Source organism: Rubrivivax sp. A210, from assembly GCF_904426505.1.
Taxonomy (GTDB): Bacteria; Pseudomonadota; Gammaproteobacteria; order Burkholderiales; family Burkholderiaceae_C; genus Rubrivivax.
On record NZ_CAJGBN010000012.1, the window covers coordinates 331,444 to 386,617 of the forward strand.

52 protein-coding genes and 3 tRNA genes (2 of these 55 running past the window's edge) are annotated in these 55,174 nt (G+C 70.0%); 15 read left to right on the forward strand and 40 right to left on the reverse strand.

Features of this window, described 5'->3' with window-relative positions; translation table 11 throughout:
- On the reverse strand, positions 1-592 hold the 5' portion of the coding sequence (gene hemC / locus JMV16_RS10305) for a hydroxymethylbilane synthase (protein ID WP_201494152.1). The gene continues 335 nt to the left of window position 1, outside the view; 592 of the gene's 927 nt are visible here — the first part of the coding sequence; the start codon lies at positions 590-592; its stop codon lies beyond the left edge, outside the window.
- On the opposite strand from hemC, the gene ppc reads away from it, so the two are divergent.
- Positions 573-3,533, forward strand: coding sequence for a phosphoenolpyruvate carboxylase (gene ppc, locus JMV16_RS10310; RefSeq protein WP_411565023.1), 2,961 nt, complete (start codon positions 573-575; stop codon positions 3,531-3,533). The two genes, hemC and ppc, sit on opposite strands and share 20 nt — an antisense overlap.
- Before the next feature lie 4 nt (positions 3,534-3,537).
- Here ppc and JMV16_RS10315 read toward each other — a convergent pair whose 3' ends face one another.
- A complete protein-coding gene (locus JMV16_RS10315) occupies positions 3,538-4,302 on the reverse strand; it encodes a LytR/AlgR family response regulator transcription factor (RefSeq protein WP_201494154.1) in 765 nt (254 codons plus the stop codon).
- On the reverse strand, positions 4,302-5,408 hold the full coding sequence (locus JMV16_RS10320) for a sensor histidine kinase (RefSeq protein WP_236580448.1): 1,107 nt from the start codon (positions 5,406-5,408) through the stop codon (positions 4,302-4,304). Before JMV16_RS10320 ends, JMV16_RS10315 begins: the two co-directional genes overlap by 1 nt.
- A 71-nt stretch (positions 5,409-5,479) precedes the next feature.
- Between JMV16_RS10320 and argH the strand changes: the two genes are divergently transcribed.
- Positions 5,480-6,895, forward strand: coding sequence for an argininosuccinate lyase (gene argH, locus JMV16_RS10325; RefSeq protein ID WP_201494155.1), 1,416 nt, complete (start codon positions 5,480-5,482; stop codon positions 6,893-6,895).
- Positions 6,896-6,917: 22 nt separating this feature from the next.
- Here the strand turns inward: argH and JMV16_RS10330 are convergent, their stop codons facing one another.
- The 3 genes from JMV16_RS10330 to JMV16_RS24205 form a co-directional block, all read right to left on the reverse strand.
- Positions 6,918-8,153 (reverse strand): DUF5666 domain-containing protein, encoded by a 1,236-nt coding sequence (locus JMV16_RS10330; protein ID WP_201494156.1) that lies wholly within the window; start codon positions 8,151-8,153, stop codon positions 6,918-6,920.
- 1 nt (position 8,154) lies between these two features.
- A complete protein-coding gene (locus JMV16_RS10335) occupies positions 8,155-9,045 on the reverse strand; it encodes a DUF6502 family protein (RefSeq protein WP_201494157.1) in 891 nt (296 codons plus the stop codon).
- A 62-nt stretch (positions 9,046-9,107) separates the two neighbouring features.
- Positions 9,108-10,355: a DUF5666 domain-containing protein gene (locus tag JMV16_RS24205; protein ID WP_236580449.1), complete on the reverse strand. Its 1,248-nt coding sequence runs from the start codon at positions 10,353-10,355 to the stop codon at positions 9,108-9,110.
- A 216-nt stretch (positions 10,356-10,571) separates the two neighbouring features.
- On the opposite strand from JMV16_RS24205, the gene JMV16_RS24210 reads away from it, so the two are divergent.
- Positions 10,572-11,672, forward strand: coding sequence for a Y-family DNA polymerase (locus JMV16_RS24210; RefSeq protein WP_411565029.1), 1,101 nt, complete (start codon positions 10,572-10,574; stop codon positions 11,670-11,672).
- Positions 11,673-11,681: 9 nt separating this feature from the next.
- Here JMV16_RS24210 and JMV16_RS10350 read toward each other — a convergent pair whose 3' ends face one another.
- Positions 11,682-12,611: a carbohydrate kinase family protein gene (locus JMV16_RS10350; protein WP_201494160.1), complete on the reverse strand. Its 930-nt coding sequence runs from the start codon at positions 12,609-12,611 to the stop codon at positions 11,682-11,684.
- A 175-nt stretch (positions 12,612-12,786) separates the two neighbouring features.
- Here JMV16_RS10350 and JMV16_RS10355 point away from each other — a divergent pair, with 175 nt between their 5' ends.
- From JMV16_RS10355 to JMV16_RS10395, 9 genes are all read left to right on the forward strand, one after another.
- A complete protein-coding gene (locus JMV16_RS10355) occupies positions 12,787-13,797 on the forward strand; it encodes a sugar ABC transporter substrate-binding protein (RefSeq protein WP_201494161.1) in 1,011 nt (336 codons plus the stop codon).
- Between the two features lie 182 nt (positions 13,798-13,979).
- Positions 13,980-15,242 (forward strand): ABC transporter substrate-binding protein, encoded by a 1,263-nt coding sequence (locus JMV16_RS10360; protein ID WP_201494162.1) that lies wholly within the window; start codon positions 13,980-13,982, stop codon positions 15,240-15,242.
- 33 nt (positions 15,243-15,275) lie between these two features.
- The gene (locus tag JMV16_RS10365; protein WP_201494163.1) at positions 15,276-16,154 is read left to right on the forward strand and encodes a carbohydrate ABC transporter permease; all 879 of its coding nucleotides are present in this window, start codon (positions 15,276-15,278) and stop codon (positions 16,152-16,154) included.
- Entirely contained in the window at positions 16,151-17,005 is an 855-nt protein-coding gene (locus tag JMV16_RS10370; RefSeq protein WP_201494164.1) for a carbohydrate ABC transporter permease, read from the forward strand. Before JMV16_RS10365 ends, JMV16_RS10370 begins: the two co-directional genes overlap by 4 nt.
- Before the next feature lie 8 nt (positions 17,006-17,013).
- On the forward strand, positions 17,014-18,078 hold the full coding sequence (locus tag JMV16_RS10375; protein ID WP_201494165.1) for an ABC transporter ATP-binding protein: 1,065 nt from the start codon (positions 17,014-17,016) through the stop codon (positions 18,076-18,078).
- A gap of 33 nt (positions 18,079-18,111) precedes the next feature.
- Positions 18,112-19,071: an ABC transporter permease gene (locus JMV16_RS10380; protein WP_201494166.1), complete on the forward strand. Its 960-nt coding sequence runs from the start codon at positions 18,112-18,114 to the stop codon at positions 19,069-19,071.
- 1 nt (position 19,072) lies between these two features.
- A complete protein-coding gene (locus JMV16_RS10385) occupies positions 19,073-19,864 on the forward strand; it encodes an ATP-binding cassette domain-containing protein (RefSeq protein WP_201494167.1) in 792 nt (263 codons plus the stop codon).
- A 10-nt stretch (positions 19,865-19,874) separates the two neighbouring features.
- The gene (locus JMV16_RS10390) at positions 19,875-20,330 is read left to right on the forward strand and encodes an RbsD/FucU family protein (protein ID WP_201494168.1); all 456 of its coding nucleotides are present in this window, start codon (positions 19,875-19,877) and stop codon (positions 20,328-20,330) included.
- A 22-nt stretch (positions 20,331-20,352) separates the two neighbouring features.
- Positions 20,353-21,594 carry an ROK family protein gene (locus JMV16_RS10395; protein ID WP_236580451.1) on the forward strand — a complete coding sequence of 414 codons (1,242 nt, stop codon included), beginning with the start codon at positions 20,353-20,355 and terminating at the stop codon, positions 21,592-21,594.
- Here JMV16_RS10395 and JMV16_RS10400 read toward each other — a convergent pair whose 3' ends face one another.
- Genes JMV16_RS10400 through JMV16_RS10420 form a run of 5 tightly spaced genes read right to left on the reverse strand, consistent with a single transcriptional unit; the run spans position 21,595 to position 26,226 of the window.
- Positions 21,595-22,518, reverse strand: a complete 924-nt coding sequence (locus JMV16_RS10400) for a sigma-70 family RNA polymerase sigma factor (RefSeq protein WP_201494169.1) — start codon at positions 22,516-22,518, stop codon at positions 21,595-21,597.
- Complete coding sequence (locus tag JMV16_RS10405) at positions 22,515-24,362, reverse strand: ATP-binding protein (RefSeq protein ID WP_201494170.1); 1,848 nt, start codon at positions 24,360-24,362, stop codon at positions 22,515-22,517. The genes JMV16_RS10400 and JMV16_RS10405 overlap by 4 nt, the downstream gene beginning before the upstream one ends.
- Positions 24,362-25,105: a response regulator gene (locus JMV16_RS10410; protein WP_201494171.1), complete on the reverse strand. Its 744-nt coding sequence runs from the start codon at positions 25,103-25,105 to the stop codon at positions 24,362-24,364. The genes JMV16_RS10405 and JMV16_RS10410 overlap by 1 nt, the downstream gene beginning before the upstream one ends.
- A 45-nt stretch (positions 25,106-25,150) precedes the next feature.
- Entirely contained in the window at positions 25,151-25,603 is a 453-nt protein-coding gene (locus tag JMV16_RS10415; protein ID WP_201494172.1) for a MaoC family dehydratase, read from the reverse strand.
- Positions 25,600-26,226, reverse strand: a complete 627-nt coding sequence (locus tag JMV16_RS10420; RefSeq protein ID WP_201494173.1) for a ParA family protein — start codon at positions 26,224-26,226, stop codon at positions 25,600-25,602. Before JMV16_RS10420 ends, JMV16_RS10415 begins: the two co-directional genes overlap by 4 nt.
- 56 nt (positions 26,227-26,282) lie before the next feature.
- Here JMV16_RS10420 and JMV16_RS10425 point away from each other — a divergent pair, with 56 nt between their 5' ends.
- Entirely contained in the window at positions 26,283-26,900 is a 618-nt protein-coding gene (locus tag JMV16_RS10425; protein WP_201494174.1) for an NAD(P)H-dependent oxidoreductase, read from the forward strand.
- Position 26,901: 1 nt separating this feature from the next.
- On the forward strand, positions 26,902-28,803 hold the full coding sequence (kefC, locus tag JMV16_RS10430; protein WP_201494175.1) for a glutathione-regulated potassium-efflux system protein KefC: 1,902 nt from the start codon (positions 26,902-26,904) through the stop codon (positions 28,801-28,803).
- Positions 28,804-28,806: 3 nt separating this feature from the next.
- Here the strand turns inward: kefC and JMV16_RS10435 are convergent, their stop codons facing one another.
- Both JMV16_RS10435 and JMV16_RS10440 read right to left on the reverse strand, forming a co-directional pair.
- Positions 28,807-29,568, reverse strand: coding sequence for a sulfite exporter TauE/SafE family protein (locus JMV16_RS10435; RefSeq protein WP_236580452.1), 762 nt, complete (start codon positions 29,566-29,568; stop codon positions 28,807-28,809).
- Positions 29,561-30,136: a malonic semialdehyde reductase gene (locus JMV16_RS10440; RefSeq protein ID WP_201494177.1), complete on the reverse strand. Its 576-nt coding sequence runs from the start codon at positions 30,134-30,136 to the stop codon at positions 29,561-29,563. Before JMV16_RS10440 ends, JMV16_RS10435 begins: the two co-directional genes overlap by 8 nt.
- Positions 30,137-30,170: 34 nt before the next feature.
- Here JMV16_RS10440 and JMV16_RS10445 point away from each other — a divergent pair, with 34 nt between their 5' ends.
- On the forward strand, positions 30,171-30,602 hold the full coding sequence (locus tag JMV16_RS10445; RefSeq protein ID WP_201494178.1) for a DUF1841 family protein: 432 nt from the start codon (positions 30,171-30,173) through the stop codon (positions 30,600-30,602).
- A 13-nt stretch (positions 30,603-30,615) separates the two neighbouring features.
- On the opposite strand, the gene JMV16_RS10450 is transcribed toward JMV16_RS10445, so the two are convergent.
- The 26 genes from JMV16_RS10450 to accC form a co-directional block, all read right to left on the reverse strand.
- Complete coding sequence (locus JMV16_RS10450; RefSeq protein ID WP_201494179.1) at positions 30,616-31,566, reverse strand: tripartite tricarboxylate transporter substrate binding protein; 951 nt, start codon at positions 31,564-31,566, stop codon at positions 30,616-30,618.
- A 90-nt stretch (positions 31,567-31,656) separates the two neighbouring features.
- Positions 31,657-32,958: an HD-GYP domain-containing protein gene (locus JMV16_RS10455; RefSeq protein ID WP_201494180.1), complete on the reverse strand. Its 1,302-nt coding sequence runs from the start codon at positions 32,956-32,958 to the stop codon at positions 31,657-31,659.
- Positions 32,959-33,158: 200 nt separating this feature from the next.
- Positions 33,159-33,235 (reverse strand) — tRNA-Asp (locus JMV16_RS10460).
- A gap of 14 nt (positions 33,236-33,249) precedes the next feature.
- Positions 33,250-33,325: transfer RNA gene (locus JMV16_RS10465), tRNA-Glu, on the reverse strand.
- A gap of 42 nt (positions 33,326-33,367) precedes the next feature.
- A tRNA-Ala gene (locus tag JMV16_RS10470) sits at positions 33,368-33,443 on the reverse strand.
- 59 nt (positions 33,444-33,502) lie between these two features.
- Positions 33,503-34,897, reverse strand: a complete 1,395-nt coding sequence (gene gltX, locus JMV16_RS10475; protein WP_201494181.1) for a glutamate--tRNA ligase — start codon at positions 34,895-34,897, stop codon at positions 33,503-33,505.
- Positions 34,894-36,093 (reverse strand): O-succinylhomoserine sulfhydrylase, encoded by a 1,200-nt coding sequence (locus JMV16_RS10480; RefSeq protein ID WP_201494182.1) that lies wholly within the window; start codon positions 36,091-36,093, stop codon positions 34,894-34,896. Before JMV16_RS10480 ends, gltX begins: the two co-directional genes overlap by 4 nt.
- Positions 36,090-37,634 carry an amidophosphoribosyltransferase gene (gene purF / locus JMV16_RS10485; protein WP_201494183.1) on the reverse strand — a complete coding sequence of 515 codons (1,545 nt, stop codon included), beginning with the start codon at positions 37,632-37,634 and terminating at the stop codon, positions 36,090-36,092. Before purF ends, JMV16_RS10480 begins: the two co-directional genes overlap by 4 nt.
- A gap of 28 nt (positions 37,635-37,662) precedes the next feature.
- A complete protein-coding gene (locus JMV16_RS10490) occupies positions 37,663-38,172 on the reverse strand; it encodes a CvpA family protein (RefSeq protein ID WP_236580453.1) in 510 nt (169 codons plus the stop codon).
- A complete protein-coding gene (locus JMV16_RS10495) occupies positions 38,172-38,888 on the reverse strand; it encodes an SPOR domain-containing protein (RefSeq protein ID WP_201494184.1) in 717 nt (238 codons plus the stop codon). Before JMV16_RS10495 ends, JMV16_RS10490 begins: the two co-directional genes overlap by 1 nt.
- Before the next feature lie 63 nt (positions 38,889-38,951).
- The gene (folC, locus tag JMV16_RS10500) at positions 38,952-40,256 is read right to left on the reverse strand and encodes a bifunctional tetrahydrofolate synthase/dihydrofolate synthase (RefSeq protein ID WP_201494185.1); all 1,305 of its coding nucleotides are present in this window, start codon (positions 40,254-40,256) and stop codon (positions 38,952-38,954) included.
- 53 nt (positions 40,257-40,309) lie between these two features.
- Positions 40,310-41,182 carry an acetyl-CoA carboxylase, carboxyltransferase subunit beta gene (gene accD, locus JMV16_RS10505; RefSeq protein WP_201494186.1) on the reverse strand — a complete coding sequence of 291 codons (873 nt, stop codon included), beginning with the start codon at positions 41,180-41,182 and terminating at the stop codon, positions 40,310-40,312.
- Between the two features lie 27 nt (positions 41,183-41,209).
- Positions 41,210-42,019 (reverse strand): tryptophan synthase subunit alpha, encoded by an 810-nt coding sequence (gene trpA / locus JMV16_RS10510; RefSeq protein WP_201494187.1) that lies wholly within the window; start codon positions 42,017-42,019, stop codon positions 41,210-41,212.
- Positions 42,016-43,254, reverse strand: a complete 1,239-nt coding sequence (gene trpB / locus JMV16_RS10515) for a tryptophan synthase subunit beta (protein WP_201494188.1) — start codon at positions 43,252-43,254, stop codon at positions 42,016-42,018. Before trpB ends, trpA begins: the two co-directional genes overlap by 4 nt.
- Positions 43,255-43,267: 13 nt before the next feature.
- The gene (locus JMV16_RS10520) at positions 43,268-43,906 is read right to left on the reverse strand and encodes a phosphoribosylanthranilate isomerase (protein WP_201494189.1); all 639 of its coding nucleotides are present in this window, start codon (positions 43,904-43,906) and stop codon (positions 43,268-43,270) included.
- A 12-nt stretch (positions 43,907-43,918) separates the two neighbouring features.
- The gene (gene truA, locus JMV16_RS10525; protein WP_236580454.1) at positions 43,919-44,725 is read right to left on the reverse strand and encodes a tRNA pseudouridine(38-40) synthase TruA; all 807 of its coding nucleotides are present in this window, start codon (positions 44,723-44,725) and stop codon (positions 43,919-43,921) included.
- The gene (locus JMV16_RS10530; RefSeq protein WP_236580455.1) at positions 44,718-47,264 is read right to left on the reverse strand and encodes a FimV/HubP family polar landmark protein; all 2,547 of its coding nucleotides are present in this window, start codon (positions 47,262-47,264) and stop codon (positions 44,718-44,720) included. Before JMV16_RS10530 ends, truA begins: the two co-directional genes overlap by 8 nt.
- Positions 47,265-47,591: 327 nt before the next feature.
- Positions 47,592-48,719, reverse strand: a complete 1,128-nt coding sequence (asd, locus tag JMV16_RS10535) for an aspartate-semialdehyde dehydrogenase (RefSeq protein WP_201494190.1) — start codon at positions 48,717-48,719, stop codon at positions 47,592-47,594.
- A gap of 92 nt (positions 48,720-48,811) precedes the next feature.
- Positions 48,812-49,909 (reverse strand): 3-isopropylmalate dehydrogenase, encoded by a 1,098-nt coding sequence (gene leuB / locus JMV16_RS10540; protein ID WP_201494191.1) that lies wholly within the window; start codon positions 49,907-49,909, stop codon positions 48,812-48,814.
- A gap of 8 nt (positions 49,910-49,917) precedes the next feature.
- Positions 49,918-50,565 carry a 3-isopropylmalate dehydratase small subunit gene (leuD, locus tag JMV16_RS10545; protein ID WP_201494192.1) on the reverse strand — a complete coding sequence of 216 codons (648 nt, stop codon included), beginning with the start codon at positions 50,563-50,565 and terminating at the stop codon, positions 49,918-49,920.
- A gap of 11 nt (positions 50,566-50,576) precedes the next feature.
- A complete protein-coding gene (gene leuC, locus JMV16_RS10550; RefSeq protein WP_201494193.1) occupies positions 50,577-52,001 on the reverse strand; it encodes a 3-isopropylmalate dehydratase large subunit in 1,425 nt (474 codons plus the stop codon).
- 41 nt (positions 52,002-52,042) lie between these two features.
- Positions 52,043-52,681 carry a tellurite resistance TerB family protein gene (locus tag JMV16_RS10555; protein ID WP_201494194.1) on the reverse strand — a complete coding sequence of 213 codons (639 nt, stop codon included), beginning with the start codon at positions 52,679-52,681 and terminating at the stop codon, positions 52,043-52,045.
- 77 nt (positions 52,682-52,758) lie between these two features.
- On the reverse strand, positions 52,759-53,565 hold the full coding sequence (locus tag JMV16_RS10560; RefSeq protein WP_201494195.1) for a PEP-CTERM sorting domain-containing protein: 807 nt from the start codon (positions 53,563-53,565) through the stop codon (positions 52,759-52,761).
- Positions 53,566-53,659: 94 nt separating this feature from the next.
- Positions 53,660-54,508, reverse strand: a complete 849-nt coding sequence (gene panC / locus JMV16_RS10565) for a pantoate--beta-alanine ligase (RefSeq protein WP_201494196.1) — start codon at positions 54,506-54,508, stop codon at positions 53,660-53,662.
- Positions 54,509-54,587: 79 nt separating this feature from the next.
- The gene (locus tag JMV16_RS10570) at positions 54,588-55,058 is read right to left on the reverse strand and encodes a VOC family protein (protein WP_201494197.1); all 471 of its coding nucleotides are present in this window, start codon (positions 55,056-55,058) and stop codon (positions 54,588-54,590) included.
- Positions 55,059-55,060: 2 nt separating this feature from the next.
- A protein-coding gene (gene accC, locus JMV16_RS10575) for an acetyl-CoA carboxylase biotin carboxylase subunit (RefSeq protein ID WP_201494198.1) crosses the window boundary here: on the reverse strand, positions 55,061-55,174 show its final stretch. The gene runs 1,914 nt beyond the window's last position; 114 of the gene's 2,028 nt are visible here — the last part of the coding sequence; its start codon lies off the right edge, out of view — the gene reads right to left on this strand; the stop codon is at positions 55,061-55,063.

The following is a 55,174-nucleotide window of genomic DNA, read 5'->3' on the forward strand; positions in this document are numbered from 1 at the left end:
CGCCCTGGCCGGCGGCCGGGATCATGCTGTCGATCTCGAAGCAGCCGCGCACGCGCGAGGCCAGGCCCAGCCGCTTGAGGCCGGCGGCCGCCAGCACGATGGCGTCGTAGCCGCCTTCGTCGAGCTTGCGCAGCCGGGTGTCGAGGTTGCCGCGCAGCGGCTCGATGCGCAGGTCGGGCCGCTGCGCCAGCAGCTGGGCCACGCGGCGCAGGCTGGAGGTGCCGACCACGGCGCCCTGCGGCAGCTCGGCCAGGCTGGCATAGCGGTTGGAGACGAAGGCGTCGCGCGGGTCCTCGCGCTCCCACACCGCGGCGAGCACGAAGCCCTCAGGCAGGTCCATGGGCACGTCCTTGAGCGAATGCACCGCCAGGTGGGCACGGCCCTCTTCGAGCGCGGTCTCCAGTTCCTTGACGAAGAGGCCCTTGCCACCCACCTTGGACAGGCTGCGGTCGAGGATCTGGTCGCCGCGGGTGGTCATGCCCAGCAGTTCCACGCGCAGGCCGAAGCGCGCCGTGAGCGCGTCGCGCACATGTTCGGCCTGCCACAGGGCAAGGCGGCTTTCGCGCGTGGCGATGATGGTGTCGGCGTTCATGCCCGCGATGATAGCCAGCCACCGGCCGGCCCTCCGGCCCTGGTCAGGCGCGCGTCTTGCAGGCAGAATTGGTAACCTGGTTACATCGTCGCGAGCCCCCATGCCACGCACCAACAGCAAGCGAGAAGCCGCGCAGCCGCGCACGAAATCGAGCAGCCGCGCCCCTGAAGGCGACGCAGCGGCGAAGAACAAGCCGCTGGTCGAGGATATCCGGTTACTAGGGCGCATCCTCGGCGATGTGATCCGCGAGCAGGAAGGCGCGGCCGCCTTCGAGCTGATCGAGCGCGTGCGCCAGCTCTCGGTGGCCTACCGCCTGAAGGCCGACGCCAGCGCCGGGCGCGTGCTCGACCGCCTGCTCAAGAACCTCACCACCGACCAGACGGTGACGGTGATCCGCGCCTTCAGCTATTTCAGCCACCTGGCCAACATCGCCGAAGACCGCCACCATGTGCGCCGCCGCGCCGTACACGAGCAGGCCGGCGACCTTCAGGAAGGCTCGCTGGCCCTGGCCTTCGAGCGCCTGCACCGCGCCGACCACCGCAGCGCCGACATCGCCGCTGCGCTGCGCCACGCCTATATCTCGCCGGTGCTCACCGCCCACCCCACCGAGGTGCAGCGCAAGAGCATCCTCGACGCAGAGCGGGCCATCGCCGCCCTGGTGGGCGAACGCGACGAGATCGCCAGCGCCGAGCGCCGCGCCGACAACGAGGCCCTGATCCGCGCCCGCGTCACCCAGCTCTGGCAGACGCGCATGCTGCGCACCGCCAAGCTGACGGTGGCCGACGAGATCGAGAACGCGCTCTCTTACTACCCGGCCACCTTCCTGCGCGAAATCCCCAAGCTCTACCGCGACCTCGAACGCGCCCTGCCCGGCCATCCGGTGGCGAGCTTTCTGCGCATGGGCCACTGGATTGGCGGCGACCGTGACGGCAACCCCAACGTCAGCGCCGCCACGCTGCGCCACGCGCTCGCGCGCCAGTCCGAGGTGGCGCTGCGCTTCTACCTCACCGAAGTACACGCGCTGGGCGCCGAGCTGTCGATGTCGGGCACGCTGGCGCCGGTGACGCCCGAGATGCAGACGCTGGCCGAGCGCTCGCCCGACCAGAACGAACACCGCCGCGACGAGCCCTACCGGCGCGCGCTGATCGGCCTCTACGCGCGCCTGGCGGCGACGCTGCAGCGCCTGACCGGCACCGAGGCCCTGCGCCACGCGGTGGCGCCGCAAGACCCCTATGCCGGCGCCGACGAATTCCTGGCCGACCTGCAGGTGGTAGAGCGCTCGCTCGCCGCCCAGCACGCCCAGGCCCTGGTGGGCCCGCGCCTGGCGCCGCTGATGCGCGCGGTGCAGGTCTTCGGCTTCCACCTCGCCACGCTGGACCTGCGCCAGAGCTCCGACCACCACGAGGCCGTGGTGGCCGAACTGCTGCGGGTGGCGCGCATCGTGCCCGACTACAGCGCGCTCGACGAGACGGCACGCCGCCAGTGCCTGCTGGCGCTGCTCAACGACGCGCGCCCCCTGCGCGTACACGGCGCCACCTATTCAGCGCTGGCCGCGGGCGAACTGGCCATCTTCGAGGCGGCGCGCGAGGCGCTGGCCGCCTATGGCCGCGAGGCCATCCGCCACTACATCATCAGCCACACCGAGGAGGTGAGCGACCTGCTCGAGGTGCTGCTGCTGCAGAAGGAGACCGGCCTCGTCACCGGCACGCTGGACGGCGCGGGCGATGACGCCGCGCTGGCGGCCCTGATCACCGTGCCGCTGTTCGAGACCATCGGCGACCTGCGCCGCAGCGAACCCATCATGCGCGAGTTCTACGCCCTGCCCGGCGTGCGCGAACTGGTGCTGAAGAGCGGCGGCGAGCAGGACGTGATGCTGGGCTACAGCGACAGCAACAAGGACGGCGGCTTCTTCACCAGCAACTGGGAGCTGTACCGCGCCGAGACCGCGCTGGTCGAACTCTTCGCCGGCCTGCAGCAGGACGGCCAGCCGCTGACGCTGCGCCTCTTCCACGGCCGCGGCGGCACGGTGGGCCGCGGCGGCGGCCCCAGCTACCAGGCCATCCTGGCCCAGCCGCCGGGCACGGTGAACGGGCAGATCCGCCTCACCGAGCAGGGCGAGGTCATCGCCAGCAAGTACGCCCATCCCGAGATCGGCCGCCGCAACCTCGAAACCCTGGTGGCGGCCACGCTGGAGGCGACGCTGCTGCACCCCACCAAGAGCGCGCCCAAGGCCTTTCTGGAGGCCGCCGCCGCCATCAGCCAGGCCAGCTATGACGCCTACCGCAAGCTGGTCTATGGCACGCCAGGCTTCACCGACTACTTCTTCGCCGCCACGCCGATACGCGAGATCGCCGAGCTGAACATCGGCAGCCGCCCGGCCAGCCGCAAGGCCACGCGCGCCATCGAGGATTTGCGCGCCATCCCCTGGGGCTTCAGCTGGGGCCAGTGCCGCATGGCGCTGCCGGGCTGGTGCGGCTTCGGCAGCGCCATCGAGGCCTTCTTGTCAGAAGGCGAACGCGAGGCCCGCATCGAGTTGCTGCAGCGCATGCACCGCCAGTGGCCCTTCTTCCGCACCCTGCTGTCCAACCTGGACATGGTGCTGGCCAAGAGCGACCTGCGCATCGCCACCCGCTATGTCGAACTGGTCGAGGACAAGGCCGTGGCCCGCCGCATCTTCGGCGCGCTCAAGGCCGAGTGGCAACGCGCCCACGATGCGCTTTCGCTGATCACCGGCGAAGCCGAGCGGCTGCAGAGCAATGCGGCGCTGGCGCGCTCCATCGCCCACCGCTTTCCTTATCTGGACCCGCTCAACCACCTGCAGGTGGAACTGCTGCGCCGCTACCGCAATCGACGCGACGGGCAAGAGGGCGTGGAGCGGCTTCAGCGCGGCATCCACCTCTCGATCAACGGCATTGCGGCGGGTCTGCGCAACACAGGCTGACCGATCACGGTGGCGGCGCGGCGGCGGCTTCGAGCGCGGCACGCACCGCGGCCACCTGACGGCGCGATACCGGCAGCCACTCGTCAACGCCGGCCAGGCGCACGGCCCAGCCGTCGCCGCTGCCGTCGTCCTCGCCGCCGCTGCGCAGTTCCAGCGCGCGCACCGCATGGCGCGCCACCAGGGTGCTGCGGTGGATGCGGATCACGGCATCGCCCAGGCGCTGCTCCAGATCGGCCAGCGAGTCGTCGAGCAGATGGCTTTGCGTGGCGGTGCGCAACGTCACGTATTTCTGCTCGGCGCGCAGCAGCAGCAGCTCTGACAGCGGCAGGCGCAGCACGCGGCCACGGTCGCTGACCACCAGCACCGGGGCCTCGACCACAGGCACCGCCGCTGATGCGGCAGCGGCAATTGGCCGCGGCACGCGCTGCAGCGCGGCCAGCAGGCGCTCACGCCGCACCGGCTTGGTCAGGTAGTCCAGCGCCGCCAGCTCGAAGGCCTGCAGCGCGTGCTCGGCGTGCGCGGTGACGAAGATGACGGCCGGCCGCTGCGGCAGCGCGCGCAACTCGGCCGCCAGGCGCAGGCCGTCGCGGCCGGGCATGTGGATGTCGAGCAGCACCACGTCCACCGCCTCGGCGCGCAGCAGGGCCAGGGCCTGGTCGGCGTCGGCGGCCTCGCCCACCACGCGGGCATTCAGTTCGGGCAGGCCGGCAACGAGCGTGCGCAGGCGCAGCCGGGCCAGTTCTTCGTCGTCGACGATCAGGATGTTCATCAGGGCGCCGGCAGCATGATGCGGGCGTGGAACTGGCCCTCCTCGCGCCAGACATCGCACTGCGCCGCCACGTCGTGCAGCAGGCGCAGGCGTTCGCGGATGTTGTGCAGCGCCATGCCGTGGCCGGGGCTGCCGGGCGCGTCGCCCAGGGTGTTGCTGACCAGCACCACGACCTGGCCGCGCTGCAGGCTGGCGCTCACGCTGACGCGGCCGCCGCGCGAGGCCGGCTCGATGCCGTGGCGCACCGCGTTCTCCACCAGCGGCTGCAGCACCAGCGGCGGCACGCGGGCGGCGTGTACCGCGGGGTCGATCTGCCACTGCACCTGCAACCGCGCGCCGAAGCGCACCTGCTCGATGGCCAGGTAGCGGCGCGCGAGGTCGATCTCCTCGGCCAGCGAGACCGAGGCGCCGACCTCGGCCAGCGCGGTGCGGAAGATCTGGGCCAGGTCCTCGAGCACGGCCTCGGCGCGCTCGGGGTCGACCTGCACCAGGGCCAGCGCGGTGTTGAGCGCGTTGAAGAGAAAGTGCGGGCGTATGCGCGATTGCAGCTCGGCCAGGCGGGCGCTGGCATCGGCCGGCTGGCGGATGCGCGCACGCAGGTCCAGCCAGGCCCAGAGCAGGGCCGCGAAGCCGGCGCCGGCCAGCAGCACGCCGGCGCCGCGCAGCGTGCCGCCCTGCACCAGGCCGGCCCAGGCCAGCGGCAGCCACACGGCAACGGCCGATGCCGCGCCCAGGCCCAGCACGACGGCAGAACGACCCATGGGGCCCAGCCGACCCAGCGGCCGCCGCGCCGCGCACACAGCCACCAGCCAGAGCAGGCTGCCGCCGGCACCGCCAAAGGCGAGTGACGCCTGGCGCGCGCCCCAATCGGCGGCCGTGGCCGCGCCGCCCAGCGCCACCACGGCCAGCACGGCCTGCACCAGCAGCACGGCGCGCAAGGCCAGCGCCGGGTGGCAGACATCGAAGGCCGCCGCGGCCCGCGCCAGGTCGCGGGCGCGCGCCTCGGCCTCGGGGTCAAAGCGGGCCAACACCGGCGGCAGCCCAGGGGCGGGCAGCCGAGCCTCGGTGGCCTGGAAGTCGGTATCTGCCGCCGGTGGCGGGCTCAAGACGCTTGCCCCATGCTGCGCCGGATAATAAGCACCCCCTTATCCGAGGCCCGCTTTGCGGTCCGGCGCGCATGTCCAACGACCTCTCCCAAGACCCCCTGGCCAACAAGCAACAGGCCTGGTCGGCCCTGTTCAGCGAGCCCATGAGCGAACTGGTCAAGCGCTACACCGCCAGCGTGGGCTTCGACCAGCGCCTGTGGCGGGCCGACATCGAGGGCAGCCTGGCCCATGCTGCCATGCTGGCCGCCCAGGGCGTGATCGCCGCGCAAGACCTGGCCGACATCCGCCGCGGCATGGCGCAGATCGTCGAAGAAATCGAAGCCGGCCGCTTCGAGTGGAAGCTGGAACTGGAAGACGTTCACCTCAACATCGAGGCGCGGCTGACGGCCCTGGTGGGCGACGCCGGCAAGCGCCTGCACACCGGCCGCAGTCGCAACGACCAGGTCGCCACCGACGTGCGCCTGTGGCTGCGCGGCGAGATCGACAAGATCGCCAGCCTGCTGGCCGGCATGCAAGGCGCCCTGGTGAGCCTGGCTGCGGCGCACACCGAGACCGTGATGCCCGGCTTCACCCACATGCAGGTGGCGCAGCCGGTGAGCTTTGCCCACCACCTGCTGGCCTATGTCGAGATGTTCGCGCGTGACGGCGAACGCCTGGCCGACCTGCGCCGGCGCACCAACCGCCTGCCGCTGGGCGCCGCCGCGCTGGCCGGCACCAGCTACCCGATTGACCGCGAGGCGGTGGCGCGAGCGCTGGGCTTCGACGGCGTCTGCGGCAACAGCCTGGACGCGGTGAGCGACCGCGACTTCGCGCTCGAGTTCACCTCGTTCGCAGCCATCTGCATGGTGCATGTCTCGCGCCTGGCCGAGGAACTGGTGCTGTGGATGAGCCAGAACTTCGGCTTCATCGACCTTGCCGACCGCTACTGCACCGGCTCTTCCATCATGCCGCAGAAGCGCAACCCCGATGTCGCCGAACTGGCGCGCGGCAAGAGCGGGCGCGTCGTCGGCCACCTGATGGGCCTGATCACGCTGATGAAGGGCCAGCCCCTGGCCTACAACAAGGACAACCAGGAGGACAAGGAGCCGCTGTTCGACACCGTCGACACCCTGGCCGACACGCTGCGCATCATGGCCGAGATGGTGGGCGGCATCCGCGTCAAGCCCGAGGCGATGGAGCGTGCCGCGCTGCGCGGCTACGCCACCGCCACCGACCTGGCCGACTACCTGGTGCAGAAGGGCCTGCCCTTCCGCGACGCCCACGAGACCGTGGCCCATGCAGTGAAGGTGGCCATCCAGCAGGGCCTGGACCTGGCCGAGCTGCCGCTGGCCACGCTGCAGGGCTTCAACGCCGCCATCGCCGAGGACGTGTACGCGGTGCTGACGCTGCGCGGCTCGCTGGCTTCAAGGCAAAGCCTGGGCGGCACGGCGCCGGCCCAGGTGCAGGCGCAGATCGAACGGCATCGGGCGCGGCTGGCGGCCGGCTGAGCGCCGCGCCGCCAAGTCGGCGCTATTCGAAGCGGATGTCGGTGGCCTCCAGCCTGCGTCCATCGGCCGATGGGAGGCCTTTGATCTCGACCCTGGCACCGCGCTGCAGATCGGCGGCCGAGCGGTTGTTGTCGCGGTAGCGCACCGGCCCACCAAAGCCGACGATGTGCAGGCGGTCGTCGGTGTCGCGCAAAACCAGGCTGGACGTGTCGCGATTGACCGAGTCGATGCTGCCGTGTAGTTCGAGCCCGGCTTGATGCTCCTCGTCTTCGGTAACCACGCTGACCTCGGTCGCACGCAGCGTGCCGCCGCGCACCTGGCCCTTGATCTGGACGCGAGCACCCAGCACCAGACCCGCCCCACCAGCCGGCACCAGCGTGGCGCCGCGGGCATCGACCGGGCGGCCGTTGACGGAAAAGCTGCTCAGCGAGTCAAGAGCGCTCACCAGTCCCTTGAACTTCAGGTCGTCGGCATCGGCCAGCACCCGCAGCGCGACGCCGAAGCCGGTGACCGCGTAAGTTCCGGCAGGCAGGCCAGAGCCACTGAGCGTCAGGCGCACGAACTGGCCCACGGCCAGGTTGGCCGGCGCGGCAACGCCGGCATAGCTGTAGCTGACGGCGCCGATGCGCACCGACTGCGCATCCACGGCTGCCAGCGGCCCGCGCAGATGCCAGGCGCGCGTGTCCGCGACCGGCTCGATGCGCGAGGCGCGGTAAGCGGATTGCGCCGGGTCAAAGACCGCGAACACCTGCACCTTGCTGTCGACGAGCAAGCCGTCCAAGCGGCCTGCCGGCAGCCGGTCGTCGAAGTCGGTCGTCACATCGACCAGCACGCGTTGGCCCAGCACCGTGAGGCTGCTGGCTGCGCGGTCGACGGCGTTGACCGGCCCGACCAGTTCACTGTCGACGCGAATACGGGTGGCGGTAGCGATGGCGCCGGTGGCTGTGGTGGTGACGGGGCCACTGTCGACGTCCACCGTCATGCCCAAGCGAAGGTCACGGCGACCGCCACTGAGGCCCTCGCCTTCCACCACGGCCTGGCTGTCGTCGTAGCGCACGCCGTTGACGGTCACCGAACCCAGGCCGGTGATGCTGCCCGATGAATACGAAGTCGAGAACGAGCCCGTGCCCCCGGTGCCGACGCCGCCGCCGCAGCCCAGCACGGCGGCGCTGGTCGCGACAGCCAGCAACAGCAGGCGCCAGCCCCGGGACAAGCCCTGCAGCGGCGACAACAAGATGCCAGATTTCGATGAATTCATTTCAGGCTTTCCTCGGCTCGAGGGCCGTTGGGGACGGTGACGGCGAGGCCGCGGGCGCGGCCTCTTCCTGATAGGTGTAGAGGCCCACGCGCAGGCGGCGCTGCTGCGCGGGCGGGATTTCGACATCGGCCGCGATGCGCGCTTCCAGCGTCGGCACCAGGGCGGCCAGGACAGTCTGCCATTGCTCGCGCACCAGCGGCCGTATCGATTCCACGCTTTCCAGCGACAGGCCATCGGCGAACAGTGCCTGTTCGAAGTGGGTGCGGTCGTCGGCCAGCACGTTGTCGACCGCGGCGCGCAGGTGGTCGCCCACGTTGTCGCCCAGCAGGCCCAGCAGGCGCACGCGGTCGCCATGGGGCACGAAGGCGTCGCGCGCCAGTGCCACCGTGTCGGCGGCCTCGTCCCAGGCCGCCAGGCCCAGGCGGCAGAGTTCGTCGAGCAGGCTTCGGGGGTGGACGTCGCGCGTGACCTCATGGGCCAGGGTCTCGAAGCTGGGCGCCGGGCCCTGGCGCGGCAGTTCGCGCGGCTGACCCTCCGCATCGCGGTAGGGGATATGAGTGCGCCAGTGGGCGAAGACCTCGCTCACCAGCGAGCGGGCGCGCGGCGCCGTGCGCGCCTCCTGCAGTCCGACCAGGCGGGTGACCTCGCGGCGGTTGATGCCGGTGGTGGTGCTGATGCGGCTGACCTTGCGGTGCTCGGGCAGGCCCGGATGGGCGCGCGCTGCGGCCTGCACGAAGGCGATGCGCAGCATTTCCTCGACCGCCGCGTAGGGCAGGCCGCGCGCCACCGACAGGCGCGCCACCGACGACATCATGCCGGCCAGGGCCTGCTGCAGCGCCTGCTGCTCGGGGCTGGCGTCGGGCATCGGTGACGAGGACAAGGGGTTGTTCATGTGAGAGTGGGCCGGCAGCCCGAATGTAGCTGCCGGCCCACGGGTCGCTCAGGTACTGAGGATCAGTTCTCGAAGCTGATACGGATGGCGTCGATGCCGGTGCCCGTGGCATTCAGCGTGCCCTTGACCTCGACGCGCGGGGCCGGGATCTTGGCCAGGTCGGCGGCGACGCCGCCGCGGAAGGTGGCGTTGGCATACGAGACGGTCACTCCGCGAACCACAAAGGTCTTGGCCACAGGGTCGAGCGTGCCAACCAGGCCATGGAATTCCCTCTCAACACGGCCGCTCCTATGTTCGTCCTCGACCTTCACCTTGGTGGCGATCAGCTTGCTGTCGACGATGCTGCCCTCGACCTCGACCCGTGCGCCAAGGACGATCCCGCTCTTGTCGGCCGGGAAGAACACGGTGGCGGCACCGCTGGCGACGACCTCAAGGCCGTTGATCTCGAAGCTGGTGGGCGAGGTGAAGGCGGTGATCGTGCCTTCGACTTCGGCCTCACGCCGGCCTTCGGCGGCACGCACGCCGCTGCGCAGCTTGGTGGCCACCCAAGCGCCGTTGGTGGCGTCCTTGGCGAGTGCAAGCTGGGTGCGCACGACCACGCCGTCCTTGAGGTTCGACGGCAAGTCGGCCGCGGCGAGGGTGGCGTAGGAAATCAGCTCGCTGCCGATCTTGAAGGTCTTGTCAGGCTTCAAATCGCTGACCACGCCGCGCAGGCGGTAGGACGTGGCATTGGGCTTGGCCTCGATACGGGTGGCGGTGATCTGCAGCGTGGTCTGGTTCAGGATGCCATGCACCTCGATGGCCGAGCCGGCGGGCAACGCCGCCAGGGCCGTCAGGCCGCCGCTCAGGCTGCTGTCATCGAACCAAGTGCTTTCATTGATGAGCACCGTCTGGCCGAGCACGACCACCGTCTTGGCGGCGACGTCGACGATGCCGATGGGCCCGACGATCTCGTTGCCGAAGCGCACGCGGCGGGCCACGGCCGTCCCGGGGGTGGTGGTGGTGCCCGGGGTGACTGCGCCAGCGTCAACCTGGACCATCATGCCCATCTTGAGCTGTCGCGGGTCGTCGAGGCGGTTGCCGTCTTCGTCCTCGACCGTGGCGCCGCTGTCGTCGAAGCGCACGCCGTTGACGATGATGGAGCCGAGGCCGGCAATGGCGCCCTGGGCATAGGTCACATCCGTGGCCGTGCCCAGGGGGCTGGTGCCGGCATCTCCGCCACCGCCGCCACAGGCAGCCAGCAGCGCCGCGGCGCCGAAAGTCGTGACGGCCAGGGCGGCGCGCCAGTTGGGAAAGCGAAGCTTCATCATGTCTATCTCCAGTTCAGGACGCGCCAGCCGCCTTGGCCACCGCATGGCGCTAGTATAAATGTGCAATTCGCACATTTGCATTTCAAAGTGTGTCGGTCGCCACAAAAAGTCGTCCGGGAACAACGTCGGCCTGCGGCGCCGCGGCGCGCTACGCTATTGGTCGCCCCACGCACCCTGCCCTCCTTGAGCCCCCGCCGCTGGATCGCCCACCTCGACATGGACGCCTTCTATGCGTCGGTGGAGTTGCTGCGCTACCCCGATCTGTTCGGCCAGGCGGTGGTCATCGGCGGCGGGCGGCGCCACCAGCCCCAGCTGCAGCCCGACGGCACGCGCCGCTATGCCACGCTGGCCGGCTATGCCGGGCGCGGCGTCATCACCACCGCCACCTATGCGGCGCGCGACCACGGCGTGCATTCCGGCATGGGGCTGATGAAGGCAGCGGCGCTGGCGCCGCAGGCGGTGCTGCTGCCGGTGGACTTCGAGCGCTACCGCGACTACTCACGCCGGTTCAAGGCCGCGGTGGCCGAGGTGGCGCCGCTGATCGAGGACCGCGGCATCGACGAGATCTATATTGACCTGAGCGACGTACACGGCGCGCAGGACGCCGTCGGCCACGACGCCACCGGCGGCGTGCGCGCGGTGGCGCAGGAGATCCGCAACACGGTGAAGCGCGCCACCGGCCTGACCTGCTCGGTGGGCGTGACGCCGAACAAGCTGCTGTCCAAGATCGCCAGCGAGTTGGACAAGCCCGACGGCCTGACGGTGCTGACCGCGGCCGACGTGGCGACGCGCATCTGGCCGCTGCCGGTGCGGCGCATCAACGGCATCGGCCCCAAGGCCGGCGCCCGGTTGCAGGCGCTGGGCCTGCGACTGATCGGCGAGCTGGCAGCCTGTCCGCGCGAGCGCCTGGTGGCGCACTTCGGCCGCAGCTACGGCCGCTGGCTGCACGAGGCGGCCAACGGCATCGACGAGCGCCCGCTCAGCCTGCACAGCGAGCCGGTGAGCATGAGCCGCGAGACCACCTTCGACCGCGACCTGCACGCGGTGCGCGACCGCGAGGAACTGGGCCGCGTCTTCACCCAGCTGGCCGAGCAGGTGGCCATCGACCTGCAGCGCAAGGGCTATGCCGGCCGCACCATCGGCATCAAGCTGCGCTTCGAGGATTTCAAGACCGTGACGCGCGATCTCACACTGCCCGAGCCGGTGGCCGACGCCGCCGCCATCCGCCATGCCGCAGGCCTGTGCCTCAAGCGCGTCGACCTCAGCCGCCGCCTGCGCCTGCTGGGCGTGCGCGCGGCGGCGCTGGTGCGGCTGTAGCGGCGTGCCTCAGGCGGGTAGCTCGCGGCGCCTGGGCAGGTCGGCGCCGCGCCGCGAGCAGGTGATGGCGGCCGCATGGGCGGCGAAGCCCAGGATGTCGCTCAGCGCCTGGGCGCCGAGGCCGGCCATGCCGGCGCGAGACAGCAGGGCGCGCTCGGCCAGCGCGGTCAGCAGCGCGGCCTGGAAGGTGTCGCCGGCGCCCACGGTGTCCACCAGCTTCAGCGGGCGTGACGGCACGGCCACATGCTGCTGCGCCGTCCAGGCCCAGGCGCCCTTGGCGCCGCGCGTCACCACCACCAGGGCCACGCCGGCGGCCAACCACTGCCGCGCCAGCGCCGCGGGGTCGGCACCCGGGTGCAGCAAGCCCAGATCTTCATCGCTGATCTTCAACAGCGTGGTGCGCGGCAGCATCCACTGCACGGTGTCGCGCCAGCGCTGGATGTCGGGCTCGACGTTGAGGCGGATATTGGGGTCGTAGGCAACGACGCTGCGCGCGTGCTCGCGCTCGACCAGGGCGCGCTGGGTGGCGGCCACCGGCTCCACCACCATCGCATAGCTGCCGAATTGGTAGGCCTCGGCGCCGGCCGGCACCTGGGCCAGCGCCGACAGTGGCAGCAGGCGGTCGGCCGCGCCCTCGCCATAGAAAGCGTAGTCGGGCACGCCGCGCGCATCCAGGCCGACCAGGCTGAGCGTGGTGGGCGCAGCCAGGCGCACGCTGCACGCCAGGCCCACGCCCTCGTCCGCCAGGGCCTGCGCCAGCCGGTCGCCCAGCGGGCCCTGCGAGAGCGCGCCGAAAAACGCCACCTGCCGCCCCAGGCGCGCCAGGCCTATCGCCACATTGAGCGGACTGCCACCGATGCGTGCATCCATCGTCATGCCGGTGGCCGTGCTGGCGGAGGGAAAGACGTCCATCAAGGCTTCGCCCGCGACGACAAACATGGTCTTTCTCCTCGGTTGGACCGATCAACGAATGGCGCGCATCATGCCGGCGCCGCGAGAGGGAGACCATCGGGTTTTCCATTAATCAATCACCTTGATTTATTTATTCGCGGCTATCAAAATTCATGGCACCGGCACTGCACCGGCTGCCCACCCCCCTGAGGAGACTCCACCCATGAACACCCAAGCCACCTTTGCCCGCACCACCCTGGCGGCGCTGCTCCTGGCCTCCACCGGCCTGGCCGGCGCCGCTGGCGAGCCCGTCATCGGCCTCATCACCAAGACCGAGACCAACCCCTTTTTCGTGAAGATGAAGGAAGGCGCGGCCGCCGAGGCCAAGGCCAAGGGCGCCAAGCTGCTGTCGGGTGCCGGCAAGGCCGACGGCGACAACGCCGGCCAGGTGACGGCGATGGAAAACATGATCGCCGGCGGCGCCAAGACCATCCTGATCACGCCCAGCGACTCCAAGGCCATCGTGCCGGCGATCAAGAAGGCCCAGGCCAAGGGCGTGATGGTGATCGCGCTCGACAGCCCCACCGACCCCGCGGACGCCACCGATGCCCTCTTCGCCACCGACAACTACAAGGCCGGCGTGCTGATCGGCCAGTACGCCAAGGCGGCGCTGGGCGGCAAGCCGGCCAAGATCGCCACGCTCGACCTCTTCCCCGGCCACCCGGTGGGCGCGCAGCGCCACAACGGCTTCCTCAAGGGTTTCGGCCTCGCCGCGCCCGACGCCAAGAGCAATGACCTGGGCACGGCCGCCGAGGTGGTGTGCATGGCCGACAGCTTCGGCGACCGCGCCAAGGGCCAGACGGCGATGGAGAACTGCCTCCAGAAGAACCCCGACATCAACCTGGTCTACACCATCAACGAGCCGGCCGCGGCCGGCGCCTTCAAGGCGCTGAAGACGGCGGGCAAGGACAAGGGCGTGGTCATCGTCTCGGTCGACGGCGGCTGCGATGGCGTCAAGGACGTGGCCGCGGGCGTCATCGCCGCCACCTCGCAGCAGTACCCGCTGAAGATGGCCTCGATGGGGGTGGCCGCCGGCGTCGAGTACGCCAAGTCCGGCAAGAAGGTGGCCGGCTACACCGACACCGGCGTGACCCTGATCGCCGGCAAGCCGCTGGCCGGCATCGAGAGCAAGGACACCAAGGTCGGCACCGAGCTTTGCTGGGGCAAAAAGTAAGCCCCAGGGCCCGGGCGGCGCGATCCGCCCGGATGGCGAGCGCGGCGCCAGCCGCTTAAGCCCCACTGGCCCACGGGGAGCATTCGCTGTACAAGACCGGCGGCAATCCAGCCGCCGTCCGCGGCGCGCAACTGCGCGGCCTCGGCACATCCCCCAATGTCAAAAATCAACGGAGACCGTTCATGAAGATCGCACGTCAAGCCGGCGCCCTGCGCCTCGTTGCCCTGGTCAGCGCCCTGGTTGTCGCCGCCGGCGCCCAGGCCGGTGAAGTCGAGGTGCTGCACTGGTGGACCAGCGGCGGCGAGGCCAAGGCCGCGTCGGCGCTGAAGGCCACGATGCAGGGCAAGGGCCACGGCTGGAAGGACTTCGCCGTGGCCGGCGGCGGCGGCGACGCCGCAATGACGGTACTCAAGAGCCGCGTCGTCTCGGGCAATGCGCCGGCCGCGGCCCAGATCAAGGGCCCCTCGCTGCAGGAATGGGCCGCCGAGGGCGTGCTGGCCAACATGGATGCCGTGGCCAAGGCCGAGAAGTGGGACGAGGTGCTGCCCAAGGCGGTGTCCGACGTCATGAAGTACAAGGGCAACTACATCGCTGTGCCGGTGAACGTACACCGCGTCAACTGGCTGTGGGCGAACCCGGCCGCCTTCCAGAAGGCCGGCGCCAAGATGCCGACGACCTGGGACGAGTTCTTCACCGCCGCCGAGGCGCTGAAGAAGGCCGGCATCATCCCCGTGGCCCACGGCGGCCAGAACTGGCAGGACTTCACCACCTTCGAATCGGTGGCTCTGGGCGTGGGCGGTGTCGACTTCTACAAGAAGGCCTTGGTGCAGCTCGACCCGGCCACGCTGTCGGGCGCGACGATGGAGAAGGTGCTCGCCACCTTCAAGCGCGTCAAGAGCTACACCGACAAGAACGCGCCCGGCCGCGACTGGAACCTGGCCACCGCCATGGTCATCAAGGGCGAGGCCGGCATGCAGTTGATGGGCGACTGGGCCAAGGGCGAGTTCATCGCCGCCGGCAAGGCACCGGGCAAGGACTTCGTCTGCGTCGCCGCCCCCGGCACGGCCGCCGCCTTCACCTTCAACATCGATTCGTTCGCGCTCTTCAAGATCAAGAACGCCGACAACCAGAAGGCTCAGAGCGACCTCGCTGCGGCCATCATGGCGCCGGCCTTCCAGGAGGTGTTCAACCTCAACAAGGGCTCGATCCCGGTGCGCCTGGGCGTTGACCTGGCCAAGTTCGACGACTGCGCCAAGCTCTCGTCCAAGGACTTCGTCGCCGACGCCAAGAGCGGCTCGCTCGTGCCCTCCATCGCCCACGGCATGGCCGTGCCCTCGGCCACCGAAGGCGCGATCAAGGACGTGGTGAGCCAGTTCTGGAACGCCGACAAGATGACGGCCAAGGAAGCGCAGACCCGCCTCGTGGCCGCGGCCAAGACGCGCTGACGCCCCGCAGCCCCGACACCGAGCGCGACGGCCATGTCCGCCCCCGCCTCCCTGCGCACGCCCTGGCTGCCGCGGCTGGTGGTGGCGCCCAGCTTCCTGCTGGGCCTCACCTTCATCTACGGCCTCATGGCCTGGAACGGCTACCTGTCGCTCTCGGCCTCGCGGCTGCTGCCCAACTACGACTTCGTCGGCTTCCAGCAGTACGCCGTGCTGTGGGAAAGCGAGCGCTTCCACGTCGCGCTGCGCAACATGGCCATCTTCGGCGGCCTCTTCATCGGCGGCGCCATGGCCCTGGGCCTGCTGCTGGCGGTGCTGCTGGACCAGAAGATCCGCGCCGAAGGCCTGCTGCGCACGGTCTACCTCTACCCGATGGCGATCAGCTTCATCGTCACCGGCACGGCCTGGAAGTGGCTGCTCAACCCCGGCCTGGGCGTCGAGCATGTGGTGCGCGGCTGGGGCTTCGAGGGCTTCGTCTTCGACTGGCTGATCAACCCCGACCGCGCCATCTACTGCGTCGCCATCGCCGGCGTGTGGCAGAGCGCAGGTTTCGTGATGGCCCTCTTCCTGGCCGCGCTGCGCGGCGTGGATGAAGCCATCATCAAGGCCGCCCAGGTCGACGGCGCCAGCCTGCCACGCATCTACCTGCGCATCGTGCTGCCCAGCCTGCGGCCGGTGTTCTTCAGCACGCTGATGGTGGTGAGCCACCTGGCCATCAAGAGCTTCGACCTCGTGATGGCGCTCACCGCCGGCGGCCCCGGCTACGCCACCGACCTGCCCGCCACCTTCATGTACGCGATGGCCTTCTCGCGCGGCCAGATCGGCCTCGGCGCGGCCAGCGCGATGGTGATGCTGGCCACCGTGGCGGCCATCGTCGTGCCCTATCTCTATTCCGAACTGAGGGTGCGCCGATGAACAAGTTCACCTGGCACCGCCTGCTGCTGTGGGCCGTGCTGCTGCTGTTCGCGGCCTGGTTCCTGACGCCGCTGTACGTGATGGTCGTGACCTCGCTCAAGGACATGAACCAGGTGCGCGAGACCGGCCTGCTGGCCCTGCCCACGGCGCCCACGGTCGACTCCTGGGTGCGCGCCTGGTCGTCGGCCTGCACAGGCACCGACTGCGGCGGCCTGCGCCCCTATTTCATCAACTCGCTGATGGTGGCCATTCCGGCCGTGCTGGTGTCCACCGCCATCGGCGCCGTCAACGGCTATGTGCTCACCAAGTGGCGCTTTCCGGGCAGCGAGACGCTGTTCGCGCTGCTGCTCTTCGGCGTCTTCATGCCGATGCAGGTGGTGCTGCTGCCGATGAGCCAGATCCTCGGCTGGCTGGGCATTGCCAGCTCGCTCTACGGGCTGATCCTGGTGCATGTGCTGGCCGGCATCCCGAGCACGACGCTGTTCTTCCGCAACTACTGCGTCGGCCTGCCCGACGAGCTGATCAAGGCCGCCATGCTCGACGGCGCCGGCTTCTGGCAGATCTTCTGGCGCATCGTGCTGCCGCTGTGTACGCCCATCATCGTCGTCACGCTGATCTGGCAGTTCACCAACATCTGGAACGACTTCCTCTACGGCGTCGTCTTCTCGGGCGCCGACAGCAAGCCGGTGACGGTGGGCCTGAACAACCTGACCAACACCACCAGCTCGGTCAAGGAATACAACGTCGACATGGCCGCGGCGCTGATCGCCGCGCTGCCGACGCTCTTCGTCTACGCCGTCGCCGGCAAGTACTTCGTGCGCGGCCTCACGGCCGGTGCCGTGAAAGGCTGAACAAGAACATGGGCGCACTCACCATCAGCGGCATCCGCAAGACCTTCGGCAAGCTGGAGATCCTGCGCGGCATCGACATCGAGATCGAGGCCGGCGAATTCCTCATCCTCGTCGGCCCCTCGGGCTGCGGCAAGAGCACCTTGCTCGGCATGATCGCCGGGCTCGACCACCCCACCAGCGGCAGCATCCACATCGGCGACCGCGACGTCACCTACCTGCCGGCCAAGGACCGCGACATCGCCATGGTGTTCCAGAGCTATGCGCTCTACCCCAACATGACGGTGGCCGAGAACATCGCCTTCGCGCTGGAAATGCGCAAGGTGCCCAAGGCCGAACGCGACGTCACCGTGCAGCGCGTGGCCGAGATGCTGCAGATCAGCCACCTGCTCGAGCGCAAGCCCGGCGCGCTTTCGGGCGGCCAGCGCCAGCGCGTGGCGATGGGGCGGGCGCTGGCGCGCGACCCCAAGCTCTTCCTCTTCGACGAGCCGCTGTCCAATCTCGACGCCAAGCTGCGCGTCGAGATGCGCGCCGAGATCAAGCGCCTGCACCAGCGCACGCGCACGACCACGGTCTACGTCACGCACGACCAGGTCGAGGCCATGACCTTGGGCGATCGCATCGCGGTGATGAAGGAAGGCACGGTGCAGCAGTTCGGCACGCCCGACGACATCTACACCCGCCCGGCCACCCGCTTCGTGGCCGAGTTCATCGGCTCGCCGGCGATGAACCTGGTGAGCGCCGAATTCGGCGCCCAGGGCGTGCAGTGCCAGGGCCAGGCCCTGGCCGTTACCGAAGCCCAGCGCGCCGCGATGGCAGCCGCCGGCACCACGGGCCTGGCCTATGGCCTGCGGCCCGAGCACCTGGGCTTTGCCACCAGCGGCCTGGCCGGGCGGCTGGACATCGTCGAGCCCACCGGCCCGGAAACCTATGTCACGGTGGACACCGCCATCGGCCCGCTGACGGCGCGCGTGCCCGGCGCGGTGCGTCACACCGTGGGCGAGAACGTGTACCTGCAGTGGGATCCGGCCACCGCCCATCTGTTCGACGCCACCAGCGGCAACAGGTTGGCGTGACCGGGCTGGCCCGAAGAAGAAAGAGACCATCCGATGAGCAAACCCGCCATCCAGCTGCCGTCCATAGGCACGCTGGGCCCCTTCATCGCGCTGCTGCTGGCCTGCGCGGTGTTCGCGACGCAAAGCGACCGCTTCCTGTCGAGCGAGAACTTCGCCCTCATCCTGCAGCAGGTGATGGTGGTGGGTGTGATCGCCATCGGCCAGACCCTGATCATCCTCACCGCCGGCATCGACCTGTCCTGCGGCATGGTGATGGCCCTGGGCAGCATCGTGATGACCAAGTTCGCGGCCGACCTCGGCCTGCCGGGCCCCGTGGCCATCCTGTGCGGCATCGCCGTCACGGCCGGCTTCGGCCTCATCAATGGCCTGCTGGTCACGCGCATCAAGCTGCCGCCCTTCATCGTCACGCTGGGCACGCTGAACATCGCCTTCGCCATCACCCAGCTCTATTCCAATGCCCAGACCGTCACCGAGGTGCCCGAAGCCATGACCTGGCTGGGCAACAGCTTCGCGCTAGGCGGCACGGCGGTGAGCTACGGCTCGGTGCTGATGCTGATGCTCTACCTGGGCGTCTGGTTCTACTTGCGCGAGACCGCCGCCGGACGCCACGTCTACGCCGTGGGCAACAACCCCGAAGCGACACGCCTCACCGGCATTCCCACCGAACGCGTGCTGCTCGGCGTCTACGTGCTGGCCGGCATCTTCTACGGCATCGCCTCGCTGCTGTCGGTGGCGCGCACCGGCGTCGGCGACCCCAATGCCGGCCAGACCGAGAACCTGGACGCCATCACCGCCGTGGTGCTGGGCGGCACCAGCCTCTTCGGTGGCCGCGGCGTGGTGCTGGGCACCCTGATCGGCGCCGTCATCGTGGGCGTGCTGCGCAACGGCCTCACGCTGATGGGCGTGCAGTCGGTCTACCAGGTGCTGATCACCGGCGTGCTGGTGATCCTGGCGGTGGCCATCGATCAACTCTCCAGAAAGGGAGGGCGTTGAAATGAGCGCACCCCGCATCGTCATGAAGGCCCAGGGCCTGGTCAAGCGCTACGGCCAGGTCACGGCCCTGGACGGCGCCGACTTCGAGCTGCGCGCTGGCGAGATCCTGGCCGTGATCGGCGACAACGGCGCCGGCAAGTCCAGCCTCATCAAGGCGCTGTCGGGCGCCACCATCCCCGACGAGGGAACCATCGAGCTGGACGGCAAGCCCATCCACTTCAAGAGCCCCATCGACGCGCGCCGCGTCGGCATCGAGACGGTCTATCAAGACCTGGCGGTGGCGCCGGCCATGACCATCGCCGAGAACCTCTTCCTCGGCCGCGAGCTGCGTCGCGAGGGCTTCCTGGGCAATGTGCTGCGCATGCTGGACAAGAAGAAGATGCTCGAGATCAGCATCGCGCGCATGAACGACCTCAAGGTTGGCATCCGCTCGATGACGCAGGCGGTCGAGACGCTCTCGGGCGGCCAGCGCCAGTGCGTGGCGGTGGCGCGCGCCGCCGCCTTTGCCGAGCATGTGGTGATCCTCGACGAGCCGACCGCGGCGCTGGGCGTCAAGGAAGGCAATATGGTGCTCGAGCTGATACGCCGTGTGCGCGACAAGGGCCTGCCGGTGATCCTGATCAGCCACAACATGCCCCACGTCTTCGAGATCGCCGACCGCATCCATGTCGCCCGCCTCGGCCGGCGCGCCGCGGTGCTGAACCCGAAGAAGATCAGCATGAGCGACACCGTGGCGGTGATGACCGGCGCGATGGCGCCCGAGCAGATCCCGGCCGAGTGCCTGGCGCACTGAGGGAGCCACCATGCTCAAGGGCATAGACCCCCTGCTCACCCCCGAGCTGCTGCGCGTGCTGGCCGAGATGGGCCATGGCGACGAGATCGTCGTCACCGACGCCAACTTCACCGCCGCCAGCCTGGGCCGCGGCAAGCCGGTGATCACCCTGCCCGGCGTCGGTGTGGAGCGCGCCAGCGCCGCCGTGCTGTCGCTGTTGCCGCTCGACGCCGGCCAGGCCCAGCCGGTGGCCTACATGCAGGTGAGCGACACACCCAGCGGCTACCGCAGCGCCTTCCAGCGCCGCATGGTCGAGTTGCTGGAAAGCTCGGGCTGGGCACGTTCGGCACAATGCAAGGCCGAGGAGCGCTTTGCCTTCTACGACCGCGTGCGCAAGGCTTACGCCATCGTCCACACCGGCGAGCTGCAGCCCTATGCCAACTTCATTTTCGCCAAGGGCGTGATCGGCGAAGCCCTGGTGCCCTGAAGCCGCTGACCCCACTCCCGCCTTGAACGCCGCAGCCGCCCACGATGCGCCCGACCGCAAGCCCCTGCAGCCGCGCGGCTCCAGCCAGGGCGGGCTGCGCCAGTACAACGAGCGCGTGGTGCTGCAGGCCATACGCCTGCACGGCGCCCTGCCCGGCGCCGACATCGCCCGCGCCACACGGCTGACGGCGCAGACCGTCTCGCTCATCACCAAGCGCCTCCTCGACGAGGGCCTGCTCAGAAAAGGCGAGCCCCTGCGCGGCAAGGTGGGCCAGCCCTCGGTGCCGCTGTCGCTGGCGCCCGACGGCGCCTATGCCGTCGGCGTCAAGGTCGGCCGCCGCAGCCTGGACGTGGTGCTGATCGACTTCGTCGGCAAGGTGCGCCAGCGCTGGTCGCTCAACTACGAATACGCCGATCCCGACGCGCTGCTCGACGAAATCGCGCGCCGGCTGCAGGACGTGCGCCAGCTGCTGGGCCCGGCAGCGCATGCACGCGTACAGGGCGTGGGCATCGCCGCGCCGCTGAGCTTGGGCGGCTGGCAGTCGCTGCTGGGCCTGCCGCCGGCGGTGGCCGAGCGCTGGCGCCATTTCGACCTCGAGCAAGCCGTGGCCCAGGTCACCGAGCTGCCGGTGACGCTGATCAAGGACACCTCGGCCGCCTGCGTGGCCGAGCTGGTGGCCGGGCGCGGGCGCAGCGTGAAGAGCTTTCTCTACGTCTTCGTCGACACCTTCATCGGCGGCGGCCTGGTGCTGGACAGCCATCTGCATGGCGGCCTCTCCGGCAACGCCGGCGCCATAGGCTCGCTGTCGCTGTGGCTGGGGCGGGGCGAACGCGCAAGCGGTGCGCCGCCGGCCCAGTTGCTGAGCTTGGGCTCGCTGCTGACGCTGGAGCGCGCCTATGCCGCCGCCGGCCTGGCCCCCGACGCCATGGCCGACACGCGCGCATTGCAGGCGCCCTGGCTCGTGCACACCGAAGCCTGGCTGGCCGAAGCCGCCGCCGCCATCGCCCAGGCCGTGCAGGGCGCAGCCTGCCTGCTGGACATGGAGGGCGTGATCATCGATGGCAATTTCAGCCGCGAACTGCTGGCCACGCTGCTGGGGGCGACGGCGCAAGCACTAGAAGGCCACGACTGGGAGGGCGTGGCCCACCCCCGCCTGCTGGCCGGCACCATAGGCTCGGACGCACGCGCCCTGGGCGGCGCGCTGCTGCCGCTCTACGCCAACTTCGCGCCGGATCGGGCGCTTTTCCTGAAGCTCGACGCCTGATCAGCCCCAGCGCGTGCTGCTGTCGACCACCAGCCGCTCGGACGACTTGCTCATCGATGTGCCCGGCCGGGTCAGCGTCTCCTCGATCAGCTGACCCCAGCTGCCGGCGCGGCCGGACTGGGCGAGTTCGGCCTCTCGCTTGGCAACCAGTTCTTCCAGCGAGGTGCCGCGGGCGCGGCTGTCGCGGCTGGTGGCACGCGGATCGTCGTTGCCGAAGTGGGCCGCAATGCGCCTGCAGGCCGAGTCGTAGAGCTGGGACACGCGCGACTGGCTGAGATTGAGGTTGCTGGCCAACTCGGACGGCGTGAGACCGATGCCCAGGTAGGCGTCGATGGCCTGGCGCTCGCGTTCAGGCAGGCCGGCGAAGAACTTCTCCAGGCGGCGCAACACGATGGCAGTGTCGACGCGCGCCTCGACCTCGTCGCGCGGCGTCGCCGGCTCCTGTCGCGGCGCGTGGTCTTCACCATCACCCTCGTCGGACAGGCTCTTGGTCTGGGCCGTCAGCGCCGCCTGTTCGAGCTCGGCCACCTCGTCGATGGAAAGCTGGCATACGCCCGACAACTCGCCCAGCGTGGGCGCGGCGCCGTGGCTGGCCTGCCAACGCTCGCGAGCGATCTCGATCACCTTGACCTTGCGCCGCTGCGAGCGCTCGAGGTGGTCCATCTGGCGCAGTTCATCGACCATGGCGCCCTTGACGCGCAGGCGGGCATAGCGCACGAAGGCCTCGCGCGCCTCTTCGGTCTCGGGGTCACCCTCCCACTTGAAGCCCAGGGCCGCCTGCGCCACGGCAATCAGCCCGACCTGGATCAGGTCGGCCTTTTCGACGTTGGAAGGCACGCGGCGCATCATCTGCGCGGCCTGCTGGCGCACCCACGATTCGTTGCGCGCGATCAGCGCCGAGGGCACACCTTGCATAGAAATCATGGAAGGCCTTGATCCTGCGGTTTCAATTTGAACGCGATCATCGCCCGCAACTTGCCCGGCAGCACAGGTTTGAGCAGCAAGTGGTAGTCATGTGTGACAGATTCGTCCTCATGTCCACCCAGGCTGCTGCCGGTAATGACGATGGCGGGCAATTTTGCCCCCGGCCAATGGGCGCGCAGCAGGCGCAGCGCCTCGATGCCGGTGCGCCCCTGGGGCAGGCGGTAGTCCACCAGCAGCAGGTCGGGCGTCGCCACGCCGGCCGCCAGGCCGGCTGCCAAGGCGTCGACGCTGTCGAAGGACAGGACGCGGGCGCCCCAGGCCTGCAACAGCACGGCCAGGCCTTCGCGCACCGCCGGTTCGTCCTCGACCACCAGCACCAGCCGGCCTTCCAGCGTCAGCGAAGGCACACCGCGGGCGCCGCCAGTGCTGGGGTCGGCCGGGCGCGGGGCCCGCCCGGGCGCGACCTCGAACGAAAACACCGTGCCGTGGCCGATGCGTGAGCGCACCGAGATGGGCGCCTCCATCAGCCCCGCCAGGCGCTTGACGATGGCCAGCCCCAGGCCCAGGCCCTTGCGGTGGTGGGGCTCAAGCGGCCGGTTGCCCTGGGCCTGGAAGAACTCTTCCCAGATGCGCGGCAGGCTCTCGGGCGGGATGCCGATGCCGCTGTCCCACACCTGCAGCAACAGGCGGCCCCCGCGCGGCCGGCAGCTCACGAGCACGCCGCCGTCCTCGGTGTAGCGGATGGCGTTGCTGACCAGGTTGCGCAGCACGCGCTCGAGCAGCACCGGGTCGGCATGGGCCACATGCTGGGGACCGCGAAAGCTCAGCATCAGGCCCTTCTCGAAGGCCACCGGCTCGAAGTGCAGGCGCAGCCGCGCGAACAGCTCGCGCAGCGGCACCGCGGCCGGGCGCACCTCGACGCCGCCGCTGTCGATGCGGGTGATGTCCAGCAGTTCGGCGAACAGGCCTTCGAGCGCGTCCACCGATTCGTTGATGCTGTTGACCAGGGCCGCCACCTCGCCCTCGTGGCTGCGCTGGCGCAGCGCTTCGGCGAACAGGCCCATGGCGTGCAGCGGCTGGCGCAGGTCGTGGCTGGCGGCGGCAAAGAACTGGGTCTTGGCGCGGTTGGCCGCCTCGGCGTCGCGCCGCGCCTGCTCGGCCACCGCCATCTCGGCGCGCAGCCGCGCCGCCAGCTCGTCGGTGCGGGTCTTCAGGCGCAGCGCCTGGGCCAGTGCGTGGCCGTAGGTGCGTGCCATCAGCACCGTGATGCAGAACAGCAGGCTCAGGATCACCGCCAGCTGCAGATGCCAGGGCTGGCTGGCGTCGCTGGCGATGCGCGCGATGGTGGGCGCCAGCACCACCGTGAGGAAGGCGAGAAAGACGCGCTGCTGCGTCGCCAGCAACTGCACCGAGCCCAGGCAGTAGGAATAGACGATGAGCACCAGCGAGACCAGGTGATAGGGCGTGCCCAGGCCCCAGAACAGCCATACAGCCACGCCCCACATCGCACCCTGGGCCAGCACCAGGGCCTCCCAGCTGCGGCGCCAGCGCCGCAGCAGCGCCGGCTCGGCACCGCGGCGCAGCCGGAAGCGCAGGTAGTGGGCCAGGCGCAGCAGCCACAGCAGCCCGCCCACGGCCAGCCATGCCAGCAGCTGGGCGTGCGGCGCCAGCGGCCAGAAGATGGCTCCCAGCAGGGCCAGGCCGACGCCGTTGCCGGTGAGCGTGGCCGGCGTCTGCACATAGAGGGCGCGGATCTGGTCGGCATCGCCGCCCGCGGTGGCGGCCAGGCTCGCCCCGACGGCGGTGCCGGACGCGGGCGCGGCGTCCACCGCTGCCGCGGCCATCAGCGCAGAACCCGCCGCGTCGTGTAGCCGCCCTGGCCCTGGGTCATCTGGCTCACCGCCAGCACCGCCTGGGTGCGCGAACTGACGCCCAGCGCGCGCAATACGGCGGCGACGTGGTCCTTGACGGTCTCGACCGAGAGATTGAGCTGGCGCGCGATGAGCTTGTTGGGCAGGCCTTGCAGCAGCAGCGAAAGCACCTCGGTCTGGCGCGGCGTCAGGCCCACCTCGTCCAGCGAGCGCAGGCGCTGGTGCGGCTCGGGGCTGGCGCCAGGGCCCAGCGGCTCGCCCATGGGCCGCATCACGGCGGGAATGGTGTCGCCGCCGGCCGGCGGCCGACGGCCGAACTCCAGGCCCAGCATGGCCGGCGGCACATACATGGCGCCGTCCATCACCATGCGCAGCGCCTCGTGCAGTTCGGCGTGCGACGACTTCTTGGGCACGAAACCCATGGCGCCACTGTCGATGGCGCGAATCACGTCGCTGGCGCGGTCGGACGCCGACACCACCACCACCGGCACCGCCGGGTAGGCGGCACGCAGTTCCACCAGCAGGTCGAAGCCGTCGGCGTCGCCCAGCGCCAGGTCGAGCAGCACGAGGTCGAATTCCGGGTCTTCGCGCAGCGTGGCGCGGGCGCCAAGGGCGCTGTCCACGCCCACCACCTCGGTATCGCGGCCAATGGTCTGGATGACGGCCTGCAGCGCCCCCAGGACCAGCGGGTGATCATCGACCAGCAGCACCTTCATCGCGCCCCCTCCTGCTTGTGCGCGCCATTCTGCGGCCAGACCGCCTCAGACGTAGCGCCGCGACACGGTTTCGGCCACGCAGGCCGGGCGCTCCGAGCCCTCGAGCTCGATGGTGGCCTCCACCGTGAGCTGGGCGCCGCCTTCCAGCGCCTGGAAGCCGCACAGCACGAAGCGCCCGCGCAGCCGGCTGCCCACGCGCACCGGCGCCGTGAAGCGCACCTTGTTGAGCCCGTAATTGATGCCCAAGCGCACGTCGTCTATGGCAAAGCTGCGCTCGAAGAACAGGGGCAGCAGGCTCAGCGTGAGAAAGCCATGCGCCACGGTGGCGCCGAAGGGCCCGGCCGCGGCGCGCGCCGGGTCGACATGGATCCACTGGTGATCGCCGGTAGCCTGGGCGAAGAGGGCTATGCGCTGCTGGTCGATGCTGATCCAGTCGGTCAGGCCCAGCTCCTGGCCCACCAACGCCTCCAGACCGGCCAGCGTGGGGTAGTGCTTCATCGCTTGAGCCAGTCCACCAGCGGCGCCCACTGCGCCAGGTCGCGCTCGACGCGGCTGGGCGCCACATCCCACAGCGTCAGGCCGTGGGCGGCCAGCTGCACATAGTTCTGGGTGTCGCGCAGCCAGGCCACCACCGGCACCGGCAGCGTGGCCAGGTACTGGTGCAGCTGCTCGTTGGCGCGGGTGTGCTCGCGCACCCGCATGCCCACGAGGCCCAGCTTGACGTCACCGCCGCGCCGGTGCTCACGCAGCGTGCGCACAAAGGCATGGGTGGCCTGGATGTCGAACAGGCTGGGCTGCAGCGGGATCAGCATGCGGTCGGCGATGCGCATCACCGCGTCAAGCCGCTTGCCGTGGAGGCCGGCCGGAGTGTCGAGCACGACGTGGGTCGTGCCCTTGGGCGGGCGCACGATCTCGCCGTCCTCCAGATCCCAGCCGCGTATGGCCGGCGGGGGCGGCGTGATGGCCTGGCGCAGCGCCAGCCACTGGCGGGCCGACTGCTGGCGGTCGGCATCGCCCAGCATCACCGCATGGCCGGCGGCGGCCAGGCAGCCCGCCACCTGGGTGGACAGCGTGCTCTTGCCCACGCCGCCCTTGGGGTTGGCGACCACGATGACCGGCATGCTGTGCTCCTCGTCCCTGACGCTGTTTTCGCCCGCGTCGGGTATGGTAGCGGCGGATGGCCGAAATCCTCGTCATCGCTGCCCACCCCCAGCTCGACCATTCGCACGCCACGCGGGCGCTGATGGCCGCCGCTGCACGCGCGGCTTCAGGCGCAGACCCGGCACGCATCGCGGTGCGCGATCTCTACGCCCTCTACCCCGACTACTTCATCGACACCGCCGCCGAGCAGGCCCTTCTGGCCGAAGCGCGGCTGCTGGTGTGGCTGCATCCGGTGCATTGGTATTCGATGCCGCCGCTGCTCAAGCTCTGGCTCGACGAGGTCTTCGCCTACGGCTGGGCCTACGGCCAGGGTGGGCGGGCGCTGGCCGGCAAGGACTTGTGGCTGGCCGCCTCCACCGGCGGCCCCGAGGCCTCGTACCGGCCCGACGGCTACAACCGCTATTTCTTCGACGCCTTTCTCCACCCCTATGAGCAGACCGCCGCCCTGGTGGGCATGCGCTGGCTGCCGCCGCTGGTGCTGCACGGCGCCCACCGCACCGATGCCGAAGAACTGGCGGCCCATGCCGAGGTCTTCGCCCAGCGCCTGCTGAGCTGGCCCGACTGGCCCGAGCTGGCCGACCTCGACACGGTCGAACCCTGCGACGTGCCGGCCGACGCCCGCCCACAAGACTGACATGTCAACCGCAGCCGCCCACGCCACCCCCTGGCTGCAGAGCAGCCTGGTCTACCTGGGCGCCGCCGTGCTGGCCGTGCCGCTGGCGCGCCTGCTGGGCCTGGGTTCCATCATCGGCTACCTGGGTGCCGGCATTGCCATCGGGCCCTTCGGCCTGGCCCTGGTGACCGATGCCCAGGCCATGCTGCAGTTCGCCGAGTTCGGCGTCGTGCTGATGCTCTTCCTGGTCGGGCTGGAACTGGAGCCGCGCCGGCTGTGGGCGCTGCGGCGGCCCATCTTCGGCTGGGGCAGCGTGCAGTTGCTGGGCTCGGCAGCGCTGATCGGAGCCGCCGCCCTGGCCGCCGGCCTGGACGGCGACCTGGCCGTGGTCGCCGGCCTGGGCCTGGGCATGAGCTCCACCGCCATCGGCCTGGGCGTGCTGGCCGAGCGCAACCTGATGTCCACCCAGGCCGGCCAGAGCGTGCTCAGCGTGGCCCTGCTGCAGGACGTGGCGGCCATCCCCATCCTGGCCATCGTGCCGCTGCTGGCCGCCGGCGGGGCAGCCCATGCCGGCGGCGGTTGGGGCGGCGCGGCCAAGGCCTTCGGCGTGATTGCTGCCATCGTGCTGGGCGGGCGCCTGCTGCTGCGCCCGGCGCTGCGCTGGATCGCGCGCAGCGGCACGCCCGAGATCTTTACAGCCGCCTCGCTGCTGCTGGTGGTGGCCACCGCGGCGCTGATGCAGGGCGTGGGCCTGTCGATGGCCCTGGGCGCCTTTCTGGCCGGCGTGCTGCTGGCCGAGAGCGAATACCGCCACCAGCTGGAAACCGACATCGAGCCCTTCAAGGGCCTGCTGCTGGGCCTGTTCTTCATCGCCGTCGGCATGAGCATCGATTTCCGCGCCGTGCTCGCCCACCCGGCCGTGGTGGCGGCCACCGTGGCCGCCTTCCTGGCGGTCAAGGCGCTGGTGCTGTGGGCGATGGCGCGCGCCATGCCGGTGCCGCTGGCCGAGCGGCCGGTGTTCGTGATCCTGCTCGCCCAGGGCGGCGAATTCGGCTTCGTCGTCTTCCAGGCGGCGCTGGGTGCGGGCGCCATCAGCGCCGCGGCGGCCTCGCTGCTGGTGGCGGCGGTGGCGATCTCGATGCTGCTGACGCCGCTGCTGCTGGTGGCTTCCGACCGCCTGCTGGCGCCGCGCCTGGCCGTCGCCGGGCCGAAGCTGGACGAGATCACCGAAGCCCAGGAGGCGCCCATCATCATCTGCGGCTTCGGCCGCTACGGCCAGATCGTCGGGCGGCTGATCAATGCCAACGGTCTTTCGGCCACCGTGCTCGACCACAACGCCGAGCAGGTGGCCACGGTGCGCCTTTTCGGCTGGCCGGCCTTCTATGGCGACGCGACGCGGTTGGACCTGCTACGCGTGGCCGGCGCCGAGCGCGCCCGCGTCATCGTCGTGGCCATCGACGACGTCGAGCAAAGCCTCAAGGTGGTGGACCTGGCGCGCGCCCACTTCCCGCAGGCCACGCTCGTGGCGCGCGCCCGCAACACCACGCACTGGTACGGCCTGACCCAGCGCGGCGTGCAGCACATCGAGCGCGAGACGCTTGATGCGGCGCTGATGAGTGGCCGCAGCGTGCTCGAACTGATGGGCTTCACCCCGCACGCGGCGCGCACCCAGGCGCTGCGCTTCCGTCGCCACACCATCGAGCTGCTGGCGCGCATGGCGCCGCACCTGGGCGACCAGCAAAAGCTGATCAAGGTGGCGCGCCAGGGCCGCGAACAGCTCGAGGCGATGTGGTCGCGCGAACGCGCCGAACGCCAGCAGCGGCGCACGCGGCGCGGCGAAGGCTTCACGGCCGCGCCACCGAGTGAAACTCACAACGCGCCGCCGCGTGAAAATCCCAACGCGCCGCCGCGCGAGGACGCTTGATCTTCAGCGCAAGCCGTCCCACAGCAGTTTGCAGCCGCTGGCGCCCATCGCCAGGTAAGCGATGCGGTAGAACCAGGTGGCGCTGACCCGGTCAACCAGGCGCACGCCCACCCACACGCCCACGGGCGCCAGCGGCAGCAGCAGCAGTGAACTGCCGAGCTGGCGCAGATCGATCAGGCCCAGCGCCGCATAGGGCAGCACCTTGGCGGCATTGATGCAGGCAAAGTAGACGGCCATCGTGCCCGCCAGCACGCGCGGCGCCAGGCGCAGCGACAGCAGATAGGCACTGATGGGCGGCCCGCCGGCGTGGATGATGAAGCTGGTGAAGCCCGAGGCGGCGGCGCAGGCGCGGCCGGTCCAGTGCGAGGGCGGGCGACTGCCGGCATGGGGCGGAAACAGCAGGCGCTGGGCCAGGAAGCCCAGGGTCAGAGCGCCGACGATGGCCGACACCGCCTTGATCGACAGCAGGCCGAAGCACAGCGTGCCGAGAGCAATGCCCAGCAGGCCGCTGGGCACGAGGGCCCGCACCAGGGCCGGGTCGCGCTGGCGCCAGAGCTGGTGCAGGCCGGTGGCATCCATCGCCATCAAGAGCGGCAGCATGATGGCCGCCGCCTGCGGCACCGGGATGGTCAGCGCGATCAGCGGGGTCGCCAGCGAACCCAGGCCGCTGGCAAATCCGCTCTTGGCCAGGCCGGTGATCAGCACGGCCGGCACCGCGACCGCCCAGAACCAGGGGTCGGTGATGAAGAAGCCGGCCTCAGGCAAGCCGGCAGGCCTCGTCGAAGGCCAGGCGCGGATTGCGCGCATGCACCTGGGTCGGGTCGCCCTGGCCCAGGGTGCAGACAAAGTTGCTGCGCACCGAGGTGCCGGCCCAGAAGGCCGCGTCCACCGCGGCGGCGTCGAAGCCGCTCATGGGCCCGCAGCCCAGGCCGAGGGCACGCGCGGCCATGATGAGATAGCCGCCCTGCAAGCTGGAATTGCGCAGGGCCGTGGCCTCGATCATGGCCGGCTTGCCCACAAACCAGGCCCGCGCGTCGGTATGGGGAAACAGGCGCGGCAACTGCTCGTGGAACTGCATGTCCATGCCGATGACCACCGCCACCGGCGCCTGCCTCACCTTGGCCTGGTTGCCCGGGGCCATGCAGGCCGCCAGTCGTTCGCGGCCCTCAATGCTGCGCACGAACACGAAGCGCGCCGGGCTGCTGTTGGCCGAGGTCGGGCCCCACTTCAGCAAATCATAGAGAGCGCGCAGCTGTTCGTCTGGGACGGCGGTGGCCAGGTAGCCGTTCTGAGTGCGCGCTTCGGTGAAGAGCTGTTCGGTGCTGGTGTTCATGGGGCAGGCGTCGCCGAGGGGCGACAATTCTCGGATGTTCCAGCCTTCACAGTCCGACGTACGTCGATTCTTCTGCAGCACCTGGGCGCGCCAGCGCGCCGGTGCGCCGCTCGAGCCCATGCAGGCCGTCGCCGCGCGGTGGATCGCCGAGCACCCGGAGTACGACGCCGACCTCGCCGACGAGGCCGCGGCCCTGGCCGCCGTGTACACCGTCGACGAGGGCCGTACCAACCCCTTTCTGCACCTCTCGATGCACCTGACCATCGCCGAGCAGGTGGCCATCGACCAGCCCACTGGCATACGCCAGGCGGTCGACCTGCTGGCGGCGCGTCGCAACTCGCTGCACGAGGCCCACCACGAGGTGATGGAATGCCTGGGCGAGATGGTCTGGGCCAGCCAGCGCAGCGGCCTGCCGCCCGACGGCCAGGCCTATCTTGAGGCGGTAAGGCGGCGCGCCACGCGCTAGGCCCGGGTTTCGCTCAGGGCTTGGCGCCGAGGCCCATCTGGCGCGCCAAGCCGGTGTAAACGCGGGCGCGCTCCTTCATGAAGCCGTCCATGCGGTCGACACCCACGTTCACCAGCTCGAAGCCGCTCTTGGCTGCAAGCTCCTTCATTTCAGCGTCGGCATTGAGCGCGGCGAAAAGCTCGGCCACGCGCCGCATCGTCTCGGGCGGGGCGCTCTTGGGCACGCCGACGCCGCGGTAGGCGCCGTCGACCCAGTCCACGCCCAGCTCCCTGAAGGTGGGCACGTCGGGCAGCAGCGGATGGCGCTGCTCCATCGCCACCGCCAGGGCGCGCACCTTGCCCTTGTTGCCGATGGCGAAGGTCGTGTAGGTCATGGTGGCATCGACATGGCCGCCCAATACCGCCATCGCCAGGTCGCCCGTGCCCTTGAAGGGCACATAGGTGGTCTTCACCTCGAAGGCCAGGTTCAGCCGCTGGTGGGCCAGGTGGTTGGCGCTGTTCAGGCCCGAGCCGGCGAGGTTGAGCCGCCCCGGCTCGGCCTTGGCCGCCTTGATGAAGTCGGCAAAGCTCTTGAGCGGGCTCTGCTCGGGCACCACCAGCGCATCGGGCGTGAAGTGGTACCAGAACACCGGCGTCACGTCCTCGGTCTTGTACTGCACCGTGCCTTCCAGCGGCTGCAGCACCAGATGCGGCAGGTTGACGCCGACGACATTGGCGCCGTCGCCCGGCAGGGTGTTCATCTGGCTCCACATCAGCGCCCCGCCGGCGCCGGCCTTGTACTGGATCACCGTCTCGACGGCCGGACACTTCTTCCTCAGAACCACCTGCTGGTGGCGCGCCGAGAGATCGGATTCACCGCCCGGCGGGAATGCCTGCCAGTACATCAGGTTCTTGTCCGGGCAGGGCTGGGCAGAGGCCAGCGCAGCGGCAGACAGGGCCAGGGCGGCAAACATCAAACGCTTCATCTTGGACTCCCGGCGCGGTGTGCGCAGGCCGCCATCGTGGCGCCTGCGCCGCACTTGCGCCAGCCGGGTTGCCCTGGGGTGGCGCCGGGCTCAGCGTGTGCGGCGCAGCGCCTCGGGGTCTGCCCAGAGCTCGTCGATGTGGGTGAAGCGCGGCACGCCGTCCACCACGCGCGGCTCGCGGCCGACGATGCGGTCGGTGGTGCCGGGGCGCGACAGATCCAGCAGCGTCGGCGTGATGTGGAGCTGGGTCTTGGTCGAGAAGAAGACCTTGACCGTGGGCGCCACCAGATTGGCGGGATTCTGCTCGCACACCACGGCCAGGCGGCCCGAGGCCATGCGCACCAGCGAGCCCGTGGGATAGATGCCCAGGCTGCGCACGAAGGCGCCGAAGATGCGCTCGTCGAAATGGCCCTTCCACGAGGCCATGCGGGCGATGGACTCGGCCGGATCCCAGCCCTTCTTGTAGGGGCGGTTGGAGGTGATGGCGTCGTAGACGTCGCACACCGAGCCCATGCGGGCCAGCTGCGTGAAGGCCTCACCGCTGAGCTTGTCGGGGTAGCCGCTGCCGTCCACGCGCTCGTGGTGGTGCAGCACCACGTCGAGCATGGCCGCCGTGCTGCCGCCGCCTTCGGCCAGCAACTCGCGCCCTCGCTCAGGGTGGGTACGGATGATGGCGAACTCTTCCTCGGTGAGGCGGCCCGGCTTGTTGAGAACTTCGAGCGGCATCAGCGCCTTGCCGATGTCGTGCATCAGGCCGGCCAGGCCGGCGGCGCGGCAGGCGTCCTCGTCGAAACCCAACTGGCGTCCCAGCGCCACCATCAGCGCGCACACCGCCACGGAGTGCATGTAGCTGTAGTCGTCGACCGTCTTCAGGCGCGCCAGGCTGACCAGGGCGCCGGCATTGCGCGCCACCGAATTGCTGATTTCCTCCACCAGCGGCAGGCAGGTTTCGGGGTCTATGGTGTGGCCCATGCGGGCCTCGCCGAACATTGCCAGCACGGCCTCGCGGCCACGGTTGCAGATGGCGGCGGCCTGCTTGAGTTCAGCGCGCAGATCGGTCTGCGGTTCAGGGGGCCGCGGCGGCGCGGCCGGGGCCGCGGCGGCACCAGCCCGGGGCAGCGGCGGCGGCGCCTCGGGGCGGGCCTGGGCCGGCTCTGGATCGGGCTCCCGGGCGGGGGTCGGCAGGGTGGCATCGTCGGCGCCGGCCACGTCGAGGCCGAGGTCCACGTCGATCCAGCACTCATCGACGCCACAGGCCCGCAATTTCCTGAGATCGGCGGCGTCGTCAATGACGAAGCGCGTCTTCCAGAACGGATGGTCGATCCAGGAGCCCTCGAGCTTGTGCAAATGCATGCCCATGCGCAGTTGGCGCACCGGGATCTTTTTCAGCATGGGGTTCGCAAGGTCGAGGGACGTGAGGGACGGGCCATACCGATATCGGCTCGGCAAGCCCGGCGCTTGAGCCGCTACCGGCCGCGACCGTGCAGGCTGCCATGCTCCCGCGCAACTGTGACGCGTACCGCGCCGGCTCGAAGGCCAAGGCCAAAAGAAAAACGGATCAGCATCTCGCGAAGCTGACCCGTTTTAATGATTGGCGGAGTGGACGGGGCTCGAACCCGCGACCCCCGGCGTGACAGGCCGGTATTCTAACCAACTGAACTACCACTCCATGCCGGCTTGCGCTGGCGTCCCCAAGGGGATTCGAACCCCTGTTACAACCGTGAAAGGGTCGTGTCCTAGGCCTCTAGACGATGGGGACAAAGAATCCTCACCCCTTGAACAACGCTTCGCGCGGCAGTTTTGGTGGAGGTAAGCGGGATCGAACCGCTGACCTCTTGCATGCCATGCAAGCGCTCTCCCAGCTGAGCTATACCCCCGTTGTGTCTGCCGAAGGCGCTGTTCAAGCGAGCCTGTGACTATATACCAAAGGCCAATGTCATTGCAAGCGGCTCAGCACGATGTCGCGCGGGAACAGCGCCAGCACGGCGTCGACAGAGGGCGTCTGCGCCCGCCCGCAGACCAGCACGCGCACAGCCGGCGCCAGTTGCGGCATCTTGAGCTGATGCGCCGCCAGGGTCTCCTTCAGCGCCGCGGCGATGCCGGCCTTGTCCCAGGCCGCCGCGGCCAGGCGCTCGCGCAGGCCTGGCAACGCAGCGCGCACGGCGTCGTTGACGTGGGCCGACAGGTCGGCCTCAGCGGGCTGAACCGGGCGGAAAATCATTGACAGCCAGTCGGCCAGTTCCACCACGGTGCTGCAGCGGTCCTTGAACAGCGCCGCACCGCGCGCCAGCAGGCCGGCGTCGTCGGCGACGATGCCACGCCGCGCCAGTTGGTCGGCCACCAGTTCCGCCAGGCGGGCGTCGTCGGCCAGCTTCATGTAATGGGAGTTCACCCAGGCCAGCTTGGCCGGATCCCATTGCGCCGGGCTCTTGGCGAGGTGACTTCCGTCAAACCAGGCCACCATCTGCTCGCGCGTGAAGAGCTCGTCGTCGCCGTGGCTCCAGCCCAGGCGGGCCAGGTAGTTGAGCATGGCCTCGGGCAGGTAGCCGGCGTCCTGGTAGGCGGTGACGCTGACCGCGCCGCGGCGCTTGCTGAGCTTGAGGCCGTCATCGCCCAGGATGATGGGGCAGTGGCCGAAGCGCGGCAGCGGCGCACCCAGGGCCTTGAAGATGTTGATCTGCCAGGGCGTGTTGTTGATGTGCTCGTCGCCGCGGAAGACATGGGTGATGGCCATGTCCCAGTCGTCGACGACGACCGCGAAGTTGTAGGTCGGCACACCGTCGGGGCGCAGGATGATGAGATCGTCGATCTCCTCGTTGCGGATGGTGATGGGGCCCTTGACCAGGTCATCCCAGCTCACCGCCCCGCCCTCGGGGTTGGCGAAGCGCACCACAGGCTGCACGTCGGCCGGCGGCGGCGGCAACTGCTTGCCGGGCGCCGGGCGCCAGCGGCCGTCGTAGCGCGTCTTCTCGCCGCGGGCGCGCTGGGCCTCGCGCATGGCCTCCAGTTCGGCCGGTGTACACCAGCAGCGGTAGGCCGTGCCGGCGGCGATCATCTGCTCGACCACCGCCTGGTAGCGCACCAGGCGCTGCATCTGGTAGATCGGGCCCTCGTCGTGGGCCAGGCCCAGCCAGGCCATCGAAGCCAGGATCTGGTCGACCGAGTCCTGCGTCGAGCGGGCGACGTCGGTGTCCTCGATGCGCAGCACGAACTGGCCGCCGTGATGGCGCGCATAGGCCCAGGAATAGAGTGCGGTGCGCGCCGTGCCCAGGTGCAGAAAGCCGGTCGGGCTGGGCGCAATGCGGGTGCGGACGGTGGGTGCAGTGCTCATGACAGCGTGGCGAAGCCGCGTGCGAGGTCGGCCTTCAGGTCTTCGACATCCTCCAGCCCCACCGCCAGGCGCAGCACGCCCTGGGTGATGCCGGCGGCCTGGCGCTGGGCTTCGCTCAGGCGGCCGTGCGAGGTGGTGGCCGGGTGGGTGATGGTGGTCTTGGTGTCGCCGAGGTTGGCGGTGATCGAGCAGATGCGCGTGCCATCAACCACGGCCCAGGCGCCCGCACGTTCGCCCCTGACGGTGAAGGACACCACGGCACCCCCGATCCCCGACTGCTGGGCCATCGCCAGCTTGTGCTGCGGGTGCGACTCGAGGCCGGGGTAGTAGACACGCTCGACGGCCGGCTGGGCCTCGAGCCAGTGCGCCATCTCCAGCGCCCGTTCGCTCTGCGCCTTGAGGCGGATGGCCAGCGTCTCCATGCCCTTCAGCACGACCCAGGCGTTGAACGGCGACAGCGTCATGCCGGCGCTGCGCATGGTCGGCACGAACTTGGCGTCGATCAGCTCGGCCGGGCCGCACAGCGCGCCAGCGATGACCCGGCCCTGGCCGTCGAGGTACTTGGTGCCCGAGTGCATCACCAGGTCGGCGCCGAACTTCACCGGCTGTTGCAGCGCCGGGCTGCAGAAGCAGTTGTCCACCAGCAGCAGCGCGCCGCCGGCGTGCGCGATGTCGGCCAGCGCCGCGATGTCGCAGACCTCGGTGAGCGGGTTGTTCGGCGTCTCGGCGAACAGCAGCCGGGTGTTGGGCCGCATCGCCGTGTGCCATTCACCGGGGTCGGTCTGCGAGACGAAGCTGGTCTCGATGCCGAACTTGGCGAAATCCTGGAACAGCTTGATCGTCGAGCCGAACACGCCCTGCGAGCACACGACGTGGTCGCCCGCTTTCAGCAGGGACATGATGGTGATCAGGATGGCCGACATGCCGCTGGAAGTGGCGATGCAACCGCTCGTGCCTTCCAGCGCCGCCAGCCGCCGCTCCATCATCGTGACGGTGGGGTTGGAAAAGCGGCTGTAGACGAAGGCCTCTTCCTCGTTGGCGAAGCGCCGCGCCGCGGTGGCCGCGTCGGGGTGGACGAAGCTGCTGGTGAGGTACAGCGCCTCGGAGTTCTCGCCCCACTGCGAGGGCGGCAGGCCCTCGCGCACGGCCAGCGTCTCCAGCCGCGCATCGGCGGGCAGGTCGACCTTGGAAATCATGCACCCTCCTCGGCGTTCTGCAGTGCCAGCCGCGAACGGTTGCCCGCCGCGCCTTCCTCGCCGCCGCCCTGCTCGTCGTCGAACTGCAGGCGGCGCTGGGCCTCGAGGGTGGCGAAATCGGCGGCGCTCACGTCGCCGGTGATGTAGTGGCCGTCGAAGCAGCTGGCCTCGAAGCCGGCCAGTTGCGGGTTGAGCGCGCCGACGACGCGCTTCATCGCGTCGACCTCCTGGTAGATCAGCTGGTCGGCGCCGATGAAGGCACGGATCTCCTCGATGCTGCGGCCATGGGCGATCAACTCGTCCTTGGTCGGCATGTCGATGCCGTAGACGTTGGGGTGGCGCACCGGCGGCGCCGCGCTGGCCATGTAGACCTTGCGCGCCCCGGCCTCGCGCGCCATCTGCACGATTTCCTTGCTGGTGGTGCCGCGCACGATGCTGTCATCCACCAGCAGCACATTGCGGCCCTTGAACTCCATGCCGATGGCATTGAGCTTCTGGCGCACGCTCTTCTTGCGCACGCTTTGGCCCGGCATGATGAAGGTGCGGCCCACGTAGCGGTTCTTGACGAAGCCCTCGCGGTAGGGCTTGCCCAGGCGGTGGGCCAGCTGCATCGCGCTCGGCCGGCTCGATTCGGGGATGGGAATGACGACGTCGATCTCGCTCGGCGGCAGGGTCGAGATCACGCGCTGGGCCAGCGTCTCGCCCAGATTGAGGCGGGCGTGGTAGACCGAGATGCCGTCGAGCACCGAATCGGGCCGCGCCAGGTAGACGAACTCGAACATGCAGGGGTTGAGACTGGGGTGGTCGGCGCACTGGCGCGCGTGCACCTTGCCCTGCAGGTCGACGAAGATGGCCTCGCCGGGGGCGACATCGCGCGTCAGCGCGTGGCCGGTGCCGACCAGGGCCACCGATTCGCTGGCCACCATCACGCCGCGCTCGCCGTCGGGGCTGCCTTCGCCGAAGCAAAGCGGGCGAATGCCGTAGGGATCACGGAAGGCCAGCAGGCCGTGGCCGGCAATCAGCGCGATCACCGCATAGCTGCCTTTGATGCGCCGATGCACCGCGCCCACCGCCTTGAAGATCTGCTCGGGTGTGAGCGGCAGGTCGCGCGCCACCATTTCCAGCTCGTGGGCGAGCACATTGATCAGCACCTCGGTGTCGCTGCCGGTGTTGATGTGGCGGCGATCAACCTGGAACAGTTCTTCCTTCAGCGCCGCGGCATTGGTGAGATTGCCGTTGTGGACCAGCACGATGCCGTAAGGCGCGTTGACGTAGAAGGGCTGGGCCTCTTCCTCGCTGTAGGCATTGCCGGCCGTGGGGTAGCGCACCTGGCCCAGGCCGACGTTGCCCGGCAGGCCGCGCATATTGCGGGTGCGGAAGACATCGCGCACCATGCCGCGCGCCTTGTGCATGAAGCACTTGTTGTCCTGCATCGTGACGATGCCGGCCGCGTCCTGGCCGCGGTGCTGCAGCAGCAGCAGCGCGTCGTAGATGAGCTGGTTGACGGGCGAATTGGCGATGACGCCGACGATGCCGCACATGGGGTTGAGCTTCCTCTTCAGGCGCCGTTCAGGCGCGTATCCGGCGTGCCACGGCCTCGGGCAGCAAAGGTTCGAGCGACAGCAGCGTCGCCGTGAGCCAGCGCCCGCCCTGGGCCGCGCGCCAAGCCGTGGATTGTGCGGCCGGCGTGAGCGCGACGACCAGGGCCACCGCCAGCAGCAGCACGCCCCCGCGCAGCAGGCCGAAAACGGCGCCCAGCAGCCGGTCGGGGATGGACAGCGGCGTGGCGTGGATGAGCAGGCGCACCAGCCGCGCCAGCAGGCCCCAGACGATCATCGCGGCGATGAAGACGAGGGCGAAGGCCGCCGCCAGGTTGAGCGAGGAACCCGGCGCGCCCAGCGGCAGATGGGGCGCCAGCTGCGGCGCCACCCATTGCGCGCCGAACCAGGCCACCAGCCAGCCGGCCAGCGACAGGCATTCGAAGACGAAGCCGCGCACCAGGCCGACCACGATGGACAGCGCCAGCACCGCCAGCAGCGCCCAGTCAACCCAGGGCAGGTCGGGCAGGCCCATGCCCATCAGAGCGCCAGCACATTGCCGCCCAGCCCGGCGCGCTTGAGTCTGGCTACCGTGGCCTCGGCCTCGGCGCGGCTGTCGAAGGGGCCCACGCGCACCCGCGTGCGCTTGCCGGCATCGCCCTCGATGACCTGGGTATAGGTCTTGAGGCCCAGCTTCTCGACCCGCTGGCGCGCCTCGCGCAGGGTGTTGGCGTCGGTGAAGGCGCCGACCTGGACAACGAAGCGCGCAGCGGAGGGCACCGAGGCCGGTGCGCTGGCGGGCCTTGGCGGCGGCGCTGTGGGTGTCGCTGCCGTGACCGACGCCTGGGGCGCGGCCGGCTTGAGCTGGGGCTGTGGCTTGGGCTGCGGTGCCTGCACCGGCGCGAGCGCAGGCTGCGCCGGCGCAGCCGATGCCGATGCCGCAACAGCCGGCAGCTCGGCCTCGGCATCCGCCGGCGGCAGCGCCGGTGGCGGCGTGGCAGCCCGCTTGGGCGCCGGCGGCGGCGCCTCGGCGGCATCGCCGCGCTGCACCAGGATGGGCGTGTTCAGCGGCAGCGGTCGCGGCTGGGTCTCGAAGATCAGCGGGAAGACGACGACGCCGGCCACCAGCAGCACCAGGGCGCCCACCAGGCGCTGACGGGCGCGGCGGCGCGCCAGCGCGATGGCCTCGGGCTCGTCGGCGGGCGGCCGGGGTCGCTCGGTGGCGGGCTCCCGGGGACGCAAGAACGGCAAACGCATGAGCGGGGAGCGGGAGTCTGGAGGCGGGGCGGATGCGGGGGCTGCGGCGGGGCCGGCGGCCCGTCAGCCCAGGTGGGGCGCCGAGAGCCTGGGCAGGCCGTCGCGCATCACACCGCCCACTGTGTGGAAGGAGCCGAAGACGACGATTCTATCGGCCGGGTCGGCGACGGCCGCCGCCGCCTGCAGCGCCGTGGCTGGGCCGGCGTGGCGATGCACCTCCGGCGGGCCACCGAGGCGGCCGGCGCTGTGTTCGGTCACCAGCGTGGCCAACTCTTCGGCCGTGGCAGCGCGCGGCGGCGGAAGGCTGCAGCAGTGCCAGGTGTCGACCAGGGGCGCCATCGCCCGCACCAGGCCGGCGACGTCCTTGTCGCGCATGGCGCCGAAGACCGCGTGCGTTCGCGGGAAGAAGCCCATGGCGTCGAGATTGAGCGCCAGCGCACCCACGGCCTGCGGGTTGTGGGCCACGTCCAGCACCAGGGCCGGCTGCCCCGGCACGATCTGGAAACGGCCCGGCAGCTCGACCAGGGCCAGGCCCGTGCGCACCGCCTGCGCGTTGATGGGCAGGCGATCGCGCAGCGCAATCAGCGCGGCGATGGCGCCCGAGGCATTCAGCAGCTGGTTGGCGCCGCGCAGCGCCGGGTAGGACATGCCGTGGTAGCGGCGACCGCGGCCGCTCCAGCTCCACTGCTGGCGGTCGCCGGCGTGGTTGTAGTCGCGGCCTATCAGCCACAGGTCGGCACCCACGGCCTGGGCATGGGCCTGAAGGCTGGCGGGCGGCAGCGGATCGCTGACGATGCAGGGCCGGCCGGCGCGCATGATCTGCGCCTTCTCGGCGGCGATGCTTTCGCGGTCGCTGCCCAGCCATTCGGTGTGGTCGAGAGCGATGCTGGTGATGACGGCGCAGTCGGTGTCGAAGGCGTTGACCGAGTCATAGCGCCCGCCCAGGCCGACCTCAAGGATGATGAGGTCGAGTTCGGCCATCGACAGCAGGCGCACGATGGCCAGCGTGGTGAACTCGAACTGGGTCAGCGTGGTGCCGCCGCGCGCCGCCTCGACGGCCGCGAAATGCGGCAGCAGGTCGGCCGCCGCCACCGGCGCACCGCCTAGGCGGCAGCGTTCGGTGAAATGCACCAGCTCGGGCTTTTGGTAGAGGCCGACGCGGTAGCCGGCGCAGCGCGCAATGCTGTCGATCATGGCGCAGGTCGAGCCCTTGCCATTGGTGCCGGCCACCGTGATCACCGGCACCGTGAACTGGATGCCCAGGCGCCGCGCGACCTCGACCGTGCGCTCGAGCGACAGGTCCATGGTCTTGGGGTGCATGGCCGCGCAATGGGCCAGCCAGTCGTCGAGGGTGGCGGGATTGCTCATCAAAAGGCAACGGGCCGCGAACGGCCCGCCTGGCAGGGATAAGGGAGGTGGCTCTAGGCGACGGCGTCGGCGCTTTGCCGTTGGAGCATGGCCAGGATGCGGGCAATGCGCGAGCGCAGCTGGCGGCGGTCGCAGATCATGTCCAGCGCGCCGGTGCCGAGCAGGAATTCGCTGCGCTGGAAGCCCTCGGGCAGCTTCTCGCGCACGGTGTTCTCGATCACGCGCGGACCGGCAAAGCCGATCAGCGCCTTGGGCTCGGCAATCACGACATCGCCGACGAAGGCAAAGCTGGCCGAGACGCCGCCCATCGTGGGGTCGCACAGCACGCTGATGTAAGGCAGGCGCGCCTTCGCCAGGCGGGTGAGCGAGGCATTGGTCTTGGCCATCTGCAGCAGGCTCAGCAGGCCTTCCTGCATGCGCGCGCCGCCGGTGGCGCTGAAGCTGATGAAGGGCACCTTTTGCTCCACCGCGGCCTCGACGCCACGCACAAAGCGCTCGCCCACCACGCTGCCCATGCTGCCACCCATGAACTCGAACTCGAAGCAGGCGGCCACCACCGGCACGCTCATCACCGCGCCACCCACCACCACCATGGCGTCGGTCTCGCCGGTGGCCTCGAGCGCGGCCTTCAGGCGTTGCGGGTACTTCTTGCTGTCCTTGAACTTGAGCGCGTCGACCGGCATCACTTCCTGGCCGATCTCCCAGCGCCCTTCGGGGTCGAGGAAGGCGTCGAGCCGGGCGCGCGCACCGATGCGGTGGTGGTGGTCGCACTTGGGGCAGACATTGAGGTTCTGCTCGAGGTCGGTCTTGTAGAGCACCGTCTCGCAGGACGGGCACTTGATCCACAGACCCTCGGGCACGACGCGGCGCTCGGCCGGGTCGGTGGGCTGGATCTTGGGCGGCAGCAGTTTCTCGAGCCAACTCATGGGTTCACCACCTCGCAAAGCACGGACTCAGGCATCCAGGGCGGCGCGGATTTCGGCCATGAAGGCCTGCGCCGCGGAAGTCGCATTGTCGCGCGTCTGGCTTTCAAGTATCTGGATCAGGCGCGAGCCGATCACCACCGCGTCGGCCACCGCGCCGACGGCGCGCGCCGTGGCGGCATCGCGGATGCCGAAGCCCACGCCCACCGGCACGCTGACATGGCGGCGTATGCGCGGCACCATCTCGGCCACCGCCGCGGTGTCCAGGTGGCCGGCGCCGGTGACGCCTTTGAGCGAGACGTAGTAGACATAGCCGCTGGCGATGCGGCCCACCTGCTGCATGCGCTGCTCGGTGGAAGTGGGCGCAAGCAGGAAGATCAGGTCCAGGCCTACGGCCTTCAGCTGGGCGGCAAAGGCCTCGCATTCCTCGGGCGGGTAGTCCACCACCAGCAGGCCGTCCACCCCCGCTGCTGCGGCGTCGCGGATGAAGCTGCCGGCACCATGGCGCTGGTCGTAGCGCTCCACCGGATTGGCATAGCCCATCAGCACCACCGGCGTGCGGTCGTTGCCCTTGCGGAAGGCGCGCACCATGTCCAGCACCTGCGTGGCGCCTATGCCGCGGGCCAACGCGCGCTCGCTGGCCTTCTGGATCACCGGGCCGTCGGCCATGGGGTCGCTGAAAGGCACGCCCAGCTCGATGATGTCGGCGCCGCCATCGGCCAGCGCCTGCATGATCTGTGGCGTGGCGTCGGCAAACGGGTCGCCTGCCGTGACGTAGGGAATCAGCGCCTTGCGGCCGTGGGCCGCGAGCGCGGCCAGCGTGGCCTGGATGCGGCTCATTGCTTCACCTTCTGGCCGCTGCATGAGGGCCGGCAGTAGAACTCGGCGCCGCTGAGATCGGCCACCGTACCGATGTCCTTGTCGCCTCGTCCGGACAGGTTGACCAGCAGGTGCTGGTCGGGCCGCATCGTCGCCGCCAGCTTCATCGCGTAAGCCACGGCGTGGCTGGATTCCAGCGCCGGGATGATGCCCTCGGTGCGGCACAGGCGGTGGAAGGCGGCGAGCGCTTCGTCGTCGGTGATGGCCACGTATTCGGCGCGGCCGATGTCCTTGAGGTAGGCGTGCTCGGGGCCGACGCCGGGGTAGTCGAGGCCGGCCGAGATGCTGTGCGTCTCGGTGATCTGGCCGTTGTCGTCCTGCAGCAGGTAGGTGCGGTTGCCGTGCAGCACGCCGGGGCTGCCGGCGGTGAGGCTGGCCGAGTGCTTGCCGCTGGCCAGGCCCAGGCCGGCGGCCTCGACGCCGATCAGCCGCGTGCCCTCATAGGGGATGTAGGGGTAGAACAGGCCCATCGCGTTGCTGCCGCCGCCGACGCAGGCGATCACCGCGTCGGGTTGCCTGCCGGTCTGCTCGGGCATTTGCACGAGGCATTCGTCGCCGATGACGCGCTGGAAGTCGCGCACCATCATCGGATAGGGATGGGGCCCGGCCACCGTGCCGATGATGTAGAAGGTGTTCTCGACGTGGGTGACCCAGTCGCGCAGGGCCTCGTTGAGCGCGTCCTTGAGCGTCTTGCTGCCCGATTCCACCGGCACCACGCGTGCACCCAGCAGGTGCATGCGGTAGACATTGGGGCTCTGGCGCTTGACGTCTTCGCTGCCCATGTAGACCACGCATTCCATGCCGTAGCGGGCGCAGATGGTGGCGGTGGCCACGCCGTGCTGGCCGGCGCCGGTCTCGGCGATGACGCGCGGCTTGCCCATGCGGCGCGCCAGCAGGGCCTGGCCTATGGTGTTGTTGACCTTGTGCGCGCCGGTGTGGTTCAAGTCTTCGCGCTTGAGGTGGATCTGGGCGCCGCCGATCTCGCTGGACAAGCGCGCCGCGTGGTAGACCGGGCTGGGCCGGCCGACGAAGTGCTTCAGTTCGCGCCTGAACTCGGCCACGAACTCGGGGTCGGCGCGGTACTTTGCGTAGGCGTCCTCGAGCTCGTGAAGCGCGTGGATCAGGGTCTCGGCGACGAAGGTGCCGCCATAAGGGCCGAAATGCCCGCGGGCATCGGGCTGGGTGTACTCGAACATGATGGGGGGATTCCTATAGGGCGGCGAGCCGGGCATCGGCTTCGCGCACCGCCTTGCAGAACCGGCGCATCAGCGGGCCGCTCTTGAGGCCCTTGCCGATCTCGACGCCGGAGCTCACGTCAACGGCCCAGGGCCGGACGGCGAGCACCCCTTCGGTCACGTTGGCAGGATTCAACCCACCAGACAAAACGACCGGAAGGGGCACGCTTGGTGGAATCAGTGACCAATCGAAGACCTTCCCGCTGCCGCCATAGCCGTCGACATGGGTGTCGAGCAGCAGCGCCTGGGCGCCGGCGAATTCAGCCGCGAAGTCTAGCAAATCGAAGCCCGGCGCCATGCGCGCGGCGCGCAGGTAGGGGCGGTCGGCGCTGTCGCACTGGGCCGGCGTCTCGTCGCCGTGAAACTGCAGCAGCGCCTGCGGCAGGGCCTCGCTGGCCGAGCGCAGCGACTGCGGCGTGGCGTTGACGAAGAGCAGCACCGGCGTCACGAAAGGCGGCAGGCGGCCCGCCAGTTCGATGGCGCGCGCCAGCGGCACATGGCGCGCGCTGCGCTCGTAGAGCACGAAGCCCAGCGCATCGGCGCCGGCGTCGACGGCCTCGTCAACATCGGCCTCGCGCGTGAGGCCGCAGATCTTGATGCGGGTGCGGCTCATGGCCGCGGACTTTCAGGGCAGCCAGTCGTGGGCCGGCACATGGTCGGGGATGGCATGGTCGGCATCGTAGTACGGCCCGAGAAAGTAGAGTCCCTCGGCACCGAAGGTGGGTGCGGCGGCATCGCGGCTGCGTGCGGCCAGCACCTCGGCCATCCACCCCGGAGGCATGCGCCCGCAGCCCACCGCGAGCAGGCTGCCGACGATGTTGCGCACCATGTGATGGAGGAAGGCATTGCCGTCGAAATCGAAGCGCCAGTAGGCGCCACGCCGCGAGACTTCAATCTTGCGAAGCGTCTTCACCGGCGTCGGCGACTGGCAGGCGGCGGCGCGAAAAGAGCTGAAATCGTGCTCGCCGATGAGTGCGGCGGCGGCGGCGCGCATGGCCTGGCCGTCCAGTGGCCGGAAGGTCCAGCCAACGGCGCCGCTCTCCAGCGCCGGCCGCACGGGGGACTCAAGCACCAGATGGCGGTAGCGGCGCCCGCGTGCGCTGTTGCGGGCGTGGAAGGTGCCGGCCACCGGGCGGCACCACTGCACGGCGATGTCGGCCGGCAGGTAGCGGTTCGTGCCGCGCACCCAGGCAAACGGGTCGCGGTCAAGGGCGGTGTCGAGGTGGACGACCTGGTTCAGGGCGTGTACGCCGGCGTCGGTGCGGCCGGCGCAGACCGTCACCACCGGCTGATCGGCAAAGGCCGAGAGTGCGGCCTCCAGATGATCCTGCACCGTGCGGCCGTCGGGCTGCGACTGCCAGCCGTGGTAGGCCCGGCCGCGGTAGGCCAGACCCAGCGCCAGACGCTGCCCGGCGCCGGGAGAATCAGCCAAGCTTGTCGAGCATGCCCTGGGCCTTGGCCTGCAGCGAGCCGGTGGCCTTGGACACGACCTCCTCGAGCAGGTCGCGCGCGCCTTCCATGTCGCCGATCTGGCGGAATTCCTCGGCCAGTTCGAGCTTGCGTGACAGCGGGTCGCCCTCGCCCAACGCCGGCTCATCCAACGGCGCGTGGTCGGAGCCGATGCTGAAATCGCCGAAGTCGAGCGAGGAATCGGGCGCCGGCGCCGGGGTCGGCGCCGTGGGCGTGGTGTTGGGGATGGTCAGGTCGCCGAGGTCGAAATCGAGGCCATCACTCTCGGGCTTGCGCGGCAGGGCCACGGTGGGCGGCACTTCCTGCACCTGCTGCGCCACCGGGCGCGGCACCGGCACGGTGCCCGGGATTTCGTCGCCGAGGCTGAAATCGAGCGTCGAGTCGCCGCCCAGCGCCGCCTCGGTGGTGATGCGCTGCGTGGCCTCTGAGGGCAGTTCGGGGCCGTCGGGCAGCGGCAGGTCGAGGTCGAGGTCGATGCTGCCGTCGTCGTCGTGGCCTCCATCGAGCGTCGCATCGGCGGCCGGCTGGAAGGCCGCCGGCGCCACCGGCGCGGTATAGGGCACGGTCGAGGCACCGAGAGGCTCCACCACCTGGCCCGAGACGCCGCGCACCTCGTCCGGGCGTCCGCCGGGCTGGTAGAGCACGTTCTCGGGGTCGATGCTCTGGCCCAGGGCCTGGGCCTTGGACCAGTCTTCGCCCTCACCGTGGGTGAGGTTGAACATCTGCGAGGCCAGCAGTTCGAAGCCCTTGGTGTCGCGCCGCTTGGCATAGACCTCAAGCAGCTTGGAGCGTATGGCCATGCGCTCGGGCGTGGCGCGCATCGCTTCCTTGAGGATTTCCTCGGCCTGCAGGTCGCGGCCATAGGCCAGGTAGACATCGGCCTCGGCCACCGGGTCGACATCGCCAATCGCGTCGAGCTGCGACAGCGAATAGCTCATCGAAGAAGAGTTGCCGGTGGTGCTGGCGCTGGCCTCGCGGGTGTCGACGCGCTGGCCGCCGCTGGCGCCGAAGAAGGAGTCGGGCTGCAGCCGGCTTTCGAGGAAGGAAGTTTCGCCAGCCTGCTTGCGGAACCGGCCGCGCAGCCGGTACAGGCCGACGCCGCCCAGCAGCGCCACCAGCACGCCGGCCGCCGGCAAGGCGAAGGAGTTCTCGAGCAGGGAGTCGATGAAGCTGGGTTCCTCGGGCGTGGGCACCGGGGTCGCGCGCTTCGGGGCGGGTGCAGAGGCGGGCACGGGCGCGGGCGCCGGTGCCGATGCCACCGGCGGGGGCGCGGGCACCGCCACTGGCAGCGCCGGGGTGGCGGCCGAAGCCGGCGGCGGGGCCACCGGCGCCGGTGCGGGCGCAGGAGCCGGGGCAGCTGCCACAGGGGCCGGAGCCGGCGCGGCCGGCTTGGCCGGCGTGGACGACTCCTGCAGCTTCTTCAGTTCGGCGACGTTGCGGGCCAACTCGGCTACGCGCTGGTCGGCGGCCTTCTTCTCGGCTTCCTTGGAGGCCTTGGCCTCGGGCGCCGAGGCCTTCACACCGCCCTGCGACAGTTGCAGGCGGTCGGGCGTGGCGGTAGCGGCCTGCTTGCGGTCGTCGACCTGGGTCTGCACCTTGCCAGTGGCCTGGCGCGCGGGCGCGGCTTCGGCAGCGCTGGTCGCACCGGCCGCCAGGCGCTGGCGGTAGGCGGCGAAGTCGGCGCTCTGGGCGACGATGAGTTCGCGCGCTTCCTGAGAGCCGATCTTGGCCGCTTCGGCAGCCGCCGGTACGGTGAGCACGGCACCGGCGCGCAGCCGGTTCATGTTCTCGCCAACGAAGGCATCGGGGTTGGTGCGGAACAGCGAGACCAGCATCTGGTCGAGCGAGACGCCCGGGCGCTGGGCACGTCCGGCGACACGGCTGAGCGAATCACCGGGCCGCACGGTCACGCTGTCGGCGCCGGCTGGCGGCGGCTTGGGCGCATCGGCCGGCTTGGCGCGCGGCGCGTCGGCGGCAGCGGCCTTGGGCGGCGTGGTGCGCACAGCGGTGGCCGGCGCCGTGGGCGCCGGTGCAGGTGCTGCGACGGCCGCGGTGGCGGGCGAGGCGGCCGGTGCCGGTGCCGGGGCAGCGATCACGGGAGCGGCGGAAGGAGCCGGCGCCGGGCGGGCGGTGGGCGGATCGAAGAGCAGCGTGTACTCGCGCACCAGGCGGCCCGAGGTCCAGGTGGCTTCGAGGATGAGGTCGACGAAGGGTTCGAGGACCGCACGGTCGCTGCTCAGACGCAGCACCTGGCGGCCATCGGCGCGTTTCACGACCTGCACCGTCGCCGAAGGCAACGCGGCGTTGTATTCGACACCAGCGGCGCGGTAGGCCTCGGGCGGCGCCACGCGCAGCTTGAGCGATGAAGCCTCTTCCGGCGTGATGCTGGTGACTTCGATTTCGGCACGCAGCGCTTCGCCGAGCGCCGATTGCACGCTCAGTCGCCCCAGGCCCAGCGCAGCCGCGTGCGAGCCCCACAGGCAGGCGGTGGCGAGTGCCACACCCTTGAGCGCAAAACGCGCAGCATTTGTCGAGCGATGTTTCAAGGCATTTCCCCCACGCGATCGGTCGGCACTCAGCCAGCTTCTGGCCGCCGTCTCTTCATGCCACCCGGCACCTGGCACGGACGCCAAGCACCTGAACGGCGGAAATCGCAACAGTATCAAGCATATAGGAGCGCAAGCTCACGCAGTAGCTGATGTTCGCGCGGGAAATGCTTTGTTTCCTGGCGGCACCCCCGCTGTTGCCGATGGACAACGTGCGGACGGGCCGCCTGCGGCGCGATTCTGCCGCAGCCCAAACCCGAAAAATCGAGGGTTTCAAGCCCCTCACTGCGCCAGCAGGATGCGCAGCATGCGGCGCAGCGGCTCGGCCGCGCCCCAAAGCAGCTGGTCGCCGATGGTGAAGGCGCCCAGGTATTCGGGGCCCATCGCGAGCTTGCGGATGCGGCCGACCGGGATGGTCATGGTGCCGGTCACGGCCACGGGCGTGAGGTCGCGCAGCGTCGCCTCGCGCGTGTTGGGCACGACCTTCACCCACTCGTTGTCGGCGGCGATCAGGGCCTCGATGTCGGCCACCGGCACGTCCTTCTTGAGCTTGAAGGTCAGGGCCTGGCTGTGGCAGCGCATCGCGCCCACGCGCACGCAGAAACCGTCCACCGGCACCGCCGCGCTGCCGAAGCCCTCGCCCTGGCCGAGGATCTTGTTGGTCTCGGCCATGCCCTTCCACTCCTCGCGGCTGACCCCATTGCCCAGATCCTTGTCGATCCAGGGAATCAGCGAACCGCCCAGCGGCACGCCGAAATTGGCCGTTTCCTCGCCCGACAGCGAACGCTGCTTGGCGATGACCTTGCGGTCGATCTCGAGGATGGCGCTCTTGGGGTCGTCCAGCAGGGCCCTGACCTCGGCATTGAGCGTGCCGTACTGCGTCAGCAGCTCGCGCATGTGCTGGGCGCCGCCGCCCGACGCGGCCTGGTAGGTCTGCGTGCTCATCCACTCGACGAGGCCGGCCTTGTAGAGCGCGCCCACGCCCATCAGCATGCAGCTGACGGTGCAGTTGCCGCCGATCCAGTTGCGGCCACCCTTGGCGAGCGAGCGCTCGATCACCGGCAGGTTGACGGGGTCGAGGATGATGACCGCGTCGTCCTTCATGCGCAGCGTGGACGCGGCGTCGATCCAGTGGCCGTTCCAGCCCGCGGCGCGCAGCTGGGGGAAGACCTCGGTCGTGTAGTCGCCACCCTGGCAGGTGATGATGATGTCGCAGCGCTGGAGCGCCGCGATGTCGTGCGCGTCCTGCAGCCGGGTTTCGTTCTTCGCCTGCGCCGGGGCGGCACCGCCCGCGTTGCTGGTGGAAAAGAACACGGGTTCGATGAGCGCGAAGTCGCCCTCGGCCTGCATGCGGTCCATCAGGACGCTGCCGACCATGCCGCGCCAGCCGACCAATCCTACGAGTGCCATTTCAGTTTCGCCTTTGCCGTTGACTCGGACCCCTGGGTTCCCCGGCTCGCTTCGCCGGGGTCCAAGGTGGGGGCGAGACGATTCCAGAGACGCTAGGTCTTGGTGGTAATGGTTTTGCCAGTGATAGCAGCGACGACCGCATCACCCATCTCGCGCGTGCCAACCTTGGTGGTGCCCTCGCTCCAGATGTCGGGCGTGCGCAGGCCCGCGGACAGCACGGCCTTCACCGCCGACTCGATGCGGTCGGCGGCGGCGGGCTGGTTGAGCGAGTAGCGGAGCATCATGGCAGCGGAGAGGATTGTAGCCAGCGGGTTTGCAACACCCTTACCGGCGATGTCGGGCGCGCTGCCGTGGCTGGGCTCGTAGAGGCCCTTGCCATTCTTGTCGAGGCTGGCGCTGGGCAGCATGCCGATGCTGCCGGTGAGCATGGCGGCCTCGTCGGAAAGGATGTCGCCGAACATATTGCCGGTGAACACCACGTCGAAGGCCTTGGGCGCCTTGACCAGCTGCATGGCGGCGTTGTCGACGTACATGTGCTGCAGTTCGACGTCTTGGTAGTGCGCGGCATGGACTTCTGTCACCACGTCCTTCCAGAACTGGAAGGTCTCGAGCACATTGGCCTTGTCGACGCTGGTGACCTTCTTGCTGCGCTTGCGCGCAGCCTGGAAGGCGACATGGGCGATGCGCTCGATCTCGGGCCGGCTGTAGCGCATGGTGTCGAAGGCTTCCTCGGCGCCCGGGAAATGCCCGTCGACCGCGGTGCGGCGGCCGCGCGGCTGGCCGAAGTAGATGTCGCCCGTCAGCTCGCGGATGATCAGGATGTCCAGCCCCGCCACCAGCTCGGGCTTGAGCGAGGAGGCGTGCGTAAGCTGCTCGTAGCACAGCGCCGGGCGGAAGTTGGCGAACAGGCCCAGCTGCTTGCGCAGGCCCAGGATGGCCTGCTCGGGGCGCAGCGCGCGCTCGAGCTTGTCGTACTTCCAGTCGCCCACGGCGCCAAAGAGGATGGCGTCGGCGGCCTGCGCCAGCTTCAGCGTGCCCTCGGGCAGCGGGTGGCCGTGGGCCTCATACGCGGCGCCACCGACGAGGGCAGTTTCGGATTCGAAGGCGAGGTCCAGCACCTTGAGCACGCGAACCGCCTGCTCGACGATCTCGGTGCCGATGCCGTCACCCGGCAGGATGGCAATCTTCATGGGAGGTTTCAGAGTTGACGTTGGGCCAGCCAGGGCATGCGCGCCAGGCGCTCGGCCTCGAAGGCGCGGATCTTGTCGGCATGGCGCAGCGTGAGGCCGATGTCGTCGTAGCCGTTGACCAGGCAGTACTTGCGAAAGGGCTGGACGTCGAAGGGCAGTTCGCGGCCGTCGCCGCACACCACCACCTGGCGCGGCAGGTCGATGGTGAGCTGGCAGCCGGGGAAGGCCAGCACTTCATCGAACAGCCGCGTCACCTGCGATTCAGGCAGCTGGATGGGCAGCAGGCCGTTCTTGAAGCAGTTGGTGAAGAAGATGTCGGCAAAGCTGGGCGCGATGATGGCGCGGAAGCCGTATTGCTGCAGAGCCCAGGGCGCGTGCTCGCGGCTGCTGCCGCAGCCGAAGTTGCTGCGCGCCAGCAGGACGCTGGCACCAGCGTACCGTGGCTGGTTGAGCACGAAGTCAGGGTTGGGCTTGCGGCTGGTCGGATCCTGGCCGGGCTCGCCCGGGTCGAGGTAGCGCCAGGCGTCGAACAGGTTCTGGCCGAAGCCGCTGCGCGCGATGGACTTCAGGAACTGCTTGGGGATGATGGCGTCGGTGTCGACGTTGTCGCGGTCCATCGGGGCCACCAGGCCCTTGTGTACGGTGAAGGCGTCCATGGTCTTTCCTGTCAGGCAATGCGGCGGACGTCGACGAAATGGCCGTTGAGCGCAGCGGCGGCGGCCATCGCCGGGCTCACCAGATGGGTGCGGCCGCCGGCGCCCTGGCGGCCTTCGAAATTGCGGTTGCTGGTGCTGGCGCAGCGCTCGCCGGGCTCCAGGCGGTCGGCGTTCATCGCCAGGCACATGCTGCAGCCGGGCTCGCGCCATTCGAAGCCGGCGGCCTTGAAGATCTCGTGCAGGCCCTCGGCCTCGGCCTGGGCCTTGACCTGGCCCGAGCCGGGCACGACCAGGGCCGCCTTGACGTTGGCAGCCACGCGGCTGCCGGCGCGCCTGACCACGGCCGCAGCCTCGCGCAGGTCTTCGATGCGGCTGTTGGTGCAGCTGCCGATGAAGACCTTGTCGATGCGGATGTCGGTGATGGCCTTGTTGGGTGTGAGGCCCATGTAGGCCAGGGCGCGCTCGATGGCGCCGCGCTTGACGGCGTCCTTCTCCTTGTCGGGGTCGGGCACGCGGCCGTCGACCGGCAGCACCATCTCGGGGCTGGTGCCCCAGGTCACCTGGGGCTGGATCTGCGCCGCATCCAACTCGACCACGCTGTCCCAGTGGGCGCCGGGGTCGGACTGCAAGGTGCGCCAGTGCGCGACGGCGTGATCCCATTCGACACCGGCGGGCGCGAAGAGGCGGCCCTTGCAGTAGGCGATGGTCTTCTCGTCCACCGCCACCAGGCCGGCACGGGCGCCGGCCTCGATGGCCATGTTGCAGACCGTCATGCGGCCTTCCATGCTGAGCGAGCGGATGGCCGAGCCGGCGAATTCGATCGTGCTGCCGGTGCCGCCGGCGGTGCCGATGCGACCGATGATGGCCAGCACCACGTCCTTGGCGGTGACGCCGCGGCCCAGCGTGCCTTCGACGCGCACCAGCATGTTCTTCGCCTTGCGTGCCAGCAGGGTCTGGGTGGCCATCACATGCTCGACCTCACTGGTGCCGATGCCGTGGGCCAGCGCACCAAAGGCACCGTGGGTGCTGGTGTGGCTGTCGCCGCAGACCACCGTCATGCCCGGCAGCGTGGCGCCGTTCTCGGGGCCCATCACATGCACGATGCCCTGGCGCTTGTCGAGGTAGGGAAAGTAGGCCGCCGCGCCGCTTTCGCGGATGTTGGCGTCCAGCGTCGTGATCTGCAGCTTGCTGATGGGATCGCGGATGCCGTCGTAGCCTTCGTCCCAGCCGGTGGTGGGCGTGTTGTGGTCGGCGGTGGCGACGATGGAGGAGACGCGCCAGACCTTGCGGCCGGCCAGGCGCAGGCCTTCAAAGGCTTGCGGGCTGGTGACCTCGTGGACGAGGTGGCGGTCGATGTAGAGGACGGCCGTGCCGTCCTCCTCGGTGTGGACGACGTGCTCGTCCCACAGCTTGTCGTAGAGGGTGCGTGCGCTCATGTGATTCGGCTCCAGCCCCCGATTGTCGGGGAAAGCCGCGGTCAGCCTGCGGCGCGGGCTTCCAGTTCGGCCTTGAGGCCCGGCTCCAGGCGCAGCTGCCGCGCCAACTCGTCCAGGTAGGCGCGTTCCATGGTCGTCGTCTCGTCCACCACCAGCAGGCTGGCCAGGTAGATCTCGGCCGCGCTCTCCGGCCCGGTGGCGCCGGCGGCCACATCGGCCGGCTCGACCGGGCGGCGCAACTCGGACTGCACCCAGTCGCGCAGCGTCGGCTCGGCCTGCAGGCGGCCGAGTTCGGCCTCGACCAGGCCACGCTCGCGCTCGTCCAGATGGCCATCGCTCTTGGCCGCGGCAATCATGGCCTTGAGCAGCGCCCGGCCCTGCTTTTCGGCCACCGGGGCGGACAAGGCGGGCATCGCAGCCCGCGCCGGCGCGGCGGTGGGCTGCTGACGATCCTGGTAGTCCTGGTAGGCCTTCCAGGCCAGCGCGCCCAGTGCCGCCACGCTGCCGTACTTGAGCGCCTTGCCGCCCAGGCGGCGGCCACTGCGACTGCCCAGCAGCAGGCCCAGCACGCCGCCTGCAGCGGCGCCGGTGGCGTACTTGCCCAGGTCGTCGCGTTGCGGCGTGCCGGCGGCGGGCAGGCCGGACTGGAGCAGTTGTTGGAGCAGGGACAGGGCGCTCATCGGTGACTTCCTCGGATTGCGATGCCGCACTCTAGCGCCCGCGCCCTTGGCCCCGGGCCGCGTCCGGGGATGACGGTTCAGCGCCGAATGCGGCGCCGGCCGAGCGCGATCACCCAGCAGGCCAGTCCGCCCGCCAGCAGCAGCCCCGAGCCCGGCTCAGGCACGGGCGCGGGCAGGGCCTGCAGGCGCACATGGTCGAAGTCGACCTCGATGTTGGGCACCTCGGCCGTGCCGGGCGCCTTGAGGTTGACCAGGCGCAGGCCCAGGGCCTGGCCCAGCAGCGCCGGCGCGGCAGATGCGGCGTCGAAGCTCAGCGTGGCGGTGCGGAACTCGCCTTCGGGGATGAGGCCGGCGCTGCTGGAATCTGCAGCCAGCACCGTGCCGCCGGCCAGCAGTTCGATGCGGTAGCCGGGAAAGCCGTCGAGGTCGAAGAAATTGCCCGCGCCGCCGCTGGAGCCGGGCAGCGAGACGCCCGAGGCGATATTGCCCACGTCCACCTGCAGCGTGTAGACGGTGGCCGGCGCCAGCGTCGCGACCAGGGTCTGCTGCAGGCCGGCCTCGCCGGCCTCGGGCCCGGCCAGGAAGACCAGCGCGGCGTTGACGCCCTCGGTGCTGCCGCCGGGAAAGTAGTCGTGCCCCAGGCGCGGCCGGATCACGCCCAGGGCATTGAGCCCGGGCGAGCTGGCCAGCATGCCGCTGGGGTCATAGGCTTGCCAGCCGGTGGGCGCGGGGGCGATCACGACGAAAGCGCCATCGGCGGCTGGGTCGGCCTCGAAGCCGGGGTTCATGACCAGCAGATCGACGGCCCGCGCCGGCAGGGCCGACAGCAGGGCGGCAGCGGCGAGGGCGGCGGCCACCAGGCCACGGTAGCGTGCGATCTTCATGCGACGGGCTCCCTGTCTGGCGGCGCCCCACCCCTGGGGCTGGGCGCAGTCTGGCAGGGTGGGTTGCGGCTGGCGATCCCTCGGAGGGCGGAGATCAGCCGCGCGCCGGCAACTCGAGGTTGTCGATCAGCCGCGTCTGGCCCAGGCGCGCCGCGGCCACCACCACCAGGGCCTCGCCGGCCGCGGCGGGTGGCTGCAGATCGGCCTGGCGGCGCAGCGCCACGTAGTCGGGCGCCCAGCCGCGGCTGCGCAAGCCGTCCATGGCCGCCTGTTCCAGCGCGGCCCAGTCGCTGCGACCGGCCTGCACCGCCGCGGCCAGCTCGCGCAGGCTGCGCGCCAGCGCCGGCGCCTCGGCGCGCTCGGCCGCCGCAAGGTAGCCGTTGCGCGACGACAGCGCCAGGCCGTCGTCGGCGCGGCAGGTCTCGCCGGCCAGCACCTGCACCGGCAGCGCCAGCTGGCGCACCATGTGGCGGATGACCATCAGCTGCTGGTAGTCCTTCTTGCCGAACACCGCCAGGTGGGGCTGGACGGCGTTGAAGAGCTTGAGCACCACGGTACACACGCCGATGAAGAACCCGGGCCTGAACGCGCCCTCGAGCACGTCGGCCAACGCCGCCGGCGGATGCACTTTCACATCCTGCGGCTCTGGGTAGAGATCGCTCTCGGATGGCGCGAAGACGATGTCGCAGCCGTTTTCCTGCAGCAGCTGGGCGTCGCGCTCGAAGGTGCGCGGGTAGCTGTCGAAGTCTTCGTGGGGCGCGAACTGCAGCCGGTTGACGAAGATGCTGGCCACCACCGGCGCCCCGGCCCCGGCCGCCTGACGCGCCTGGCGCACCAGGGCCAGATGGCCCTCGTGCAGATTGCCCATGGTCGGCACGAAGGCGGTGTCGCGTGCGCCGGCCAGCGACGCGCGCAACGCCGCGGTGGTCTTCACTACTTGCATGTCGGGTCCGGTCCGTCCGTCTCGGGGCTGCGGCGCCAGGAAGCGCGCCGCAAGGGGCCGCTATGGTAGCGGCCTCGGCTCAGGACGCACCCAGCGTGGCCACCACCTCGGGCGGCGCCTGCACCAGCTCGATCAGCACGCCCTCGCCACCGATGGGGAAGTCGTCGCTGGCCTTGGGGTGAATGAAGCAGATGTCGTGGCCGGCCGCGCCCTTGCGGATGCCGCCGGGCGCGAAGCGCACGCCGTGGGCCGCCATCCATTCCACGGCCCTGGGCAGGTCGTCCACCCAGAGGCCGATGTGGTTGAGCGGCGTGGCGTGAACGGCCGGCTTCTTGTCCGGGTCCAGCGGCTGCATCAGGTCGACCTCGACCGCGTGCGCGCCCTGCCCCATGGCGCAGATGTCTTCGTCGACGTTCTCGCGTTCGCTGACGAAGCTGCTCTTGACGCTGAGACCGAAGATGTCCACCCACAGCGAGCGCAGGCGCTGCTTGTCGGGGCCGCCGATGGCCACCTGCTGCAGGCCGAGGATGCGGAAAGGCTTGGTGCTCATGCTCAGGCGAAGCTCAGTATGGGTTGATCGACGGCCAGGCTCTCGCCCTTGGCGGCCAGCACCTCGGCGACGACGCCGTCCTGCACCGCGGTGAGGATGTTCTCCATCTTCATGGC

What these genes read in the sequence shown, in the direction of transcription:
- ppc (WP_411565023.1), top strand. Translation starts at nt 573, where the DNA reads ATGATGGTGTCGGCGTTCATGCCCGCGATGATAGCCAGCCACCGGCCG.
- JMV16_RS10315 (WP_201494154.1), bottom strand. Translation starts at nt 4,302, where the DNA reads ATGAACATCCTGATCGTCGACGACGAAGAACTGGCCCGGCTGCGCCTG.
- argH (WP_201494155.1), top strand. Translation starts at nt 5,480, where the DNA reads ATGTCCAACGACCTCTCCCAAGACCCCCTGGCCAACAAGCAACAGGCC.
- JMV16_RS10330 (WP_201494156.1), bottom strand. Translation starts at nt 8,153, where the DNA reads ATGAATTCATCGAAATCTGGCATCTTGTTGTCGCCGCTGCAGGGCTTG.
- JMV16_RS10335 (WP_201494157.1), bottom strand. Translation starts at nt 9,045, where the DNA reads ATGAACAACCCCTTGTCCTCGTCACCGATGCCCGACGCCAGCCCCGAG.
- JMV16_RS24205 (WP_236580449.1), bottom strand. Translation starts at nt 10,355, where the DNA reads ATGATGAAGCTTCGCTTTCCCAACTGGCGCGCCGCCCTGGCCGTCACG.
- JMV16_RS24210 (WP_411565029.1), top strand. Translation starts at nt 10,572, where the DNA reads ATGGACGCCTTCTATGCGTCGGTGGAGTTGCTGCGCTACCCCGATCTG.
- JMV16_RS10350 (WP_201494160.1), bottom strand. Translation starts at nt 12,611, where the DNA reads ATGTTTGTCGTCGCGGGCGAAGCCTTGATGGACGTCTTTCCCTCCGCC.
- JMV16_RS10355 (WP_201494161.1), top strand. Translation starts at nt 12,787, where the DNA reads ATGAACACCCAAGCCACCTTTGCCCGCACCACCCTGGCGGCGCTGCTC.
- JMV16_RS10360 (WP_201494162.1), top strand. Translation starts at nt 13,980, where the DNA reads ATGAAGATCGCACGTCAAGCCGGCGCCCTGCGCCTCGTTGCCCTGGTC.
- JMV16_RS10365 (WP_201494163.1), top strand. Translation starts at nt 15,276, where the DNA reads ATGTCCGCCCCCGCCTCCCTGCGCACGCCCTGGCTGCCGCGGCTGGTG.
- JMV16_RS10370 (WP_201494164.1), top strand. Translation starts at nt 16,151, where the DNA reads ATGAACAAGTTCACCTGGCACCGCCTGCTGCTGTGGGCCGTGCTGCTG.
- JMV16_RS10375 (WP_201494165.1), top strand. Translation starts at nt 17,014, where the DNA reads ATGGGCGCACTCACCATCAGCGGCATCCGCAAGACCTTCGGCAAGCTG.
- JMV16_RS10380 (WP_201494166.1), top strand. Translation starts at nt 18,112, where the DNA reads ATGAGCAAACCCGCCATCCAGCTGCCGTCCATAGGCACGCTGGGCCCC.
- JMV16_RS10385 (WP_201494167.1), top strand. Translation starts at nt 19,073, where the DNA reads ATGAGCGCACCCCGCATCGTCATGAAGGCCCAGGGCCTGGTCAAGCGC.
- JMV16_RS10390 (WP_201494168.1), top strand. Translation starts at nt 19,875, where the DNA reads ATGCTCAAGGGCATAGACCCCCTGCTCACCCCCGAGCTGCTGCGCGTG.
- JMV16_RS10400 (WP_201494169.1), bottom strand. Translation starts at nt 22,518, where the DNA reads ATGATTTCTATGCAAGGTGTGCCCTCGGCGCTGATCGCGCGCAACGAA.
- JMV16_RS10405 (WP_201494170.1), bottom strand. Translation starts at nt 24,362, where the DNA reads ATGGCCGCGGCAGCGGTGGACGCCGCGCCCGCGTCCGGCACCGCCGTC.
- JMV16_RS10410 (WP_201494171.1), bottom strand. Translation starts at nt 25,105, where the DNA reads ATGAAGGTGCTGCTGGTCGATGATCACCCGCTGGTCCTGGGGGCGCTG.
- JMV16_RS10415 (WP_201494172.1), bottom strand. Translation starts at nt 25,603, where the DNA reads ATGAAGCACTACCCCACGCTGGCCGGTCTGGAGGCGTTGGTGGGCCAG.
- JMV16_RS10420 (WP_201494173.1), bottom strand. Translation starts at nt 26,226, where the DNA reads ATGCCGGTCATCGTGGTCGCCAACCCCAAGGGCGGCGTGGGCAAGAGC.
- JMV16_RS10425 (WP_201494174.1), top strand. Translation starts at nt 26,283, where the DNA reads ATGGCCGAAATCCTCGTCATCGCTGCCCACCCCCAGCTCGACCATTCG.
- kefC (WP_201494175.1), top strand. Translation starts at nt 26,902, where the DNA reads ATGTCAACCGCAGCCGCCCACGCCACCCCCTGGCTGCAGAGCAGCCTG.
- JMV16_RS10440 (WP_201494177.1), bottom strand. Translation starts at nt 30,136, where the DNA reads ATGAACACCAGCACCGAACAGCTCTTCACCGAAGCGCGCACTCAGAAC.
- JMV16_RS10445 (WP_201494178.1), top strand. Translation starts at nt 30,171, where the DNA reads ATGTTCCAGCCTTCACAGTCCGACGTACGTCGATTCTTCTGCAGCACC.
- JMV16_RS10450 (WP_201494179.1), bottom strand. Translation starts at nt 31,566, where the DNA reads ATGAAGCGTTTGATGTTTGCCGCCCTGGCCCTGTCTGCCGCTGCGCTG.
- JMV16_RS10455 (WP_201494180.1), bottom strand. Translation starts at nt 32,958, where the DNA reads ATGCTGAAAAAGATCCCGGTGCGCCAACTGCGCATGGGCATGCATTTG.
- gltX (WP_201494181.1), bottom strand. Translation starts at nt 34,897, where the DNA reads ATGAGCACTGCACCCACCGTCCGCACCCGCATTGCGCCCAGCCCGACC.
- JMV16_RS10480 (WP_201494182.1), bottom strand. Translation starts at nt 36,093, where the DNA reads ATGATTTCCAAGGTCGACCTGCCCGCCGATGCGCGGCTGGAGACGCTG.
- purF (WP_201494183.1), bottom strand. Translation starts at nt 37,634, where the DNA reads ATGTGCGGCATCGTCGGCGTCATCGCCAATTCGCCCGTCAACCAGCTC.
- JMV16_RS10490 (WP_236580453.1), bottom strand. Translation starts at nt 38,172, where the DNA reads ATGGGCATGGGCCTGCCCGACCTGCCCTGGGTTGACTGGGCGCTGCTG.
- JMV16_RS10495 (WP_201494184.1), bottom strand. Translation starts at nt 38,888, where the DNA reads ATGCGTTTGCCGTTCTTGCGTCCCCGGGAGCCCGCCACCGAGCGACCC.
- folC (WP_201494185.1), bottom strand. Translation starts at nt 40,256, where the DNA reads ATGAGCAATCCCGCCACCCTCGACGACTGGCTGGCCCATTGCGCGGCC.
- accD (WP_201494186.1), bottom strand. Translation starts at nt 41,182, where the DNA reads ATGAGTTGGCTCGAGAAACTGCTGCCGCCCAAGATCCAGCCCACCGAC.
- trpA (WP_201494187.1), bottom strand. Translation starts at nt 42,019, where the DNA reads ATGAGCCGCATCCAGGCCACGCTGGCCGCGCTCGCGGCCCACGGCCGC.
- trpB (WP_201494188.1), bottom strand. Translation starts at nt 43,254, where the DNA reads ATGTTCGAGTACACCCAGCCCGATGCCCGCGGGCATTTCGGCCCTTAT.
- JMV16_RS10520 (WP_201494189.1), bottom strand. Translation starts at nt 43,906, where the DNA reads ATGAGCCGCACCCGCATCAAGATCTGCGGCCTCACGCGCGAGGCCGAT.
- asd (WP_201494190.1), bottom strand. Translation starts at nt 48,719, where the DNA reads ATGGCACTCGTAGGATTGGTCGGCTGGCGCGGCATGGTCGGCAGCGTC.
- leuB (WP_201494191.1), bottom strand. Translation starts at nt 49,909, where the DNA reads ATGAAGATTGCCATCCTGCCGGGTGACGGCATCGGCACCGAGATCGTC.
- leuD (WP_201494192.1), bottom strand. Translation starts at nt 50,565, where the DNA reads ATGGACGCCTTCACCGTACACAAGGGCCTGGTGGCCCCGATGGACCGC.
- leuC (WP_201494193.1), bottom strand. Translation starts at nt 52,001, where the DNA reads ATGAGCGCACGCACCCTCTACGACAAGCTGTGGGACGAGCACGTCGTC.
- JMV16_RS10555 (WP_201494194.1), bottom strand. Translation starts at nt 52,681, where the DNA reads ATGAGCGCCCTGTCCCTGCTCCAACAACTGCTCCAGTCCGGCCTGCCC.
- JMV16_RS10560 (WP_201494195.1), bottom strand. Translation starts at nt 53,565, where the DNA reads ATGAAGATCGCACGCTACCGTGGCCTGGTGGCCGCCGCCCTCGCCGCT.
- panC (WP_201494196.1), bottom strand. Translation starts at nt 54,508, where the DNA reads ATGCAAGTAGTGAAGACCACCGCGGCGTTGCGCGCGTCGCTGGCCGGC.
- JMV16_RS10570 (WP_201494197.1), bottom strand. Translation starts at nt 55,058, where the DNA reads ATGAGCACCAAGCCTTTCCGCATCCTCGGCCTGCAGCAGGTGGCCATC.